The 54686-nt window shown below is 67.3% G+C and carries 56 protein-coding genes and 1 tRNA gene (1 of these 57 running past the window's edge); 22 read left to right on the top strand and 35 right to left on the bottom strand.

What is annotated here, in order from left to right:
- Positions 1-64 precede the first annotated feature (64 nt).
- Genes JGR78_RS05025 through JGR78_RS05015 form a run of 3 tightly spaced genes read left to right on the top strand, consistent with a single transcriptional unit; the run spans position 65 to position 1876 of the window.
- Entirely contained in the window at positions 65-283 is a 219-nt protein-coding gene (locus JGR78_RS05025) for a YdcH family protein (protein WP_182792562.1), read from the top strand.
- 56 nt (positions 284-339) lie between these two features.
- The gene (gene purE, locus JGR78_RS05020) at positions 340-825 is read left to right on the top strand and encodes a 5-(carboxyamino)imidazole ribonucleotide mutase (protein WP_182804388.1); all 486 of its coding nucleotides are present in this window, start codon (positions 340-342) and stop codon (positions 823-825) included.
- On the top strand, positions 818-1876 hold the full coding sequence (locus tag JGR78_RS05015; RefSeq protein WP_182804387.1) for a 5-(carboxyamino)imidazole ribonucleotide synthase: 1059 nt from the start codon (positions 818-820) through the stop codon (positions 1874-1876). The genes purE and JGR78_RS05015 overlap by 8 nt, the downstream gene beginning before the upstream one ends.
- 74 nt (positions 1877-1950) lie before the next feature.
- Here JGR78_RS05015 and JGR78_RS05010 read toward each other — a convergent pair whose 3' ends face one another.
- Both JGR78_RS05010 and JGR78_RS05005 read right to left on the bottom strand, forming a co-directional pair.
- The gene (locus JGR78_RS05010) at positions 1951-3159 is read right to left on the bottom strand and encodes a dipeptidase (RefSeq protein ID WP_234450861.1); all 1209 of its coding nucleotides are present in this window, start codon (positions 3157-3159) and stop codon (positions 1951-1953) included.
- 4 nt (positions 3160-3163) lie between these two features.
- A complete protein-coding gene (locus JGR78_RS05005) occupies positions 3164-4996 on the bottom strand; it encodes a M3 family oligoendopeptidase (RefSeq protein WP_182804386.1) in 1833 nt (610 codons plus the stop codon).
- A gap of 251 nt (positions 4997-5247) precedes the next feature.
- Here JGR78_RS05005 and JGR78_RS05000 point away from each other — a divergent pair, with 251 nt between their 5' ends.
- Positions 5248-6531: an O-acetylhomoserine aminocarboxypropyltransferase/cysteine synthase family protein gene (locus tag JGR78_RS05000; RefSeq protein WP_182792499.1), complete on the top strand. Its 1284-nt coding sequence runs from the start codon at positions 5248-5250 to the stop codon at positions 6529-6531.
- Between the two features lie 30 nt (positions 6532-6561).
- Here JGR78_RS05000 and JGR78_RS04995 read toward each other — a convergent pair whose 3' ends face one another.
- The 3 genes from JGR78_RS04995 to JGR78_RS04985 all read right to left on the bottom strand — a co-directional run bounded on the left by JGR78_RS04995 (position 6562) and on the right by JGR78_RS04985 (position 7511).
- Positions 6562-6882 carry a YnfA family protein gene (locus JGR78_RS04995; RefSeq protein ID WP_182804385.1) on the bottom strand — a complete coding sequence of 107 codons (321 nt, stop codon included), beginning with the start codon at positions 6880-6882 and terminating at the stop codon, positions 6562-6564.
- Between the two features lie 55 nt (positions 6883-6937).
- Positions 6938-7013: transfer RNA gene (locus JGR78_RS04990), tRNA-Ala, on the bottom strand.
- Positions 7014-7193: 180 nt separating this feature from the next.
- Positions 7194-7511 (bottom strand): FYDLN acid domain-containing protein, encoded by a 318-nt coding sequence (locus JGR78_RS04985; protein WP_182792501.1) that lies wholly within the window; start codon positions 7509-7511, stop codon positions 7194-7196.
- Between the two features lie 96 nt (positions 7512-7607).
- On the opposite strand from JGR78_RS04985, the gene JGR78_RS04980 reads away from it, so the two are divergent.
- Both JGR78_RS04980 and JGR78_RS04975 read left to right on the top strand, forming a co-directional pair.
- Positions 7608-8297, top strand: a complete 690-nt coding sequence (locus tag JGR78_RS04980; protein WP_234450860.1) for a M48 family metallopeptidase — start codon at positions 7608-7610, stop codon at positions 8295-8297.
- Between the two features lie 137 nt (positions 8298-8434).
- Positions 8435-9109: a GntR family transcriptional regulator gene (locus JGR78_RS04975; RefSeq protein ID WP_182804384.1), complete on the top strand. Its 675-nt coding sequence runs from the start codon at positions 8435-8437 to the stop codon at positions 9107-9109.
- A gap of 2 nt (positions 9110-9111) precedes the next feature.
- On the opposite strand, the gene JGR78_RS04970 is transcribed toward JGR78_RS04975, so the two are convergent.
- The 4 genes from JGR78_RS04970 to scpA all read right to left on the bottom strand — a co-directional run bounded on the left by JGR78_RS04970 (position 9112) and on the right by scpA (position 14186).
- Positions 9112-10407 carry a homoserine dehydrogenase gene (locus tag JGR78_RS04970; RefSeq protein WP_182804382.1) on the bottom strand — a complete coding sequence of 432 codons (1296 nt, stop codon included), beginning with the start codon at positions 10405-10407 and terminating at the stop codon, positions 9112-9114.
- A 78-nt stretch (positions 10408-10485) separates the two neighbouring features.
- Positions 10486-10923 (bottom strand): isoprenylcysteine carboxylmethyltransferase family protein, encoded by a 438-nt coding sequence (locus JGR78_RS04965; RefSeq protein ID WP_182792566.1) that lies wholly within the window; start codon positions 10921-10923, stop codon positions 10486-10488.
- Positions 10924-10942: 19 nt separating this feature from the next.
- Positions 10943-11758 carry a glycosyl transferase gene (locus JGR78_RS04960; protein WP_182792503.1) on the bottom strand — a complete coding sequence of 272 codons (816 nt, stop codon included), beginning with the start codon at positions 11756-11758 and terminating at the stop codon, positions 10943-10945.
- Between the two features lie 289 nt (positions 11759-12047).
- A complete protein-coding gene (scpA, locus tag JGR78_RS04955) occupies positions 12048-14186 on the bottom strand; it encodes a methylmalonyl-CoA mutase (RefSeq protein WP_182804380.1) in 2139 nt (712 codons plus the stop codon).
- Between the two features lie 45 nt (positions 14187-14231).
- Here scpA and JGR78_RS04950 point away from each other — a divergent pair, with 45 nt between their 5' ends.
- Positions 14232-14774: a DUF4174 domain-containing protein gene (locus tag JGR78_RS04950; protein WP_234450859.1), complete on the top strand. Its 543-nt coding sequence runs from the start codon at positions 14232-14234 to the stop codon at positions 14772-14774.
- A gap of 96 nt (positions 14775-14870) precedes the next feature.
- Positions 14871-15053, top strand: a complete 183-nt coding sequence (locus tag JGR78_RS04945; protein WP_182792505.1) for a hypothetical protein — start codon at positions 14871-14873, stop codon at positions 15051-15053.
- On the opposite strand, the gene JGR78_RS04940 is transcribed toward JGR78_RS04945, so the two are convergent.
- The 8 genes from JGR78_RS04940 to JGR78_RS04905 form a co-directional block, all read right to left on the bottom strand.
- Entirely contained in the window at positions 15019-15693 is a 675-nt protein-coding gene (locus JGR78_RS04940) for a hypothetical protein (protein ID WP_182792506.1), read from the bottom strand. The genes JGR78_RS04945 and JGR78_RS04940 overlap by 35 nt on opposite strands.
- Positions 15694-15696: 3 nt before the next feature.
- Positions 15697-17754 (bottom strand): acetyl/propionyl/methylcrotonyl-CoA carboxylase subunit alpha, encoded by a 2058-nt coding sequence (locus tag JGR78_RS04935; protein ID WP_182804378.1) that lies wholly within the window; start codon positions 17752-17754, stop codon positions 15697-15699.
- 102 nt (positions 17755-17856) lie between these two features.
- A complete protein-coding gene (locus JGR78_RS04930) occupies positions 17857-18078 on the bottom strand; it encodes a hypothetical protein (protein WP_182792508.1) in 222 nt (73 codons plus the stop codon).
- 129 nt (positions 18079-18207) lie between these two features.
- Positions 18208-18441, bottom strand: coding sequence for a hypothetical protein (locus JGR78_RS04925; RefSeq protein ID WP_182792509.1), 234 nt, complete (start codon positions 18439-18441; stop codon positions 18208-18210).
- Between the two features lie 130 nt (positions 18442-18571).
- Positions 18572-18970, bottom strand: coding sequence for a hypothetical protein (locus JGR78_RS04920; protein ID WP_182804376.1), 399 nt, complete (start codon positions 18968-18970; stop codon positions 18572-18574).
- Between the two features lie 72 nt (positions 18971-19042).
- A complete protein-coding gene (locus JGR78_RS04915; RefSeq protein ID WP_182792511.1) occupies positions 19043-19180 on the bottom strand; it encodes a hypothetical protein in 138 nt (45 codons plus the stop codon).
- A 193-nt stretch (positions 19181-19373) separates the two neighbouring features.
- Positions 19374-20075: a DUF6497 family protein gene (locus JGR78_RS04910; RefSeq protein WP_200559447.1), complete on the bottom strand. Its 702-nt coding sequence runs from the start codon at positions 20073-20075 to the stop codon at positions 19374-19376.
- A gap of 44 nt (positions 20076-20119) precedes the next feature.
- Positions 20120-21652 (bottom strand): acyl-CoA carboxylase subunit beta, encoded by a 1533-nt coding sequence (locus tag JGR78_RS04905; RefSeq protein ID WP_182804372.1) that lies wholly within the window; start codon positions 21650-21652, stop codon positions 20120-20122.
- Positions 21653-21824: 172 nt separating this feature from the next.
- On the opposite strand from JGR78_RS04905, the gene alr reads away from it, so the two are divergent.
- The 7 genes from alr to JGR78_RS04870 all read left to right on the top strand — a co-directional run bounded on the left by alr (position 21825) and on the right by JGR78_RS04870 (position 27409).
- Positions 21825-22865, top strand: coding sequence for an alanine racemase (alr, locus tag JGR78_RS04900; RefSeq protein ID WP_182792568.1), 1041 nt, complete (start codon positions 21825-21827; stop codon positions 22863-22865).
- 61 nt (positions 22866-22926) lie between these two features.
- On the top strand, positions 22927-23262 hold the full coding sequence (locus tag JGR78_RS04895) for a hypothetical protein (RefSeq protein WP_182792514.1): 336 nt from the start codon (positions 22927-22929) through the stop codon (positions 23260-23262).
- Positions 23228-24019, top strand: a complete 792-nt coding sequence (locus JGR78_RS04890; protein WP_182792515.1) for an ABC transporter permease — start codon at positions 23228-23230, stop codon at positions 24017-24019. The genes JGR78_RS04895 and JGR78_RS04890 overlap by 35 nt, the downstream gene beginning before the upstream one ends.
- On the top strand, positions 24016-24780 hold the full coding sequence (locus JGR78_RS04885) for an ABC transporter ATP-binding protein (RefSeq protein ID WP_182792516.1): 765 nt from the start codon (positions 24016-24018) through the stop codon (positions 24778-24780). The genes JGR78_RS04890 and JGR78_RS04885 overlap by 4 nt, the downstream gene beginning before the upstream one ends.
- Positions 24781-24867: 87 nt before the next feature.
- Positions 24868-25950 (top strand): PhoH family protein, encoded by a 1083-nt coding sequence (locus JGR78_RS04880; protein ID WP_182792517.1) that lies wholly within the window; start codon positions 24868-24870, stop codon positions 25948-25950.
- Positions 25943-26464, top strand: coding sequence for an rRNA maturation RNase YbeY (ybeY, locus tag JGR78_RS04875; protein ID WP_182792518.1), 522 nt, complete (start codon positions 25943-25945; stop codon positions 26462-26464). The genes JGR78_RS04880 and ybeY overlap by 8 nt, the downstream gene beginning before the upstream one ends.
- A 6-nt stretch (positions 26465-26470) precedes the next feature.
- Positions 26471-27409, top strand: a complete 939-nt coding sequence (locus JGR78_RS04870) for a transporter associated domain-containing protein (RefSeq protein ID WP_182792519.1) — start codon at positions 26471-26473, stop codon at positions 27407-27409.
- A 68-nt stretch (positions 27410-27477) separates the two neighbouring features.
- Here the strand turns inward: JGR78_RS04870 and JGR78_RS04865 are convergent, their stop codons facing one another.
- The 4 genes from JGR78_RS04865 to JGR78_RS04850 form a co-directional block, all read right to left on the bottom strand.
- A complete protein-coding gene (locus JGR78_RS04865; protein ID WP_220494968.1) occupies positions 27478-27822 on the bottom strand; it encodes a putative quinol monooxygenase in 345 nt (114 codons plus the stop codon).
- A gap of 20 nt (positions 27823-27842) precedes the next feature.
- Complete coding sequence (locus tag JGR78_RS04860) at positions 27843-28649, bottom strand: hypothetical protein (protein ID WP_182804370.1); 807 nt, start codon at positions 28647-28649, stop codon at positions 27843-27845.
- Between the two features lie 133 nt (positions 28650-28782).
- Positions 28783-30342: a glutamine-hydrolyzing GMP synthase gene (gene guaA, locus JGR78_RS04855; protein WP_182804368.1), complete on the bottom strand. Its 1560-nt coding sequence runs from the start codon at positions 30340-30342 to the stop codon at positions 28783-28785.
- A gap of 79 nt (positions 30343-30421) precedes the next feature.
- Entirely contained in the window at positions 30422-31030 is a 609-nt protein-coding gene (locus tag JGR78_RS04850) for a thiamine phosphate synthase (protein WP_182804366.1), read from the bottom strand.
- Between the two features lie 99 nt (positions 31031-31129).
- Between JGR78_RS04850 and JGR78_RS04845 the strand changes: the two genes are divergently transcribed.
- The 3 genes from JGR78_RS04845 (at position 31130) to JGR78_RS04835 (ending at position 34596) form a co-directional block, all read left to right on the top strand.
- Positions 31130-31885 carry an RNA methyltransferase gene (locus JGR78_RS04845; protein ID WP_182804364.1) on the top strand — a complete coding sequence of 252 codons (756 nt, stop codon included), beginning with the start codon at positions 31130-31132 and terminating at the stop codon, positions 31883-31885.
- A gap of 75 nt (positions 31886-31960) precedes the next feature.
- On the top strand, positions 31961-33103 hold the full coding sequence (ctaA, locus tag JGR78_RS04840; RefSeq protein WP_182792524.1) for a heme A synthase: 1143 nt from the start codon (positions 31961-31963) through the stop codon (positions 33101-33103).
- A complete protein-coding gene (locus tag JGR78_RS04835) occupies positions 33100-34596 on the top strand; it encodes a carboxypeptidase M32 (RefSeq protein ID WP_182792525.1) in 1497 nt (498 codons plus the stop codon). The genes ctaA and JGR78_RS04835 overlap by 4 nt, the downstream gene beginning before the upstream one ends.
- A gap of 7 nt (positions 34597-34603) precedes the next feature.
- Here JGR78_RS04835 and JGR78_RS04830 read toward each other — a convergent pair whose 3' ends face one another.
- The 4 genes from JGR78_RS04830 to JGR78_RS04815 form a co-directional block, all read right to left on the bottom strand.
- Positions 34604-35263, bottom strand: a complete 660-nt coding sequence (locus JGR78_RS04830; RefSeq protein WP_182804362.1) for an SDR family oxidoreductase — start codon at positions 35261-35263, stop codon at positions 34604-34606.
- A gap of 61 nt (positions 35264-35324) precedes the next feature.
- Positions 35325-36680 (bottom strand): glutamine synthetase family protein, encoded by a 1356-nt coding sequence (locus tag JGR78_RS04825; protein ID WP_182792527.1) that lies wholly within the window; start codon positions 36678-36680, stop codon positions 35325-35327.
- A gap of 40 nt (positions 36681-36720) precedes the next feature.
- Positions 36721-37341 carry an FMN-binding negative transcriptional regulator gene (locus tag JGR78_RS04820; protein ID WP_182804360.1) on the bottom strand — a complete coding sequence of 207 codons (621 nt, stop codon included), beginning with the start codon at positions 37339-37341 and terminating at the stop codon, positions 36721-36723.
- A complete protein-coding gene (locus tag JGR78_RS04815) occupies positions 37341-38033 on the bottom strand; it encodes a type 1 glutamine amidotransferase (protein WP_182804358.1) in 693 nt (230 codons plus the stop codon). Before JGR78_RS04815 ends, JGR78_RS04820 begins: the two co-directional genes overlap by 1 nt.
- A 142-nt stretch (positions 38034-38175) precedes the next feature.
- On the opposite strand from JGR78_RS04815, the gene JGR78_RS04810 reads away from it, so the two are divergent.
- Positions 38176-39321, top strand: a complete 1146-nt coding sequence (locus JGR78_RS04810; RefSeq protein ID WP_182792530.1) for an aminotransferase class V-fold PLP-dependent enzyme — start codon at positions 38176-38178, stop codon at positions 39319-39321.
- Between the two features lie 210 nt (positions 39322-39531).
- On the opposite strand, the gene JGR78_RS04805 is transcribed toward JGR78_RS04810, so the two are convergent.
- The 6 genes from JGR78_RS04805 to JGR78_RS04780 form a co-directional block, all read right to left on the bottom strand.
- The gene (locus JGR78_RS04805) at positions 39532-40500 is read right to left on the bottom strand and encodes a tripartite tricarboxylate transporter substrate binding protein (RefSeq protein WP_182792531.1); all 969 of its coding nucleotides are present in this window, start codon (positions 40498-40500) and stop codon (positions 39532-39534) included.
- A gap of 74 nt (positions 40501-40574) precedes the next feature.
- Positions 40575-42083, bottom strand: coding sequence for a tripartite tricarboxylate transporter permease (locus JGR78_RS04800; protein WP_182792532.1), 1509 nt, complete (start codon positions 42081-42083; stop codon positions 40575-40577).
- Between the two features lie 10 nt (positions 42084-42093).
- Positions 42094-42555 (bottom strand): tripartite tricarboxylate transporter TctB family protein, encoded by a 462-nt coding sequence (locus JGR78_RS04795; RefSeq protein WP_182792533.1) that lies wholly within the window; start codon positions 42553-42555, stop codon positions 42094-42096.
- Positions 42556-42645: 90 nt separating this feature from the next.
- Positions 42646-43620: a tripartite tricarboxylate transporter substrate-binding protein gene (locus JGR78_RS04790; protein ID WP_182792534.1), complete on the bottom strand. Its 975-nt coding sequence runs from the start codon at positions 43618-43620 to the stop codon at positions 42646-42648.
- Positions 43621-43814: 194 nt separating this feature from the next.
- On the bottom strand, positions 43815-45164 hold the full coding sequence (locus JGR78_RS04785) for a sigma-54 dependent transcriptional regulator (RefSeq protein WP_182792535.1): 1350 nt from the start codon (positions 45162-45164) through the stop codon (positions 43815-43817).
- A complete protein-coding gene (locus JGR78_RS04780) occupies positions 45161-47020 on the bottom strand; it encodes an ATP-binding protein (RefSeq protein WP_234450858.1) in 1860 nt (619 codons plus the stop codon). The genes JGR78_RS04785 and JGR78_RS04780 overlap by 4 nt, the downstream gene beginning before the upstream one ends.
- Positions 47021-47160: 140 nt before the next feature.
- On the opposite strand from JGR78_RS04780, the gene JGR78_RS04775 reads away from it, so the two are divergent.
- The gene (locus JGR78_RS04775) at positions 47161-48102 is read left to right on the top strand and encodes a ring-cleaving dioxygenase (RefSeq protein ID WP_182792536.1); all 942 of its coding nucleotides are present in this window, start codon (positions 47161-47163) and stop codon (positions 48100-48102) included.
- Between the two features lie 19 nt (positions 48103-48121).
- Here the strand turns inward: JGR78_RS04775 and JGR78_RS04770 are convergent, their stop codons facing one another.
- Complete coding sequence (locus tag JGR78_RS04770; RefSeq protein WP_182792537.1) at positions 48122-48730, bottom strand: alpha/beta hydrolase; 609 nt, start codon at positions 48728-48730, stop codon at positions 48122-48124.
- A gap of 227 nt (positions 48731-48957) precedes the next feature.
- Between JGR78_RS04770 and JGR78_RS04765 the strand changes: the two genes are divergently transcribed.
- Positions 48958-49815, top strand: a complete 858-nt coding sequence (locus JGR78_RS04765; RefSeq protein ID WP_182792538.1) for a hypothetical protein — start codon at positions 48958-48960, stop codon at positions 49813-49815.
- Positions 49816-50085: 270 nt separating this feature from the next.
- Here the strand turns inward: JGR78_RS04765 and JGR78_RS04760 are convergent, their stop codons facing one another.
- The 3 genes from JGR78_RS04760 to JGR78_RS04750 are packed head-to-tail and all read right to left on the bottom strand — an operon-like array spanning position 50086 to position 54087.
- Positions 50086-51765: an iron ABC transporter permease gene (locus JGR78_RS04760; RefSeq protein WP_182792539.1), complete on the bottom strand. Its 1680-nt coding sequence runs from the start codon at positions 51763-51765 to the stop codon at positions 50086-50088.
- A gap of 43 nt (positions 51766-51808) precedes the next feature.
- Complete coding sequence (locus JGR78_RS04755; protein ID WP_200559446.1) at positions 51809-52834, bottom strand: Fe(3+) ABC transporter substrate-binding protein; 1026 nt, start codon at positions 52832-52834, stop codon at positions 51809-51811.
- A 59-nt stretch (positions 52835-52893) separates the two neighbouring features.
- Complete coding sequence (locus JGR78_RS04750) at positions 52894-54087, bottom strand: ABC transporter ATP-binding protein (protein WP_234450857.1); 1194 nt, start codon at positions 54085-54087, stop codon at positions 52894-52896.
- Between the two features lie 227 nt (positions 54088-54314).
- Between JGR78_RS04750 and JGR78_RS04745 the strand changes: the two genes are divergently transcribed.
- Positions 54315-54686, top strand: partial view of a calcium-binding protein gene (locus JGR78_RS04745; RefSeq protein ID WP_182804356.1) — the 5' portion only. 1224 nt of this gene lie beyond the right edge of the window; 372 of the gene's 1596 nt are visible here — the first part of the coding sequence; the start codon lies at positions 54315-54317; the stop codon falls past the right edge of the window.

Genomic DNA, 54686 nt, shown 5'->3' with positions numbered 1-54686 from the left:
AGCGAAAATCCGCAGCTATGATCCTTTGGCGCGCCTGCACGCGCCCGGCAGGCTTGACGATTCGATGAACGCCCAGAACGAGATGTCGCATGACGAGATGGCCCGCACCCGGCTGGACGGGCTGCGGCGTCAGCATCGCGAACTTGACGAGGCGATCATGGCCATGGCCGTGGACGGCGTCGTCTGCAGCATGACACTGGGCCGGATGAAGCGGCAGAAGCTGGCGCTCAAGGACCAGATCGCCCGGCTGGAGGACGAGCTGACTCCCGACATCATCGCCTGATTGCGCCCGCCGGCGCCGCCGGTATGATGCGGGCTTTCCGCGGGAAGGGGGCAGGGATGACGGTTCCGGTCGGCATCATCATGGGCAGCCAGTCAGACTGGGCCACGATGCGCAAGGCGGCGGCGATTCTGGACGAACTGGGCGTGGCTTATGAGACGCGCATCGTCAGCGCCCACCGCACCCCCGACCGGTTGTGGGACTATGGCCGTTCCGCCCTGGGCCGGGGCCTTCAGGTCATCATCGCGGGGGCGGGCGGGGCGGCGCATCTGCCCGGCATGATGGCATCCAAGACCCAGTTGCCGGTGATCGGGGTGCCCGTCCAGACCCGTGCCCTGAACGGTGTCGATTCCCTTTATTCCATCGTCCAGATGCCCAAGGGCTTCCCTGTCGCCACCATGGCGATCGGTGCGGCCGGAGCGGCCAACGCGGGGCTGATGGCCGCCGCGATCCTTGCCCTTTCCGACCCTGCGCTGGCGCAGCGTCTGGACGACTGGCGCGCGGCGCTGTCGGCCTCGATCCCCGAGGAGCCTGCCGATGACTGACCCGCTGAAACCCGGCGCCACCATCGGCATCCTCGGCGGTGGCCAGTTGGGCCGGATGCTGTCCGTTGCCGCCAGCCGCCTCGGCTATCGCTGCCACATCTACGAACCGGGGCCAGCGCCCGCCGCCGAGGTGGCGCACCGCCTGACGAGCGCCCCCTACGAGGACGACACCACCCTGCGCGACTTCGCGGCTTCGGTCGATGTCGTCACCTACGAGTTCGAGAACGTCCCCGCCGCCTCGCTGGACCTGATCGAAAGCCTGGTCCCGATCCGCCCGAACCGCCGTGCGCTGGCCGTCAGCCAGGACCGGCTGGCAGAAAAGGACTTTCTCGGGGGACTGGGCCTATCGGTTGCACCCTATGCCGCCGTCGGTTCGGCCGACGACCTCGGCACCGCGATGCAGGGACGGGACCGCGCCATCCTCAAGACCCGGCGAATGGGCTATGACGGCAAGGGGCAGGTCCCCATCAAGGCGGGCGACGACCTTTCCGCCGCATGGGCGCAGGTGAACGCGCCGTCGGTTCTGGAAGGCTTCGTCGATTTCACCGCCGAGATCAGCGTCATCGTCGCCCGTGGTCAGGATGGCGCCGTCGCGGCCTACGATCCGGGCCTGAACGTCCACCGCGAGGGCATCCTGCGGACCACCACCGTCCCCTGCGGCCTGTCCGCGCGGCTGATCCCCGATGCCGTGCTGACCGCCAGCCGCATTGTCACCGCGCTCGACTATGTGGGTGTGATGGGAGTGGAACTGTTCGTCACGCCGCGCGGCTTCATCGTCAACGAGATTGCCCCCCGCGTCCACAATTCGGGCCACTGGACGCAAGCGGGCTGCGCCGTGGACCAGTTCGAGCAGCATATCCGCGCTGTCGCGGGCCTGCCTCTGGGCGACGGCAAGCGCCACGCCGACGTGGTGATGGAGAACCTGATCGGCGACGACATCGACCGCTTGCCGGACCTGCTGCGGCAGAGCGACACCCAGATCCACCTTTATGGCAAGGCCGAGGCCCGCCCCGGCCGCAAGATGGGTCACGTCAACATCATCCGCCGCTGAAGCCTGACGCCTGCGGGCTTCTTTCTGGCTCAAATACCCATTGCGGCAGTGCCATCAGGCGCGCCGCCCCCGGTTCAGGCCCGAGGCAGCACCTCGCGCAAATAGCGCACCATGTTGCCGCCCATGACATTGGCGATCTCGTCCTCGGTCAGCCCTGCATCCATCAGCGCCTGCGTCAGCGCCGGCAGGCCCGCCGCGTCGAAGGGCACGCCGACCGAGCCGTCCCAGTCCGAGCCCAGCGCCACGTGATCCTCGCCCACCAGCGCGATCGCGGCAGCGATGCTGGCTGCGATCCCGGCGGGGCTGTCGTTGCAGGTCACGTCCGGCCAGAAGCCGATGCCGATGATCCCGCCGCTGGCCGCCACCGCCTGCAGCAACTCGTCCTGAACATTCCGCGGCGTGTTACAGGTGCCATGCACGCCCGTATGGCTGATGATTGGCCGCGTCCCCGGCATCGCCAGCACGTCGCGCACCATTTGCGGCGAGGCATGGGCGAGGTCGATGACCATGCCCCGGCGCACGGCTTCCGCAACCACCTCGCGCCCGAAATCCGTCAGCCCCGCCTGCGACTGCCCGTGCAACGAGCCGCCGAGTTCGTTGTCGAAGAAATGCGTGAGCCCGACCAGCCGGTAGCCCGCGCCCTCCAGCACCGCGAGGTTGGTGAGGTCGCCTTCCAGCGGATGCGCGCCCTCGATCCCCAGGATCGCGCCGATGACCCGGCTGCCCGAGGCCCGATCCGCCAGAACCGCATCCAGATCGCCGCGCGTGCGGATCAGACGCAGGCTTGCGGGCTCGGCCTCGGCCAGACGCCGCAGCCGCGCGGCCTGGTCGAGCGCCCGCTCCTTCAGGCTGAACCAGGTCTGCACTGGACGAAGCTGGCCGATGACCAGCGGCGTGATGTTGTCGGGGGCCGCGGCCTCGTTTTCCGCATAGTTCTGGCCGCGCGGGCTTCGAGTGACGGCGGTGAAGACCTGGATGGCGATGTTGCCCTGATCCAGCCGCGGCAGGTCCACGTGCCCCTCGGGGCGGCGCACCGACAGGTCGCGGTCCCACAGCAGGGCGTCGGCGTGCAGGTCGCCGATCACCAGCCGGTCATGCAGCGCCTGTGCCTGCGGCGAGACCGGCCAAGGGCTGCGCGCGGTGACCGGGTTCAACTGGTCGGCCACGATGCGCGGGCCGAAGACCCCGACCCCGAGCGCGCCCAGCAGCACCACCGCCAGAAGCACCCAGAGGACGCGCAGAACACCGCGGCCGCGGCGCCGGCGAAAGGGATCGCGCGCCACCGGCTCAGGCTTCCATCGCCTCAAGCTCGTCGATGAAGCCCTCGATCATGGACAGGCCCTTGTCCCAGAAGGCGGGGTCCGCCGCGTCCAGCCCGAAGGGTGCCAGCAGTTCCGAATGATGCTTGGAGCCGCCCGCGCGCAGCATCTCGAAGTATTTCGCCTGGAAGCCCTCGGGCTGCGCCTCGTAGGCCGCATAAAGCGCATTCACCAGCCCGTCGCCGAAGGCATAGGCATAGACGTAGAAGGGCGAGTGCACGAAATGCGGGACGTAGGTCCAGAAACTCTCATATCCCGGCATGAACTCGAAGGCGTCGCCCAGCGATTCATGCTGGATCGACATCCAGATCGCGTTGATGTCGTCGGGGGTCAGTTCGCCTTCTGCCCGCGCCGCGTGCAGGCGGCATTCGAAATCGTAAAAGGCGATCTGGCGGACGACGGTGTTGATCATGTCCTCGACCTTGCCCGCCAGCAGCGCCTTGCGCTGGGCCGGGTTTTCCGTCTTCGCCAGCAGCGCGCGGAAGGTCAGCATCTCGCCGAAGACTGAGGCCGTTTCCGCAAGCGTCAGCGGCGTCGAGGACAGGAGTTCTCCCTGGCCCGCCGCCAGCCGCTGGTGGACGCCGTGGCCCAACTCATGCGCCAGCGTCATCACGTCGCGCGGCTTGCCGAGGTAGTTCAGCAGCACATAGGGATGGGCGTCGGTGACGGTCGGATGCGCGAAGGCGCCCGGCGACTTGCCCGGCTTCACGCCCGCGTCGATCCAGCCCTTCTCGAAGAACGGCTGGGCCAGCTTTGCCAGCTCCGGGTCGAAGCCTGCGTATGCGTCCAGCACCGTCGCCTTGGCCTCGTCCCAGCCGACCAGACGCGGGCTTTCCTGCGGCAAAGGCGCGTTGCGGTCCCAGACCTGCAGCTTGTCGAGGTCGAGCCATTTCGCCTTCAGCCGGTAATAGCGGTGCGACAGGCGCGGATAGGCGGCGACCACCGCATCGCGCAGCGCCTGCACGACCTCGGGTTCGACGTGGTTCGACAGGTGCCGCGCGGTCTGGGGCGTCGGCAACTTGCGCCACCTGTCCTCGATCGCCTTTTCCTTCGCCAGCGTGTTGTAGATGCGCGAGAAAAGCTTGACGTTCCCGCCGAAGACCTCGGCCAGTGCCCTGGCCCCGGCCTCGCGCTGCCTGCGGTCGTGGTCGGTCAGCAGGTTCAGCGTGGCTTCCAGCCCCAGTTCCTCGCCGTCCACATCGAAGGTCAGCGCGGCGGTTGTCTCGTCGAACAGCCGGTTCCAGGCGGCGGCGCCCACGACCGAGTTGTCATGGAGGAACTTCTCAAGCTCATCCGACAACTGATAGGGGCGCATCGCCCGCATCCGGTCGAACACCGGTTTGTAGCGCGACGGCCCGCAGGGCGCGCTGAAGGTCTGCGCGTAAACGTCATCGGGGATGCGGTTGAATTCCAGGCTGAAGAACACCAGCGGAGTCGTCATGTCCGTGATCTTCGCCTGCAGGTCGCCCAGCATCTTGGCGCGTCCCGCGTCGGTCGTGTTCTGGTAATAGCGCAGGCCCGCATAGGACATGATCCGCCCGGCGATCAGGTCGATCTCCTCGTAGCGCTGGATGCATTCCAGCATCCCGGCGGGGGTCAGGCCGGCCAGCTTGCCTTCGTAGTCGGCGGCAAAGCTGGTGCAGGCGGTCTCCAGCCTTTCAAGGTCGCGCGCCAGTTCCGGCGCCTCGGGCGAGGCGTAAAGGTCGGACAGGTCCCATTCCGGCAGGTTCCCCAGCGAAACACCGGCGCCGTGGTTTTCAGCGTCAAGCAGCAGGGTCTCGCGAAGGGGCAGGCGGGTCATGGGGATCTCCTTTTCAGTGTTGCCCAACATCTGTCCTCTGAGGGCTGTCGGTTCAACCCGTGCCGTGGCATCGGGCGGTGTGTCTGCGTCGAGGTCGGACCGGACGCTGCCCCATCGTCGCATACGACGATCCTGGGATATCTGCGTAAAGAAGATGGAGGCAGAGGAAGGTTCCGGCGCCTCCGGCGATTGCCAGCCACGCGCCCGGACCCTAGCCTCGCGCCCGACGATCACCCGAAGGAGAGGCTGCCATGCCCGACACCGACCGCCCGCAAGGCTTTGACACGCTTGCCATCCACGCGGGTTCAGCACCCGACCCTGCCACGGGCGCGCGGCAGGTGCCGATCTACCAGACAACGGCCTACCAGTTCCGCGATGCCGAGCATGCCGCCCGGCTTTTCGGGCTGAAGGAGGTCGGCTATATCTATTCCCGCCTGACCAACCCCACCGTCGCGGCACTGCAGAGCCGCGTGGCGGCACTGGAAGGGGGCGCAGGGGCGGTCTGCTGTTCCTCGGGGCACGCGGCGCAGATCATGGCGCTGTTCCCGCTGATGGGGCCGGGCAGGAACCTCGTCGCATCGAGCCGGCTTTACGGCGGCACGGTCACCCAGTTCGGCCAGACGATCCGCCGCTTCGGCTGGTCCTGCCGGTTTGTCGACCTTGAGGATGCGGCGGCCGTGCGCGCCGCCATCGACGAGGACACGCGGGCGATCTTCTGCGAATCGATCTCGAACCCCGGTGGCTACCTGACCGACATCCCGGCGCTGGCGCAGATTGCCGATGAAGCGGGGGTGCCGCTGATCGTGGACAACACGCTGGCGACACCCGCGCTGTGCCGGCCCATCGAGGCGGGGGCGACCCTGGTCGTCCACAGCCTGACGAAATACCTGACCGGCAACGGCACCGTCATGGGCGGGGCGGTGATCGACTCGGGCCGCTTTGACTGGTCGGCCTCGGACAAGTTCCCCTCGCTGTCCCAGCCCGAGCCGGCTTATCACGGGCTCAAGTTCCAAGAAACCTTCGGGCCTGCCGCCTTCACCTTCCATTCCATCGCCATCGGGCTGCGCGATCTGGGCATGACCCTGAACCCGCAGGCCGCGCATTACACGCTGATGGGGATCGAGACGCTGGGCCTGCGGATGCAGCGCCATGTCGAGAATGCCAGGAAAGTGGCCGAGTGGCTGGAGACCGATCCCCGCGTCGAGGAGGTCAGCTATGCCGGCCTGCCGTCCTCGCCTTGGGCCGACCGCCTGCAGCGGCTTTATCCCAAGGGGGCAGGGGCGCTGTTCACCATTCGACTGAAGGGCGGATACCAAGCCTGCGTGGAGATGATCGGGCGGCTGAAGATGATCAGCCATGTCGCGAATCTCGGGGATGCGCGGACGCTGGCGATCCATTCGGCCTCAACCACGCACAGCCAGTTGACCGAAGAACAGCAGATCGCCGCGGGCGCCGGGCCGGACTTGGTGCGGCTTTCGATCGGCATCGAGGACGTGCAGGATATCATCGCCGATCTGGATCAGGCGCTGAGCTGAAACAGGCAGGGCCGCAAGGACGCGGCCCTCTCAGCCGCGGGGACCGAAAAGGATCACTGCGGCCCCGGCAAGGCAGAGGGCGGCGCCGATCGCATCCCAGCGGTCGGGCCGCACCCCTTCGACCCCCCAGAGCCACCCGAGCGAGGCGCAGATGTAGATCCCGCCATAGGCCGCGAAGGCCCGCCCTGCCGCATCCGACGGCACGCGCGTCAGCAGGACGGCGAACAGCAACAGGCTTGCCGTTCCCGGCAGCGCCCACAGCCAGCTTTTCCCCGTCCGCAGCCAGGCCCAGAAGGCAAAGCATCCCGCGATCTCGGCCAGCGCGGCGACTGCATAGACCAGCCCCGTCATGCGGAAGCCACCCGCTGCGGGGCAGACACGCCATTCATGTCGTGAAAGGATAAGATGGTGGAGCCAAGGGGAGTCGAACCCCTGACCTCTTGAATGCCATTCAAGCGCTCTACCAACTGAGCTATGGCCCCACCGGAGGTCTCGGGCTGCGTTGTCCGCCGCCCGCGTGGGGGGTCGTATATGGGCAGTCGCGCAGGGGTGCAAGCGAAAAAGAACGCCGTCTCTGCCCTGGGTCATCTGTCTGCGCAAGTTCCTGACCCGCAAAAGAAAAGGGGGCCGAAGGCCCCCCTTGGAAAGCGATGTGGTCCTGCTCAGTCCTCGTCGGGCTCGGCCACGTCGGCGATCTCGTCCAGCGACACGTCGGCGTCATCGTCCTCGTCAAGCAGGTCGTCGTCCAGTTCGCCCGCATCAGTCGCATCGTCCAGATCGTCGTCGATCACCTCATCCGTTTCAGCCTCGCGCGCGGCAGCCTTTTCCGCGATCAGGGAACGGGTGCGTGCGCTCATGAGGCTTTCGGCCGAAAACTCGGTGCTGCAGGCCGGGCAGGTCATGGGATCGTTGCGAAGGTCGTAGAAACGGCTTCCGCAGGCGGGGCAAAGGCGCTTGGTGCCCCATTCCTCTTTGGGCATGGTGTTCTCTTTTCGCCAAGGGTCAGGTAAATCCGGCCTCCCGTGCCACAGGGCATGGGGGGTGTCAAAGGCTTTCGGACGGCGCAGAGGTGACGCTTGGACGGCACTGTGATTCTGACGGATGGAACAACGGTCAGCCTGCGCCGGACGACCCGCGCCCGGCGGATGACGCTGCGCGTCTCGCGCAGGGACGGCTCGGTGACGCTGACGCTGCCGCCGAGCCTGGCCCGTGCAGAAGCGCTGGCCTTTCTGGACGACCGCAGCGATTGGCTTTCGCGCGCCCTGGCCGGGGTCGAGCCGCAGCAATCGGTGGAGTTCGGGACTGCCCTGCCGGTCGAGGGAAGGCCGCTGACACTGACCCCTGCGCCGGTGCGCGCGCCGCGGGTCGAGGCGGCGCTGCTGCTGCTGCCCGGAGGGCATTCGGCTGCGGTGTCGGCGGGGGCCTATCTTCGCACGCTGGCGCAGGCGCGGCTTGCGGCGGCAAGTGACCGCCATGCCTCAGCCCTCGGCCGCCGCTTTGTCGCGATCACGCTGCGCGACACGCGGTCGCGCTGGGGCAGTTGCACGCATCAGGGGCGGCTGATGTATTCCTGGCGGCTGGCCATGGCGCCGCCCGAGGTGCTGGACTACGTCGCCGCCCATGAGGTCGCGCATCTGGCGCATATGAATCATTCGCCGGCCTTCTGGGGAACGGTTGCCCGGCTGTATCCGGGATTCGCGCAGCCAAGGGCATGGTTGCGGCAGAATGGCGCAAGCCTGCACGCATGGCGCTTCCGGGCCGAATAAGGCCGGCGAGGGTGGCTGCGTTCGCGGATATTTCCACACAGAAGAGGAGGAGACGCTTCTTGGATGAAATGAGCGCGTTTCTGCGTTCCAGGCATCAAGGAAATTGACAGCTTTCCCCGACGTGATCACAAATGCGCATGGTGACGACGCTGCGCCCTCAGACGACAACCCAGCCCGCCGTGCATGAGCGGCTGTATCGCGCCCTGCGAAGCCGGATCATGCTGGGCGAACTGCCGCCCGGCCGTGCGCTGACCCTGCGCGGGATCGCGGCCGAGGAACGTGTCAGCATGACCCCCGCGCGGGAAGCGGTCCGCCGGCTGGTGGCCGAAGGGGCGCTGACGCTGTCGGCCTCGGGGCGCGTGTCCACCCCCGCGCTGTCGGTCGAGCGGATCGAGGAGCTTGCCGCACTGCGTGCCCTGATCGAGCCGGAACTGGCCAGCCGCGCCCTTCCCCGCGCCCATCTTGCGCTGATCGACCGGCTTGCGGCGATCAACACCGCCATCGGCGAGGCGGCGCAGAACCACGACTCGGTCGGATACATCCGCAGCAACCTTGAATTCCACCGCACGCTCTACCTGCGCGCGCAGGCGCCGGCAATGCTGGCGATGCTGGAAACGATCTGGCTGCAGCTCGGGCCGACCATGCGCGCCGTCTACCAGCGGATGCGCCGGAACGAGGCGCCCCGGCATCACCGCATGATCCTTGCCGCGCTGCGGGCGGGGGATGAGCCGGCGCTGCGGCTGGCGATCAGGACGGATGTGACGCAGGGACTGCGCCATCTGCTGCCGACGGCAGGAGAGGCAGGCCGCTGAGGTCAGACTTCCTCGATCCGCAGCTCTACCGGATCGCCTTCGACGACGCCCGTGCGCGGCAGCGCCTCCATCGCGTGGTCGATCGCCTCGGGCGTGGTCTTGTGGGTGACGATCAGCACCGGCGCCGAACCCGAGGCGTGACCATACTGTCGCATCCGGTCGATCGAGATGCCTGCCTCGCCCAGCACCGAGGCCACCTTGGCCAGCGCCCCCGGCTTGTCGGCCAGCGTCAGCCGCAGATAATAGGCCGCAGGCACGGCGGTTCGCGCCGTCTGGGGCGAGTCGAGCGTTGCCGCCGGCTGCCCGAAGACCGGCAGACGGACCCCGCGCGCCAGTTCCACGATGTCGGACATGACCGCACTGGCCGTCGGCCCTTCGCCCGCGCCCGCGCCGCGCAGCACGATCTGGCCGACCGAGTCGCCTTCGATCACCACCATGTTGGTGCCGCCTTCCAACTGCCCCAGCGGGCTGTCGCAGGGCACGAGGCAGGGCGACATCCGCTGTTCCAGCCCCCGCGCCGTCATCTGCGCCACACCCAGAAGCTTGATGCGATAGCCCATGTCGGCGGCGCGCTTGATGTCGTCGATGGAAACGCGCTCGATCCCCTCGATCTCGACGCCATCGAAAGCCACCTTGGTGCCGAAGGCCAGCGAGGCGAGGATCGCGAGCTTGTGGCTGGCGTCGATGCCGCCCACGTCCAGCGTCGGATCGGCTTCCAGATAGCCCAAGCGGCGCGCTTCCTCGAACACCGTGTCATAGGGCAGGCCGGCCGACTGCATCCGGGTCAGGATATAGTTGCAGGTGCCGTTCATCACACCCATGACCCGCTTGATGCGGTTGCCGGCGAGGCTTTCAGTCAGCGTCTTGATGACGGGAATGCCGCCCGCGACAGCGGCCTCGAAGCGGATGGTGCGGCCGGCGGCCTCGGCCCGCTCGGCCAGCTTGTGCCCGTGAACGGCCAGAAGGGCCTTGTTCGCGGTGATGACGTCCTTGCCGTTGTCCAGCGCCAGCTCGATCATCTCGCGTGCGGCACCGTTCTCTCCGCCGATCAGTTCGACCACCACGTCCACGTCGTCGCGCAGGGCGAGATCGGCGGCCCGCTCCACCCAGGCATAGCCCGACAGGTCGGCATCACGGTTGCGGGTGCGGTCGCGGGCGCAGATGGCGGTGATCTCGACCGGCCGCCCGGCGCGCAACGCGATCAGGTCGGGGTGCTTCTGGATGATCTTGACCACGCCGATCCCGACGGTCCCCAGACCGGCGATGCCAAGGCGCAGCGGCGTGGGCGTGGCGGACATGAAGGGCCTCGTCTGATGAAGGGCAGGGCAGCGTTCGGGTGTTAGCGCGGGGTTTGGGGCTTGGCAACGTGGCCGCGTCTACAACCAGCGGCGGGTGCGCGCGGCCCACAGGTCGAAGGCTTGGGCATCGCGGCGGCGCAGCCACGCCTCCTCTTGCCGGATGAAGCGGCGGTCGAGCAGCAGGACAAAGAGGGGCACGAGGATCAGCGCCGCGAATGGCTGCCAGACAAGGCAGAGCCCGGCAAGAATCAACACGTCGCTCAGGTAGATCGGGTTCCGGGACAGGCGAAAGACCCCATGCGTCACCAGGGCGGTCGGTTGCCGCGTCGGATCGACCGTTGCGCCCGCGCGCATCATCGTCAGGGCCGCGACGGCCATCAGTCCCAGTCCCAGCCCCGCCAGCGTCCAGCCTGCCGTGGGGAGGCCGGGCATCGGCAGGATTTGTCCCGCAAGAAAGGCGAGAAGCGCGAAGGCCAGCAGCCAGACCGGCGGATAGTCTGCCAGCTTCCGGATCATCTGTGTCACGGCTGGTTTCCTATTCCCGCCACAGCCGGTCCACCCAGTCGGTGGGACGAAGATAGTGCCGCAGGTGGCGGCCGAGGCTTTCGCGTCGGCGTCCGTCGAAAGCCGCGCGAAGATGGTCGAAGGAAGGGCGCGGGCTGTCCTTCTCGCTCCACCGGCCGGCAATGGCGTCCGGCGGGTTGAGGCTGCCGGCGAAGATCACGATGCGCGCCCCTTTCGGGATGCGCGGCGCGGACCAGTAGCGCGCAGGAAAGGCCGGGACGCAATCGGCGCGGAAATGGACGACCCAACCCTTGGGCCAGAACCTGACGCCCCCCGGCGCGCGGCGGGTGACGAAACGCTGCTCGAAGCGGTATTCGTCGGCGATGCCCTGCGGGTCGGCGCGGAAGATTTCCTGCAAGGGGGCGAGCTTGCCGACCCGCATCCGGTAGACCGAGGTCTGGCCCAGCTTCTCGAAGGGCTTGATGCTTTGCGGGTTGGTGGCCAGCACCGTGTCGTCGGGATCGCCGAAGCTGAAGAAATCATCCAGATTGCCGACGATCACCACGTCGAGGTCGAGAAACAGCACCGTTCCGGTGATATCCCCCAAGTCCCCCCAGAGCCGCGACTTGGGCCATTTCCCCAGCGTGTTCCTTGGCGCCTCATAGTCGAACTCGGGCAGGGGCCGCACCACGACATCAGGGTGCAGTCCGGCGCCATCATCGGTGAAGCAGATCAGCCGGAAGGGCGGGGTGATGTTCCGCGCGATCATCCCACGCAGGCGGTTGACGTATTCGGGACCGAACTTGCTGCCCCACTTGATGCAGATGATCTGTTTGACGGCGCTCATGGTTCCGAGTCGTGGCACGGGCATGGGCAAAGGGGCAAGCGGAAGAAAGGGGCTTCGCCCCTCGGTTCCTTCGGGACCTCACCCCAGGGTATTTGGGACCAGAAAGAAGATGCGGGACAGGAGGCTTCTTTCTGGTTCAAATACCTCGGGGCTTCCGGGTGCCCGGACAGGAAAACATCCGTGATGGTTGTCTTCCCGCCTGACAGGTCCGAGGGACTGTTTTCAGCGAGGAAGCCGCAGCAGCGGCCAGGGGGGCAGTCAACCCCCCAGTGCGGCGGTAACGCGGGACTCAGGCCGGGCGCCGGGTCCGCACGATGTCGAGGATCTCGCGCGCGGCATAGGGGATGTTGGTCCCCGGCCCGAAGATGGCGGCCACGCCTGCGTCCTTCAGGAAGGCATAGTCCTGCTGCGGGATCACGCCGCCGCAGATGACGATGATATCGCCCGCGCCCTGCGCCTTCAGGGCCTCGATCAGCTTGGGCGCCAGCGTCTTGTGGCCCGCGGCCTGCGAGGAAATCCCCACGATATGGACGTCATTGTCGATGGCGTCCTGCGCGGCCTCCTCGGGGGTCTGGAACAGCGGCCCCACGTCCACGTCGAAGCCGATGTCGGCAAAGGCGGTGGCGATCACCTTGGCGCCGCGGTCATGGCCGTCCTGGCCCATCTTGACCACCAGCATCCGGGGACGGCGGCCTTCCTCCTCGGCGAAGCTTTCCACGTCCTTCTGGATCCGGGCGAAGCCCTCGTCGCCCTCGTAGGCGGCGCCATAGACGCCGGCGAGCGTCTTCACCTCGGCCCGGTGGCGGCCGAAGACCTTTTCCATCGCCATGCTGATTTCCCCCACGGTTGCGCGTGCACGGGCGGCCTCGACCGCCGCTTCCAGCAGGTTGCCGCCCTCGCGGGCGCAACGTTCCACCTCGGCCAGCGCGTGATCGCAGGCAGAATGGTCGCGGGTGGCGCGGATATTCTCCAGCCGCTCGATCTGGCTGCGGCGGACGGCCATGTTGTCGATGTCGAGGATGTCGATCGGGTCTTCTTTGTCCTTGCGGTACTTGTTGACGCCGACGATCACTTCCTCGCCCCGGTCGATCATGGCTTGCCGCCGGGCGGCGGTCTCCTCGATCCGCAGCTTGGGCTGGCCCGAGGCGACCGCCTTGGTCATGCCGCCCATCGATTCGACTTCCTCGATGATGGCCCAGGCCTTTTCGGCCAGTTCGGCGGTCAGGCTCTCGACGTAATAGGACCCTGCCAGCGGATCGACGACATGGGTGATCCCCGTTTCCTCTTGCAGGATCAGTTGCGTGTTCCGAGCGATCCGGGCCGAGAAGTCGGTGGGCAGCGCGATCGCCTCGTCCAGCGCGTTGGTGTGCAGCGATTGCGTCCCGCCAAGCGCCGCGCTCATCGCCTCATAGGCTGTGCGGATCACGTTGTTGTAAGGGTCCTGTTCCTGCAACGACACGCCCGAGGTCTGGCAATGCGTCCGCAGCATCAGCGAGGATGTCTTCTTCGCCCCGAACTCGGTCATGATCCGGTGCCACAGCAGGCGGGCGGCGCGCAGCTTGGCGGCCTCCATGAAGAAGTTCATGCCGATGGCGAAGAAGAAGCTGAGCCTGCCGGCAAAGGCGTCCACGTCCATGCCCGCCGCAATGGCCGCGCGGACATATTCGCGCCCGTCGGCCAGCGTATAGGCCAGTTCCTGCACCAGGTTCGCGCCCGCTTCCTGCATGTGATAGCCGGAAATCGAGATCGAATTGAACTTGGGCATCTCATGCGAGGTATAGCCGATGATGTCCGCGATGATCCGCATCGAAGGCTCGGGCGGATAGATGTAGGTGTTGCGGACCATGAACTCCTTGAGGATGTCGTTCTGGATGGTCCCTGAAAGCTGGGCGCGGGGCACGCCCTGCTCCTCTCCCGCGACGATGAAGCTGGCGAGGATCGGGATCACCGCGCCGTTCATGGTCATGCTGACGCTGACCTTCTCCAGCGGGATGCCGTCGAACAGCACCTTCATGTCCTCGACGCTGTCGATGGCGACTCCCGCCTTGCCGACGTCGCCTTCCACGCGCGGATGGTCGCTGTCATAGCCGCGGTGGGTCGCCAGGTCGAAGGCCACCGACACGCCCTGCTGACCAGCGGCGAGGTTGCGGCGGTAGAAGGCGTTGGATTCTTCGGCCGTCGAAAATCCCGCATATTGCCGGATCGTCCAGGGGCGCCCCGCATACATCGTGGCCCGCGGCCCGCGCGTGAAGGGCGCGATGCCGGGCAGGCTGCCCATGTGGTCCAGCCCCGCCGTATCGGCGTCGGTATACAGCGGCTTGACGGTGATGCCTTCCAGCGTGTCCCAGTTCAGCGTGTCGGGGTCCGCGCCCTTCAGTTCCTTCGAGGCCATCGCGCGCCATTGATCGAGGTCGGGGGTCCGGGTCATCTCTTGGTCCTTTCCGATGCGACCGCAGTCGCTATATTCTGAAACATGAAGATATTTCTGTCGAACATGTTGGCCCTCGCGCTGGCCGTGACGGGCGCGCAGGCGCTTGCCATGGGTGCCCCGACGCCCCCGCCCGAACCCGTGCGGGTCGAACGCGCCGCCCCCGCCCGTCCCGCTGCCGCAGCGGGGGCAACCGATGCGCCCGTCGGCCAGCCCGAACAAGCCGAGATGGACATCCGTTCGGCGAACGACGTCACGCCCGAGGCGCTGCTGTTCGAGCGACGGCCCGTCCTTGTCTTTGCCGACACGCCCGAGGACACGGCCTTCGCCACGCAGATGGAACTGCTTGCCCGCGACCCCGCCGCACTGGAGCGCCGCAGCGTCACCGTCATCACCGACACCGATCCGGCGGCGAACTCGGTCTGGCGGCAGCGGCTGAGGCCGCGCGGCTTTTCCCTGATGGTGCTGGACAGCGACGGCACGGTGATCGACCGCAAGCCCTCTCCCTGGGACACGCGAGAGATCGGCCGCGCCATCGACAAGACCCCCGTGCGGCGCAGCGAGACGCGGGCAAGCGGCGGGCGATAGGCGCTGCGCGTGATTTCATTGCGGAACCGGGGCAGCGCCACTATCTTGATCCGTGAAGGATGCGCTGTGCCGCATCGTGCATGACAGGGCAGGGCCATGGCCAAGGAAACATCCCCGCGCAAGATCGAGGCCTCGCCGCCGCCGCGGCAGGTCAAGCGGCCCGCCACGACCGACGAGATGGTCGAGCGGCTGCTGAATGCCCGCAACTCGAACGAGATTTCGGCGGTGATCGGGCTGCCTCCCATCACGGGCCTCTCGGGTCCGAAGATCGCTTACTGAGACCGGCGCGCAACCTGGCCAGCTCGCCGGGCAGCGTGCTCGTGATGCGGGCCGCTTCGCGCTGCTGCGCGGCCGCAAGCAAGGCCTCCACCGTCTCGCGCCCGCCCTGCAGGCTGGCCGTCAGCACGATCATTGCGCGTTGTCCCGTGACCAGCGTCTCGTCGTTCAGCGTCAGGTAGTCGCGGAACATGTCCGTCGCCCGTTCCGGCTGGTCCTTGGTGGCGCGGATATCCTGCGCCAGCGCCCCGCGCACGGCCAGCAGCCGGTAATAGCGCACCACCGGGTCGATGGCCCATTCCGGCAGGATATGCACATCCTCGACGATGGCCCGGAAGATGCGGTCGTTTGCGTCATGCGGCAGGATCGGCACATGACCGCCCGCGGCGAACCGCGCCACCATCGCCTCGCGCGCCTGCGGGTCGTCCAGGGTCTGCCCCTCCAGCGCCGCCACATGGGCGCGGATCTCGGCCAGAAGCGCGCGCTGGATGTCGCTTACGCGTTCGTCCCTCAGTTGGCGATCCCGCCTGCGGGACAGCGCGTGCGTCCAGAACCACCCGGCCGCCACCACGCCGCCACCGACAAGGGCGGTGACGAGCGCCGCGGCGACCCGGTCGTTCAGAAACAGCGCGCGCAGGTCCAAGGATCACTCGAACTCCATGATGACGTCATCGACCCTGAGGCTCTGCCCGGCCTCGGCGTTCACCGACTTGACTATGCCCCGGCGCTCGGCGCGCAGGATGTTTTCCATCTTCATGGCCTCGACGGTGGCGAGCGACTGGCCTTCCTGCACCTCGTCGCCGGGCTGGACGTTGATGCGGACGACAAGGCCGGGCATCGGGCACAGCAGGAACTTCGAGGTGTCGGGCGGCAGCTTTTCCGGCATCAGCCGGGCCAGTTCGGCCGTGCGGGGACGCTGGACATGGGCCTTGAGGTCGGCCCCGCGCGTCCGCAGCCGCATGCCGGCCGTGATCTTGTCCACCTTCAGGGCCATGGGGTCGCCGTCCACCGTCATCCGCACCAGCGACATGCCCGGCTTCCAGTCCGATTCCACCCGCAGGCTGCGGCCATTCACCTCGACCGTCGAACCGCGACGGTCGGCGCGGACGCGAACGGGAAACTGCTGCCCGTTCAGGGTAACGACCCAGTTCTCGCCCACGCGGCGTTCGTGGTTGTCCAGCCGGCCGGTGATCTGGGTCCGGCGGATTTCGGCGACGCGATGCATGGCGGCGGCCGCGGCGGCGACACGCTCCAGCTGCTCGGGGGGCAGGGTCGCCCCCTGGAAGCCCTCGGGGTATTCTTCGGCGATGAAGGCAGTGGTGATGTCACCTGAAACGAAGCGGGGGTGATCCATCACCGCCGACAGGAAGGGCAGGTTGTGGCCGATGCCTTCCACCTCAAAGCTGTCCAGCGCACCGCGCATCGCCTCGATTGCCTGCGCCCGGTCCGGCGCCCAGGTGCAGAGCTTGGCGATCATCGGGTCGTAATACATTGAAATCTCGCCGCCTTCGTAGACGCCGGTATCGTTGCGGACGCCCGTTTCGGCCACCCGCGGCTGTTCGCCCGGGTTTGATGGCACCCAGCGGTTGTTTTCCAGCAGGGGACCTGCCGCCGTTTCGACAGGCGGCCGATAGCGCGTCAGCCGCCCGATCGAGGGCAGAAAGCTGCGATAGGGGTCCTCGGCGTAAAGGCGGCTTTCGATGGCCCAGCCGGTGATCTTCAGGTCGTCCTGCGTGAAGGGCAGAGGCTCGCCTGCCGCGACGCGGATCATCTGTTCCACCAGATCGACGCCGGTGATAAGTTCGGTCACCGGATGCTCGACCTGCAGACGCGTATTCATTTCAAGGAAGTAAAAGTTCTTGTTCGCATCGACGATGAACTCGACCGTGCCCGCCGAGGTATAGCCCACGGCCTTGGCCAGCGCGACCGCCTGCTCACCCATCGCGCGCCGCGTTTCGGGGTCGAGGAAGGGCGAGGGCGCCTCCTCGATGACCTTCTGATTGCGGCGCTGGATCGAACATTCGCGTTCGTGCAGGTAGACGCAATTGCCATGCTTGTCGGCCAGCACCTGTATTTCGATGTGGCGCGGCTGGGTCACGAACTTCTCGATGAAGATGCGCTCGTCGCCGAAGCTGTTGGCTGCCTCGTTCTTCGAGGACTCAAAACCCTCGCGCGCTTCCTGGTCATCCCAGGCAATCCTCATCCCCTTGCCGCCACCGCCTGCTGACGCCTTGATCATCACCGGATAGCCGATCTCGGTGGAAATCCGCACTGCCTCATCCGCGTCGGCGATCAGGCCCATATAGCCGGGAACCGTCGAAACCCCGGCCTCCTGCGCCAGCTTCTTCGAGGTGATCTTGTCGCCCATCGCCTCGATGGCAGGCGAGGGCGGGCCAATGAAAACCACGTCCTCTTTCTCAAGAGCTGCGGCAAAGTTCCTGTTCTCGCTAAGAAAACCATATCCTGGATGCACTGCCTCGGCGCCGGTTTGCCGGATTGCCTCCATGATCCTGTCGATCACGATATAGGACTGGTTCGCGGGCGGAGGTCCGATATGCACCGCCTCGTCCGCCATCCTGACATGCAGCGCGTTGCGGTCGGCGTCGGAATAGACGGCGACGGTCGCGATCCCCATCTTCCGTGCGGTCTTGATGACGCGGCAGGCGATCTCTCCGCGGTTGGCGATCAGGATCTTCTTGAACATTCGGGTCCCTTGGTGGCGGTAAGGCATGAAAAAACCGTCCCAGTCGGCATGACCGGGACGGTGGAATGGTTCAGGTAACGTGCGTCAGACGCGCCGGTCAGCTTACTGGCAAAGCCGCACGTCGTCGCAGAGCGCGCCGCCGAGGGCGCCCACCGCTGCACCCGCAAGGCGATCGCTGCCGTCTTTGCCGCGGACCTGCTGGACGACATAGCCGGTGCCGGCACCGATGATGGCGCGGTCGGCGTCGGTCGGCCGGATGTTCTGGGTGCAGCCGGCAAGCAGCGCCGCGCTGAGGCCACCCACAAGAAGAAGCTTTCTGGACATGGAGTATCCTTGAACAGAATGCCGGGGCCAACCGCGACAGGTATGTCACTGTGCGATGCAGCACCCGGCAGATGAAGGTTCAGACGGTCGCGGCCGGCGATCAACGCCAGCCGAAGATCAGGTTTCCGGTCAGGGGGCGCAGACGCCCACGTCATCGCAAAGCGCACCCGCCGCGCCGCCGAGCAACGCACCGGTTGCGACACGTTCGTCCAGCGCCTTGGCAACGACGGCACCCGCGACCGCGCCGCCGGCTGCACGCTGCGCGTCGGGCGAGAGGCCGGTGCCGTAGCCGGGCTGGCAGGCCGCGACGCCCCCGACGAGCAGGACTGCGCCGCAGACGCGGAGGAGGAGGGATTTCTGCATGGTATTCTGCCTGTATTCGTGGCCCGTTTCCGAGCGAGTGACTTAGCGTGCGCGCTTATTATGACATCCCGTAAACCGGGATCAAACTGACAAGCGGGTGATGGCGCACGCACAAGCATCATCCCGCGCATCATTCATCTTCCTCCTCGAAGTCCTCGTCATCCCAGCGAAAAGTCTCGCTGGCCTCGGGGGCGAAAAGCTCGGGGAAGTTGGCCTCGGCGCGTTTCAGGTCGACGCGCAGCAACTGTTCATAGCTGGTGGGGTCCAGCTTGCCGACCGGCAGGACCTCGCGCCCCAGCAGCCAAGACAGGCGGCCGGCATCGAGATTGCCGCGTTCAAAGGGTTCGTCGCCGAAATGCTCGATCAGCGCGGCGAGAAAGCCGGCGTCGGCCCGGCGGTCACCGGCCGAGCGGTCGCGATAGCGTTCGCGGGCGACCAGCTTCGTCGCCCCCTTGGGGCTTGCGCGGCGGATGGTGAACTGGTGGTCGGTGGACGGCAGGCGTCCGGGAAAGCCGCGATGCTTCAGCATGATGCCCCGCTATTGATGAGGTTGCGGGACAGCTCGGAGGTGCGCGGACCCGCAGGTCCGCGCCGCATGGCGTCAGTTGGCGCCGAACTTGCCTTGGAACACGGGCTCGGGCGCCACGACGACCGCGGCCGGGGCCACCGGCTGGGGCTGCTGCTGGCAAGCCGAGACGACGCCGACCAGAACCAGCGCGAGAGCGAGCTTTTTGGACATGAGAGGCTCCTGTAAAGTGGGGCCTTGGCGCCCCGACTGCTCGTTGAACCGGCCGCACCATGCGACCGTCCGGGCATCTTACGGATTGCCGGAAGGGGCCGACAGACCGGGCAGGCGGCTTCCCCGCCTGCCTGTGGCAGGAGTGCATCATTCCGGCACATTTCGATCACGGATGCGTCATGAACCGTCGGCATCACAATGGCTCCCATATGCAGGCATCCCGGTCGGACGGGATCGAGAAGCCTTCAAACAGTTGCACGATCCCGGGATCGAAGTTTCCGAAAGGACTGGGGGCAGAGGCCATCGAGATCACCACCTGCCGTGGCCTTGGCGTCTGGCCCCTCAGCCTCGGCAGGACGAAGCGTTCGCAGAGCCAGAGGATGTCGCGGTGCAGGGGGTCCTGCATCAGGATGTCGGGCGCGGCGGGAAGCGCGATCTCGCCCGCGCCGGGATCGCCCGCTTCTGCAGCGAAATCCTCGGTCTCTCCCTCGATAGACAAGGCGTCATCGGTCAGGGGCGGGTCTGGCGGAGAGAGTTCCGAGGGAAGCGGAGCGTCAAATGCGCCATCGTCATCGGGCATCGCAGGCGCGATCAGGATGCCCTCATCCTCTGGCATGATCTCGATCACCAGTTCGCCCAAAGCAGCATCGAGTTCAGCCTGTTCCTCGGGCGTCAAAGGCATCTCGGGTCCCGTCTCGTCCAGCAGTTCTGGGGGCAGGTCGGCTGTCGTCTCTCCCTCATCCCAAGGGGGCACAAGTGCCGCAAGCGACGGCATAACAAAGCGGTAACGATGCACCGGCCCCACGCCGGGGATGCTGTCCGCCAGTTCCTCCTGCAGCCAGACCTCGGCGCCCGAAGGCACCGGAACCAGCGGCTGGGCCCCGTTCGCGGCCATGCCGGTCGCCGTCGTGGCGAAAAGGAGGGCGGCGGACAATGGCGTCACAGCGGGATGTTGTCGTGCTTCTTCCAAGGGTTGGACAGTTGCTTGGTCCGCAGCGAGGCCAGCGCGCGGGCCACCCGCTTGCGGGTCGAATGGGGTTGGATCACCTCGTCGATGAAGCCCTTTTCGGCTGCCACGAAGGGGTTGGCGAAACGGTCCTCGTAATCCTTGGTCCGCGCGGCGATCTTGTCCGAGTCGCCCAACTCGCTGCGATACAGGATCTCGACCGCGCCCTTGGCTCCCATCACGGCGATCTCGGCCGTGGGCCAGGCATAGTTGAAATCGCCCCGCAGGTGCTTGGATGCCATGACGTCATAGGCCCCGCCGTAAGCCTTGCGGGTGATGACCGTGACCTTGGGCACAGTCGCCTCGCCATAGGCGAAGAGCAGCTTCGCCCCGTGCTTGATGACGCCGCCGTATTCCTGCGCCGTGCCCGGCAGGAAGCCCGGCACGTCCACCAGCGTCAGGATCGGGATATTGAAGGCATCGCAGAAGCGCACGAAGCGTGCGGCCTTGCGGCTGGAATCGATGTCGAGAACCCCAGCCAGCACCATCGGCTGGTTGGCGACGACGCCGACCGTCTGGCCTTCGATCCGGATGAAGCCGGTCAGGATGTTGCCCGCGAAATCGCGCTGGATCTCGTAGAAGTCGCCCTCGTCGGCGACCTTCGCGATCAGTTCCTTCATGTCATAAGGCTGGTTGGGGTTGTCGGGGATCAGCGTGTCCAGCGACGGCTCGAAGCGCGCGGGATCGTCGAAGAACGGCCGTGTCGGCGCTTTTTCCCGGTTCGACAGCGGCAGCAAGTCGAACAGCCGCCGGATTTCCGACAGCGCCTCGACGTCATCCTCGAAGGCCCCGTCGGCGACCGAGGATTTCTTGGTATGGGTGGATGCACCGCCCAGTTGCTCGGCCGTCACGACCTCGTTGGTGACGGTCTTCACCACGTCGGGTCCGGTCACGAACATATAGGAGGTGTCCTTCACCATGAAGATGAAGTCCGTCATCGCCGGCGAATAGACCGCGCCGCCCGCGCAGGGACCCATGATGACGCTGATCTGCGGGATCACGCCCGAGGCCATGATGTTGCGCTGGAAGACATCCGCGTAACCCGCGAGAGAGGCAACGCCTTCCTGAATACGCGCGCCGCCGGAATCGTTCAGCCCGATCACCGGCGCGCCGTTCTGCATGGCCATGTCCATGATCTTGCAGATCTTCTGCGCATGGGTTTCCGACAGCGAACCCCCGAAGACGGTGAAATCCTGCGAAAACACATAAACCATGCGGCCGTTGATCGTGCCCCAGCCGGTCACGACGCCGTCGCCATAGGGGCGATCGTCCTCCATCCCGAAGTCGGTGGAGCGGTGGCGGACGAACATGTCGAACTCCTCGAACGAGCCTTCGTCCAGAAGGATGTCCAGCCGCTCGCGCGCGGTCAGCTTGCCGCGGGCGTGCTGCGCGTCGATCCGGCGCTGCCCCCCGCCCATCCGCGCCTGGTGCCGCAGCTGTTCAAGCTGTCCGGGAATGTCCTTCATGAAGCCTCTCCGTCATGTCTGGCGGGACAATAGGGAAAGCAGCAGGCGGCGCAAAGCGGAAAGGGGAAAGTTTGCAAACACGAGCCTTAGCGGGAAGGTGTGACCGCAAAACAGCTAAACCCGCTGAACGGCGCCCTTGACGCGGGCGGCATGGGCGGCCATCCCGCAAGCCATGGGATTGACGATCGACCTTGCCGCCGTGGTGGCGAACTGGAAGGCGCTGGCCGCGCTCGCCCCCGGCTCGCGGCCCGGCGCGGTGGTCAAGGCGGATGCCTATGGCCTTGGCGCCGCCATGGTGGCGCCTGCGCTGTACGGGGCGGGGGCGCGGGACTTCTTCGTGGCACAGGCGGTCGAGGGCAGAGCGATTCGTCCGCTGCTCGGCCCCGATGCGCATATCTTCATCTTGTCGGGGCACATGCCGGGGCAGGATCTGACAGGGCTTATCCCGGTGCTGAACGGCCCCGGGCAGTTTTTCCGCGACCGCGCGACGCGGCCGCGGGGTGCCTTTGCGATCCAGCTCGACTCGGGCATGAACCGGCTGGGCTTCGAGCCTGCCGAATGGGCTGCCGTCCGGTCCGAGGCGCTGTCGGCGCGCACCGATACGGGCATTGGACCCGCGCTGGTCATGTCGCATCTGATGTGCGCCGACGACGCTCACCATGTGGCCAATGCCGCGCAGCTTCGCGCCTTTCGCGGGATGACCGAGGGCGTCACGGCCCCGCGTTCGCTGGCGGCGACCGGCGGCGTCCTGCTCGGGTCCGACTATCATTTCGACGTGACCCGCGCGGGCATCGGCCTTTACGGCGGCGAGCCGTTCGCGCACGCGCGGCCGGTCGTCACCCTCTCGCTCGACGTCATCCAGACCCGCAACCTGACGGCTGGCGAGGCGGTGGGCTACGGCTGCGCCTGGACGACCCCGCGCGCCTGCCGCATCGCGACCGTGTCGGCGGGCTATGCCGATGGGCTGCCGCGCGCCCTGTCGGGAAAGGGCCTGCGGCTCTGGGCGGGCGAGCGCAGCGTGCCGGTGGTCGGGCGGGTGTCGATGGACCTCATCACGGTCGATGTGACCGACCTGCCCGATGTCCCCGAGAGGCTGGATATCCTGAACGACCGGCAGGGCGTGGACGACCTGGCCGCGCTGGCCGGCACCATCGGCTACGAGATCCTGACCTCGCTGGGTCCGCGCTATCCGCGCGAATACCGGCCGGCTTAATCCTCGGTTAGGGCACCCATGCTACCGAATCCCCAGTCATATGACTTTCAGAGGATTCGGCATGGCTTACGCGACGATCGACTTTCACCACCCGCTGACCGGGGCGCTGAAGCAGGCGCCGGTCGGATTTTCCTGGACGGCGCTGTTCTTCGGCTTTTTTCCGGCGTTGATCCGGGGACACTGGGGCGGTGCAGTGATCATCTTCCTGGTGGGTTTCCTGACCTTCGGTCTGTCCGGCCTCGTGTTCCCGTTCATCTACAACAAGATGTATGTGAAGCATCTGCTGGGAGAGGGGTTCAAACTGTCCCGCGCCACGTCCGATCCGGCCGACCTGTCGCGCCGGCTACGGATCGAGTTGCCCTTTGACCCGGCGCAGGCGCCCCTTTCGCCGGCCTGACCCGGTCCGCGCCATCGGCCGGGCCACGCTGGCGCTGGTGCGCGGCACCGGCGCGGTCGCGATCTTCGCCGCGCGGGGGCTGGCTGCGCCCGGATTTTCCCTGCCGCGCCTGGCCGAGCAACTGCTGCGGATCGGCTGGCTGTCGCTGCCGGTCGTGGGGCTGACGGCGCTGTTCACCGGCGCCGCGCTCGCCCTGCAGATCAATGCGGGGGGCGAGCGTTTCCAGGCCGGCGACGTGGTGCCCGCCATCGTCGCCATCGGCATGGCGCGGGAACTGGGGCCGGTTCTGGGCGGGCTGATGGTGGCGGCGCGGGTCGCCTCGTCCATCGCGGCGGAACTGGGCTCAATGCGGGTGACGGAACAGATCGACGCGCTGGTGACGTTGTCCACGGACCCGATGGGCTGGCTGGTCGCGCCACGCCTGTGGGCCGCGATCCTGACGGTGCCGCTGCTGGTTGGCGTCGGCGACACCATCGGCATCATGGGGGGCTGGCTGATCGGGACGACGACGCTGGGCTTCACCTCTCAGGCCTACCTGTCAGGCTCCTGGGCCTTTCTTGAAACCTGGGACGTGGTGTCGGGGCTGATCAAGGGCGCGGTCTTCGGCTTTATCGTGGCGCTGGCGGGCTGCTGGTTCGGGATGCACGCGGGCCGTGGCGCGGCGGGCGTGGGCCGGGCGACGACGGGGGCAGTGGTGGTGGCCTCGGTCGGTATCCTCGGGGCGAATTTTGTCCTGACCGGGCTGTTCTTCACATGAGCGCCCCGGTCATCGAGACGCGCGGGCTGGCCAAGTCATTCCCCGGCCACAAGGTTCTGAACGGCGTCGATCTGTCGGTGGCGCAGGGGGAGAGCCTTGTCGTGATCGGGGGTTCCGGCTCGGGCAAGTCGGTGCTGATGCGCACGATCCTCGGCCTTGAGGAGGCCGAAGCGGGCGAGGTGCGGCTGCATGGCGAAGCCGCGACCTTTGCGGTGCGGGCGCGGTTCATGCAGGACTTCGGGATGCTGTTCCAGAACGCAGCGCTGTTCGACAGCCTTCCCGTCTGGCGCAACGTGGCCTTTCGCCTGCTGCAGAAGATGCCTGCTGCAAAGGCCCGCACCCGCGCGGTCGAGCGGCTGGCCCGGGTAGGCCTCGGACCCGAGATCGCCGACCGGATGCCCGCCGACCTGTCGGGCGGGATGCGCAAGCGCGTGGGCCTTGCCCGCGCCATTGCCGCCGACCCCAAGGTGATCTTCTTCGACGAGCCGACCACCGGGCTTGACCCCCAGCGCGCCGCCGCGATCAACCGATTGATCCGCGACATCGTGACCGAAACGCATGCGACCGCCGTGACCATCACCCATGACATGACCAGCGTGCGGACCATCGCCGATCGCGTGGCGATGCTGGACCATGGCCGCCTCCGCTGGCAGGGAACGGTCGCCGAGATGGACGGTGCGACCGACCCCGCCCTACGCGCCTTCGTCGCGGGTCAGGCTCTGGACTGGCGCCCTCTGGCCCTGCAGGATCAGCCGCGATGAAGCGGCCTGCAAGCAAGTTAAGATGCGAAGCCTTGCCTTCGCCCCGGCTCGCCGGCAACATGGAAGCGAGTCAATGACGAGGACGCAGTGGGTCTGACCCCGACGAACCTTTCCGCCCCGGCCGGCGAGATCCTGCTGGAGTTTCCCGACAACCGCCTGCTGATCGACCTGTGCGGCCCGCATGACCGGCACCTTGCCCGCATCGAGCAGGCGCTTGGCGTCCATGTCATCCGGCGTGGCAACCTGCTGGCGATCATGGGCCCGCCCGAGGCACAGGCCGAGGCCGCGCAGATCCTGCAGAGCCTTTACGCCCGGCTGGAACAGGGCCGCAATGTCGAGTTGAACGAGGTCGAGGCCGCCCTGCGGATGGGGACCGAGCCGGACGTGCCAGCACCAAGCCCGGCGCAGCAGCTCGAGATGTTCGGGCAGGGCAAGATCGAGCTTCGGACCCGCAAGAAGGTCGTCGAGCCCCGGACCGAGGCGCAGCGCGACTATGTCCGGGCGCTTTTCGCCAACGAACTTGCCTTCGGGATCGGCCCGGCGGGCACCGGCAAGACCTATCTGGCGGTCGCGGTCGGCGTCACCATGCTGATCGACGGCCATGTGGACAAGATCATCCTGTCGCGCCCCGCCGTCGAGGCGGGCGAGCGCCTGGGCTTTCTTCCCGGCGACATGAAGGAAAAGGTCGATCCATACATGCAGCCGCTGTATGATGCGTTGAACGATTTCATTCCGGCACGCCAGATGCAGAAGCTGGTCGAGGAAAAGCGCATCGAGATCGCGCCCCTGGCGTTCATGCGGGGGCGCACGCTTGCCAATGCCTTCGTGGTGCTGGACGAGGCGCAGAACGCCACCACCATGCAGATGAAGATGTTCCTGACCCGCCTGGGCGAAGGCTCGCGCATGGTCATCACCGGCGACCGCACCCAGGTGGACCTGCCGCGCGGGGTGCAATCTGGCCTGCGGGATGCCGAGCGCATCCTCGGCGGGGTGGCGGGGATCTCGTTCAGCTACTTCACCGCGCAGGACGTGGTGCGGCACCCGCTGGTCGCGCGCATCATCCAGGCCTATGACGCAGACGACGAACGCGGCGGCGATCCCGACGCCCCGCCGCAGAATCACGGCGCCTATCCTCCCCGGCGCGAATGGCGCGGACCGCGCAATGCCTGACACTCTTGAGCCGCAGCTTCATGCCGGACCGGACCCCGTCGATCTGGTGATCGAGGACGAACGCTGGCTGGACGTCGATCTGCAGGGCATGGCCGAGCGGGCGGCCGTCGCCACGACGCGCCACATGGGGATCGATCCGGTCGAGATCATCGTCATGGGCTGCGACGACGCCCGCATCGCCGGGCTGAACGACCATTTCCGCGGCAAGGCCAAGCCCACCAACGTGCTGAGCTGGCCCTCGGTCGAACATGCCCCCCGGAGACCGGGCGAGGTGCCGGTGCCGCCGGAGACGGATGAACTGGGCGACATCGCCATCAGCTACGATACCTGCCTGGCCGAGGCCGAATCACAGGGCAAGCCCTTCGCCGACCATGTGACCCATCTGCTGGTCCACGCCATCCTGCATCTGGCCGGCTACGATCACGAGGTCGAGGCCGATGCGGAAACCATGGAGGATGCCGAGCGTTCGATTCTCGCCGGCCTCGGCATCCCGGATCCTTACCGAGAGCATTGAATGTTCATGAACGATCCCCGAAGCCCGGACCCGCATCCCGCGGATGATCCCCAGGACGAAGCCTCCGAACCTCCGAGTTGGGACGAGGCGTCGCGTGAGCCGCGCGAGGCCCCCTCGCGCAGCTTCCTCGGCCGCATCTTCAAAACGCTGGGGCCGCTGTCTTCGGACAACGAGGACGGTCCTGATTCGATGATGGAGGCCGCCACCTCGGCGCAGGCGCCCAGCATCCTGAACCTGCGCCGCAAGACCGTGGACGACGTCGCGGTGAACAAGGCCGACATCGTCGCCGTTCCGGTGACCGTGGGTCTGCCAGAACTGGTCGAGGTCTTCCGCGAGCACGGATATTCCCGCCTGCCGGTTCATCGCGGCAACCTGGACCAGCCGCTGGGGCTGGTGCATCTCAAGGACCTCGCGCTCAAGCACGGCTTTGCCTCCAAGGGCGCGCCACGTTTCGCGCTGCGTCCGCTGCTGCGTCCGCTGCTTTACGTTCCGGGCACCATGCCCATCGGCGCGCTGCTGCAGCAGATGCAGCAGAAGCGCATCCACATGGCGCTGGTGATCGACGAATACGGCGGCGTCGAGGGACTGGTGACCATCGAGGACCTGATCGAGCAGGTGATCGGCCAGATCGACGACGAGCATGACGACAGCAATGACGAGTTGTGGGTGCAGGAACGCCCCGGCCAGTGGCTGGTGCTGGCGCGCGCGCCCATCGACCGGGTCGAGGCAGAGATCGGCACCAAGCTGGTCTGCGGCATTTACGAGGAAGAGATCGACACTGTCGGGGGGCTGATCTTCATGCTTGCCGGCCGAGTGCCGGTCGTCGGCGAGATCGTGCGCGACGACAACGGGGTCGAGTTCGAGGTGGTGGACGCCGACGCCCGCCGGATCAAGCGCGTTCGGCTTCGGCTTCCCGGCAGCGCAGCCGGGACAACGGTCGCCTGACGTCGCCACGGGCGCGATGCTTGGAAGGGCCTGCAAAAAGCTGTCGCAAGCCTTTGGCCGAATGCGAATCAGGCAGGGGTGACGTCGTGAAGGTTGCGGGAGAAGCCGGCGGTTGCCGTTGCCCATGCGCTTGCGGCGGTGCGCCGCCGATGGGCCGCCAGGGCTTCGGCATCGCGGAACAGTTCTTCGACGCGCCAGACCAGCGGATCATCGGTCTGCGCGATCTCGAAATAAAGGCAGCCGGGTTCGGCGCGACTGGCCAAGACATGGGCCTCGACATGCATCAGCAGGGTCATCAGTTGCGACGGGTCGGCGCAGGTGATGTGGCCCGAGCGCCCGATCTGGGCGCCCAAGGGGGCCGGAGGGCCGCTGTCATGGTGGTGGTGGCCGCAGCCGCAGGCACAAGCTGACATGAAGATGCTCCTGGAAAAGGTCAGCCCCTGATCAGGGCATCGAAGTCGGGATAAAGATCCTGGCGCGGCATTCCGGCGGAATAGCCCAGTTCGGCCGGCATCCGGTAGGGGTCGCGGCCCTCGGCCCCCGGGTGGCAGGCGCGCAGATAGCGGCGGGTGACGCTTTCGGTCGCGCCGAATACCTCGGGCAGGGGCAGGACCATCCAGCTTCCATCCGCGTCAAGGAAGGCGGGCCGGAAGGTCGAGCAGAAGAACTGCGCCGGCTGCGGCGCCGTCCAATCCAATCCCTCGGGCAGCCTGTCGGGATAGCTGCCGCCGACGTGCTCGCTTTGCGCCAGGCTGACGGTGGTTTCAACCCGCCGCCCCGGAACTCTGATGCTGCCGGTTCCGATCTGGCGCGCGGGGGGCTGATCGACCCAGGTGCAGACATCCATGTGGCAGCGCCCCGAAAAGACGGTGGACGAAGGCGGGGGCTGAACTGCGGCGGCCCGGACGCAGAGGGTGAAATCCGCCCCGCGCCAGCAGGCCCGGTCCTCTCCCATCCGCCGCGCCTCTCCCCAGCGGGAACGGACGCCGAAGGCGGTCAGGCCGCGCACCTCACCCACCCCCGCCGAGACGACGTCAAGCGACAGCGAAGTCGCGCCGCCCATCAGCCTGCCGTCCATCATGGCGATGCTGAAGCTGCCGCCCCGATGCGGCTGGAACCGGCAGGGGCCGTCCACACGCTCGCCCTTGACGGTGATCTCGCAGGTGGCGTTGTCGGCCTGGGCGGCGACTGCCGGAAAATACAGGCAGAGTGCGACAAGAAGGGCTTGCAAAAGGCGCATGACGAAAACTCGGGAAAACACCTCTGGCCCGATCATGCACAAGAACAGGCGCTTGCCAACGAATTGCTGAGAGTCGCCCGCAGGTCCGGCCGGGTTCCGCCCAATGGGTCTCAGCTTTCGCGCAGGCGGCGGTTCATTCCCATTCAATCGTGCCCGGCGGCTTTGAGGTGATGTCGTAAGTCACCCGGTTTATGCCCTTGACTTCGTTGATAATGCGCGTCGCCGTCTCGCCCAGAAACTGGTGCGTGAAGGGATAGTAATCCGCAGTCATCCCGTCCACCGAGGTCACTGCCCGCAGCGCGCAGGCGAAGTCATAGGTGCGGCCGTCGCCCATCACCCCCACGGTGCGGACCGGCAGGATCGCGACGAAAGCCTGCCAGATCTCGTCGTAAAGCCCGTGCCTGCGAATCTGGTCGATGTAGACGGCGTCGGCCTTGCGCAGGATCTCCAGCTTCTCGCGGGTGATCTCGCCGGGGCAGCGGATGGCGAGGCCGGGGCCGGGGAAGGGATGGCGGCGGATGAACTGCTCGGGCAGGCCGAGTTCGCGGCCAAGGGCGCGGACCTCGTCCTTGAACAGCTCGCGCAGGGGTTCCACCAGCTTGAGGCCCATCTTCTCGGGCAAGCCGCCGACATTGTGGTGCGACTTGATCGTGACCGAGGGGCCGCCGGTGAAGCTGACCGATTCGATCACGTCGGGATAAAGCGTGCCCTGCGCCAGGAACTCGGCCCCGCCGATCTCGGCCGCGTGCTTCTGGAACACGTCGATGAACAGGCGGCCGATGGTCTTGCGCTTGACTTCGGGGTCGCTGACGCCTTCCAGCGCGCCAAGGAACAGCTTGGATTCGTCGGCATGGATCAGCGGGATGTTGTAATGGTCGCGGAACATGGTCACGACCTCCTCGGCCTCGCCCAGCCGCAGGAGGCCGTGGTCCACGAAGACACAGGTCAGCTGGTCGCCGATCGCCTCGTGGATCAGGACGGCCGCGACCGAGCTATCCACGCCGCCCGACAGACCGCAGATCACCTTGGCGTCGCCCACCTGCTCGCGGATGCGGCGCACGGCCTCGGCGCGATAACCGGCCATAGTCCAGTCGCCGGTGAAGCCCGCAAGCCGGACGAAGTTTTCCAGCATGATGCGGCCGTTCGGGGTGTGATGCACCTCGGGGTGGAACTGGACGCCGTAGAAGCGCCGCTTCTCATCCGCGATCATCGCCAGGGGCGCATTGGGCGATGTGCCGATCACCGCAAAGCCGGGGGCAAGCGCGGTCACGCGGTCGCCGTGGCTCATCCAGACTTCCTCGCGCCCGTCGGTAAATAGGCCCGCGAAGATGCCGTCGCCCGCATGGCCCGGCGCAGGTGTCACGAAGGCGCGGCCGTATTCGGCATGGTGGCCTGCCTCGACCCGGCCGCCAAGCTGCTGCATCATCACCTGCTGGCCGTAGCAGATGCCGAAAACCGGAATGCCGAGGTCGAACACCGCCTGCGGGGCGCGCGGGCTGCCGTCCCGCGTCACGCTGTCGGGGCCACCCGACAGGATCACCGCCTGCGGCGGATCGGCCCGCAACGCGGCATCCGTCACCGCCTGATAGGCGCGGATCTCGCAGAAAACATTAAGCTCGCGAAGCCGCCGCGCGATAAGCTGCGTGACCTGAGAGCCGAAGTCGATGATGAGCAGGCGCTGGTGCTGGGTCATGCCCCGCGCTTTAGGCCCGCGCGCTGGCCTCGGCAAGCCTGCGTTCAGAGGATTGCGCGCCACAGGGCACAACGCCCCTTCATTCGGGCCAGAGCGCCGAAAGCGCTGTTGCGGGATCGTCGGCGGACCAGATTTCCGGCCCCAGGGCGATGAAGTCGGCCACCCCCCAGATCTGGCGGATCAGCGCGGCGTCAAGCGCGCCCTCGGCCACGACCGGCACCTCGATCATCTCGGACCACCACTGGAACAGGTCAAGGCCGGCCGGCTCTCCATGTCCCAGCGCCGTCGGGCCGCAGGGGCCGAAAGAGACGTAGTCGGCCCCGGCCTCGGCCGCGTTCATGCCCTCGTGCCGAGAGGCGCCGCAGAATGCCCCGACGATGGCATCGGCGCCGAGTTCCTTCCGCGCATAGCGGACTGCGCGCGCGCCGCCCGTCAGGTGAACGCCGTCCAGCCCGTGGCGAAGCGCCAGGGCGACGTGATCCTCGATCACCACCGCCACGTCGCGGGCATGGGCGATGTCGCGGGCCAGATCTGCGATGCGGCCCAGTTCGGCCTCGTCCCCGGCGCCCGGCAGGCGCAGGCAGGCAACGGGATGGGCGTCCAGCACCGCCGACAGCCGCGGCCCGAGGTCCGGGGCGGCAATCAGGGCCGGGGCGATCAGGTAAAGCTGCGGCGCGTCCTCGGTCATGGTCGGTCCTTTCCTGCGGCGGACACGGATAGCGCAGGCAGGGGCGGCGGGAAAGGGGGCAGGCTTGCCGGCCCCGCAGCGGGAGAGTAGGGGCGGCGCATGACCGAGATCTCCATGCCGCAGCCCGTCGTAATCCTGGTGCGCCCGCAGATGGGCGAGAACATCGGGGCCGCCGCCCGCGCGATGCTGAACTTCGGCCTGACCGGGATGCGGCTGGTCGATCCGCGCGACGGCTGGCCCAATCCGCGCGCCGTGGCCATGGCATCCGGCGCGGCGGGGCAGGTGCTGGACCGCGCGCAGGTATTCCCGACGCTGGCCGAGGCGATGTTCGACGTCGATCACGCCTATGCCACCACGGCGCGAGGACGGGAATTGACGAAGCCCGTCCATACGCCCGCGACGGCGATGGCCGAGGCCCGCGGGCTTGTGGCCGAGGGAGGCCGTGTGGCCCTGATCTTCGGACCGGAACGCGCGGGGCTGGAGAACGACGACATCGCGCGGGCCAACGCCATCGTGACCGTCCCGGTGAACCCGGAGTTTCCGTCGCTCAATCTCGCGCAGGCGGTTCTGCTGATGGGCTATGAATGGGGCCGCGACGCCCTGCCGGCCCAGCCCGCCCCTGCCGCCAAGCGCCCGCCGGGTGAAATCCCGGCGACCCGGCTGGAGATCGAAAGGCTCGCCGACCACTGGGAGGAGAAGCTGACCGAGGCGCGGTTCTTCTTCCCGCCGGAAAAGGCCGCGCCCATGCGGCTGACGTTGCGGAACCTGTGGTCGCGCCTGCCGTTGACCCGCGCCGATGTGCAGATCCTGCATGGCATGGTGCGGCAACTGACGTGGAAAAGCCGCGCGGATTGACCTTTGCGGGCCGGAACGCCAATGTCCGGCCGCATCCCGCAAGCGGACCGCAAGCGAACACCGAAGGGGCCCCGCATGGCCAAGCGCCCGATTTTCGAGGAGGTGTCCACCGCGACGCCTTCCGCCCGACCCGTCGCCAACCTGATCGACACCGCCCCCAAGGGTGCGCGCGGGGCGATCCGCGTCTGGCTGATCGTCCTTTTCGTGCTGGTCGCCGCAATGATAGCGCTGGGGGGCGCCACGCGGCTGACCGGCTCGGGCCTGTCGATCACCGAATGGAAACCCGTCACCGGCGCGCTGCCGCCCAGCGGTGCGGCAGCGTGGGAGGCCGAGTTCGCCAAATACCAGCAGATCCCGCAGTTCCGCGAGGACAACCCGACAATGGACCTTTCAGGGTTCAAGCGCATCTACTGGTGGGAATGGAGCCACCGGCAGCTCGGCCGCGCCGTGGGCCTCGTCTGGGCGGTGGGCTTCCTGTTCTTCTGGCTGACAAAGCGCATCCCGCCGGGCTGGACGCCGCGTTTGCTGATACTGGGCGGCCTTGGCGCGCTGCAGGGCGCCATCGGCTGGTGGATGGTCGCCTCGGGGCTGGTCGAGGGGATGACGGCGGTCGCCTCATATCGCCTCGCGACGCATCTTGGACTGGCCTTCGCCATCCTCGGGCTGATCGCGTGGTATGTGTTCCACCTGGACCGGCCAGAGGCGCAACTTATCCGCGCCCGCCGGGCCGGAGAGCCGAAGCTGTTTTCCATGACCACCGGCCTGATGCACCTGACCTTTGTGCAGATCCTGATCGGCGCCTTGGTCGCAGGGATCGACGCAGGGCGGCAATATACCGGCTGGCCGACAATGGGCGGCGAATGGATTCCGGCCGCCATCTGGGACCCCGCGCTCGGGTGGCGCAACTTTTTCGAGAACGCGGCGACTGTGCAGTTCACGCACCGTATGGTGGCCTATCTTCTGGCGATCTTCGCCGTGGTGGTCTGGATGCGCTCGCGCCGCTCGCCCCATCCGGTGACACGCGGCGCCTTCACGGTGATGATCGCGGCGGTCGCCTTCCAGATCGTGCTGGGCATCGTCACGGTGATGCGCGGCGCGCCCTTGGGCGAGGCGCTGGCGCACCAGTTCGGCGCGGTGGCGCTGTTCGTCCTCATCATCCGGGCGCGGCACCACGCCCGTTATCCTTATGAAACCAGCGTCAGGGGGACGATCCGATGATTTCGGAGAATGCAGCGATGAATGCCCTTCTGGCCTTTCAGCGCCAGACCGAGGCGCTGTCTTCGGTCGCCGAGCGGCTGTCATGGGACCAGGAAACCATGATGCCACGCGGCGCGGTCGAGCAGCGGTCCGAGGAAATGGCCGCGATCGAAGCCGTCCTGCACGAGCGCCGCACCGATCCCCGCATCGGCGAATGGCTGGACGCCGCCGACCCGCAGACGGAAAACGAGGAGCGCATTCTCGCGCTAATCGGCCGCGACCATGCTCGGGCGAACGCAATTCCCGCCGATCTCGCGACAGAACTCGCGCGGCAGACGAGTCTCGGGCAGGGGATATGGGCCGGGGCGCGGGCCAACGAGGAGCCGGCGGACTTCCTGCCGACGCTGGACCAGATCCTCGTGCTGAAGCAGGATCAGGCCCATGCGCTGGTGGCCGCGGGCTTCGGCGGTGGCGACCCTTACGACGCGCTGCTGGATGATTATGAACCCGGCACCACGCAGGCCGAGATCGCGTCCCTGTTCGAGGCGATGCGCCCCCGGCTGGTGCAGTTGCGCGAGGCTGTGCTGGGCGCCCCCGACCAGCCCGCGCCGCTGGAAGGGCGCTTCCCGCAGGAAGGTCAGATGCGTCTTGCCCGCGCCTGCGCGACGGGCTTCGGCTATGACTGGACGCGCGGGCGGATGGACATCGCGGTGCATCCCTTCTCCAGCGGGCGCTGGCAGGACAGCCGGATCACCACGCGGATCGTGGAAACCGACCCTTTCAACTGCATCTATTCGACCATCCACGAGGTCGGCCATTCCGGCTATGAGCAGGGGGTCGACCCCGACCACGCCTTCACCCCGCTGGGGCGCGGCGTGTCCATGGGCGTCCATGAAAGCCAGAGCCGGCTTTACGAGAACCAGATGGGCCGCAGCCGCGCCTTCACCGGCTGGCTGTTCCAGCGGATGAGCGACATGATGGGCGGGCTGTCGGTGCCCGACGCTGACGCCTTCTACCGCACCGTGAACCGGGTAACGCCCGGCCATATCCGCACCGAGGCCGACGAGGTGCAGTACAACCTGCACATCATGATGCGCTTCGACCTGGAACGCGACCTGATCGCCGGAAGGCTCTCCACCGACGATCTGGAGGAGGCGTGGAACGACCGCTTCCTGCGCGACTTTGGCGTGGCGGTGGACCGGCCCTCGAACGGGGTTTTGCAGGATGTCCACTGGTCGGTCGGGCTGTTCGGCTATTTCCCGACCTATGCGCTGGGGAACGTCTATGCCGGCGCCCTGAATGCGGCCATGCGCGAGGCGGTGCCCGATCTGGACGAGGCGCTGGCCCGCGGCGACGCGACACCGGGGACCGAGTGGCTGCGCGAGAACCTGCAGCGCCACGGCGGGCTTTACGAACCCGCCGCGCTGGTCGAGCAGGCGGTCAGCGGCCCGGTCACGCCCGAGCCGCTGCTGGACTATCTGGAAGGAAAGTTCGGGGCGATCTACGGCCTGTAAGGGGCCGTCAGATCGCCAGTTCCGACAGGATGCGGTCGGCCTCGGTCCGGCAGGGGGTCAGGGCTGAACGGTCCTCGCCGGGGAAGAAGCGGCCGCGGATGGCGGTCGGCATCGGCTTGGGCGTGGCGATAACGACGCGGGGGCCGATGCGCTGGTTTTCCGCCTGCCAACTGCGGGCAAAGGCGATCTGGGAGGCCTTGGTCGCGCCATAGGCGCCGAAGAAGGACTCGCCCCCGCGCGGGTCGTCGAAGAACAGCGCGGTGCCGTTGCGGGCGCGCAGCAGCGGCTCGATCAGGACCGACAGCCCGTGCGTCGCGGTGATGTTGGTCGAGATCGAGCGGTCCATGTCCTTGGGATCGACATGAGGCGCAGGCCCAAGCGGTGCCGCATGGATCGCCGCATGCGCCCACAGGTCGCAGCCGCCCCAGCGGTCCAGCACCGCCTGCACAAGCTGGATCATCGCTGCCGGCTGGGTCACGTCCATCGGCGCCAGCGTCGCGGCGCCGCCGACGGCGCGGATGCGGTCGTCCAGTTCTTCAAGCGCGCCGGTGGTGCGGGCAACGGCCACGACATGGTAGCCGCGCGCGCCCAGGCGCTCGGCAATGGCCGCGCCGAGGCCGCGCGAGGCGCCGGTCACGATGGCAAGTTTCTGGTCTTTGTCGCTCATGCCCAGTCCCTTGCCACCGCCCGCGTGCCGCCGCAAGCGGTGAATGGACGCAGGGGCGCGCTTACACGTTCAGCAGCAGATGCTCGCGTTCCCAAGGGCTGATAACCTGCAGGAACTCTTTGTATTCATTACGCTTGACGGCCTCGTAGACGGCCAGGAACTCGGACCCCAGCACCTCGCCCATGGGTTCGGACGCCACCATCTCGTCCAGCGCGTCGCCGATGTTCGTGGGCAGTTCGTCCTCGGATATGTAGGCATCGCCCAGGCATTCGGCGCGCGGGTTCGCCCCTTGCACCAACCCAAGGTAGCCCGTCGCCAACGAGGCCGCGAAGCCTAGATAAGGGTTGCAGTCCATCCCGGCCAGCCGGTTTTCCACTCGCCGCGCCTCGGGCGCCGAGATCGGCACCCGCAGTCCTGTCGTGCGGTTGTCGCGGCCCCATTCAAGGTTGATGGGCGCGGCGAAGTCCGGGACATAGCGGCGATAGCTGTTGACGTAAGGCGCCAGCAGCGCGATCGCGGCGGGCAGGTGGCTTTGCATTCCGGCGATGAAATGCAGGAACTCGGGCGTCTCGCGGCCCTTTTCGTCGGAAAAGATGTTGCGGCCCGTTGCCACGTCGATCACCGAGTGGTGGATGTGCATGGCCGAGCCCGGCTCGCCCTCTATGGGCTTGGCCATGAAGGTGGCGAAGCAGTCGTGGCGCAGCGCGGCCTCGCGGATCAGGCGCTTGAAGTAGAAGATCTCGTCGGCCAGCTTGACCGGGTCGCCGTGGGCCAGGTTGATTTCCACCTGCCCCGCGCCGCCTTCCTGCAGGATGCCGTCGATCTCGAAGCCCTGCGCCTCGGCGAAGTCGTAGATGTCGTCGATCACCTTGCCGTATTCGTCCACCGCCGAAAGCGAATAGGCCTGCTTGGCCGCCGCGCGACGGCCCGAGCGGCCCATCGGCGGCTGGATCGGCTGGTTCGGGTCGATGTTGCGGGCGACGAGGAAGAACTCCATCTCGGGCGCCACGATGGGGCGCCAGCCGCGTTCGGCGTAAAGGCCGACGATGCGCTTCAGCACGTTGCGCGGCGCCATCGGCACCGGCCGCCCCTGCTGGTCAAAGACGTCGTGGATCACCTGCAGGGTCACGTCGGCCGTCCAGGGCGCGGCCGAAACGGTGTCGAAATCCGGGACCAGCACCATGTCGGGCTCGGTGAAGGCTCCGGCCGGGTTGTCGGCCCATTCCCCCGTGATCGTCTGCAGGAAGATCGAGTTCGGCAGGTAGAAGCTTTCCTGCCGCGCGAACTTGGATGCAGGCATGGCCTTGCCGCGGGCGACGCCCGCCATGTCGGGAACGATGCACTCGATCTCGTCGAGCCGTCGGCCCTCGACATAATCGCGGGCGGGTTGGGGGATCTGCGTCAGCCAGTCTGACATGGTTACTTTCCGCCGGCTGGGCCGGCTTTCGCTTTCGGGTTCAGGCGCCGGGAACGATCCCGGCCATCGGGTTGTCCTGCGCGGCAAGCCCGGCAATCACGCCCTGCCGGTCAGGAAGGCTGCGGTTCTGGCTGGCCTTCCACTTGCCGGTAACATGCGCCACCGGAATCTCAACTCCGACGATGCCGCGCAGTTGCGCCGCGACGAAGGGCGGGGGCGCGTCCCCGACCGACCAAGGGGTCTGCTGCGGGGCCTCGTGTCGGTCGGTCAGCGCGCCCACCTGCGCGCGCAGCCACGCGGGATCGTCGATGACGCGGGGCACGCCCCGGATCTCGACGGCAAGATAATTCCAGGTCGGCACCACCTTGCCGGTTTCCGCCTTGGTCGCATACCAGCTGGGCGAGACATAGGCCTGCGCACCCTGGAACAGCACCAGCACCTGCCGGCCCGTCTCCTGCATCTCGCGCAGATCGTCAAGCTGCCGGTTCGCGCGGGCGAGATGCGCGCGCAGGATGCCGCCGTTCGTATCGTGCAGGAAGGGGATGAGGTTCGCCGTCAACCCTTGCGGCCCCAGGCTGACCAGCGTGGCCAGCGGATGGGCGCCCATCAGCGCGGCCAGCACCTCGGGCCGGTCCTCGGCGAAGAGCGGGGGCACATACATCAGGTCAGGCCTTCCGCGGTCGTCTGCGGGTTCTTGAAGAACGCCTCGATCCTGTCTGCCAGCGCCAGGGGATCCGCCTGCCCCCGGCGGGCGCGGGCGCGGTCCAGCAGCTCGTCGGGGACAGGGCCGCCGCGATGGTCGATCAGCCCGTCGATGAAGCCGTCGCGGAACTCGGGGTGGGGCTGCACCGTGAAGGCGCGGTGGTCATAGATCAGCGCGGCGGCCTGGCAGAACTCGTTGGTGCCGGCCACCGTAGCGCCGGGAGGCAGGTCCACCACCTGGTCCTGGTGCCAGGCGTTCAGCACCATCGGCTGGCCGCCGATGACATAATCGTTCGCGCCCACGCGCCAGCCGCCGGGATGCTTGACCACGCGCCCGCCCATTGCTTGCGCAATGATCTGGTGGCCGAAGCAGACGCCGACCATCGGCACCTCGGCCGCAAAGGCGTCGCGGATGAAATCTTCCAGCCGGGCAATGAAGGGGTGATTCTCGTAAACCCCATGGCGCGATCCGGTGATCAGCCAGCCCTGGGCGGCATGGACGCTTGCGGGGAAGTCCAGTTCTTCGACGTGATAGCTGTCAAAGGTGAAGCCGCGCCCGGCCAGCAGCCGCTCGAACATGTCGTCGTAGTCGCCGTGTTCGGCCCGCGTCACCTCGGGCGACTGGCCAGTCTTCAGGATGCCGATCCGCATCGGGAACTCTCATGATCGTGGTGGCGTCAAGGTAGGCTTGCCGCCGGGGGGGCCGCAAGGGGGCGGTCCGACCAAAGGCGCGGCTGGAACCCGGCCCGGGCTGCAGCTAGGTTCGCCCCAGGTTCATGCAGGAGACACCGCCATGACGGGATTGCGCGACGACGGACACAGCCATGTCGACCCCGACGGGCTGATGGAGTTCTCGGTCGTCTTCACCGATCGCAGCCTCAACCACATGTCGAAGAAGTTCCAGCAGGTCATGCGCGACATCTCGGACATCGCCTGCGAGGTCTATGGCGCCGACGGCGTGGCGCTGGTGCCTGGTGGCGGCACCTTTGCGATGGAATCGGTCGCCCGCCAGTTCGCGCGGGACGCCAATGCGCTGATCGTGCGGAACGGCTGGTTCAGCTTCCGCTGGACGCAGATCCTCGATGCCGCCGATTTCGACGCCGAGGCACAGGTGCAGGCCGCGCGTCCCGACGGGAACCAGCCGCGCCCGGCCTATGCGCCGGCGCCCATCGAGGACGTGGTGACCGAGATCGCCCGCACCCGACCCGCCGTGGTCTTCGCACCCCATGTGGAAACCTCGGCCGGGCTGATCCTGCCCGACGACTATATCGCCGCGCTGGCGGATGCCGTGCATGAGGTCGGCGGGCTGATGGTGCTGGATTCCATCGCCTCGGGCGCAATCTGGGTGGACATGCGGGCGCTTGGCGTGGACGTGCTGATCTCGGCCCCGCAGAAGGGGTGGAGCGCCTCGCCCGCGGCCGGGCTGGTGATGTTCTCGGGCCGCGGGCTTGAGCGGCTGGAGGCCACGACCAGCGACAGCTTCGCGCTGGACCTGAAGAAGTGGCGCGCAATCATGAAGGCCTATGAGGACGGCGGCCACGCCTATCATGCGACCTTGCCGACCGACGCGCTGGTGACCCTGCGCGATGCGATGGTGGAAACCCGCGAGATGGGGTTTGAGGCCGCGCGTGAGGCGCAATGGGATCTCGGCCGCAAGATCCGCGCGGCGTTGGCGGAACGGGGCATCCGCTCGGTCGCGGCCGAGGGCTATGCGGCGCCGGGGGTGGTCGTCAGCTATACCGATGATCCCGACATCCGCAGCGGCAGGAAGTTCGCCGAGAAGGGCATGCAGATCGCGTCGGGGGTGCCGCTGCAGGTCGGCGAGGGGCCGGAGTTCTCGACCTTCCGGCTAGGGCTCTTCGGGCTGGACAAGCTGAAGGACGTGGACGGCACTGTGGCGCGGCTGACGAAGGTGTTGGACGAAGTGCTGGCGGGATAAGGGCAGGACTTCGTCGAGGCGGCTGGGGGCGCTGCCCCCGTCGCCCTTCGGGCGACTCCCCCGGGATATTTTTGCGAAGAAGAACGCGGGAGGCCGGGCGTTACACGGCTTCTGTTGTGAAGAACGCCCGGTCGTGAGGCCGGGCGTCTCCTTGTCTCGGTGTGGCAGAAGGCGCAGGTTCGCGTGGGCCGGGCGCTTCCGCCGCAGTGGTCAGTCGAGGCTGACTTCGGCCTCGACCACGACGGGTTCCCACTTGGCCATCTCGGCCTTGACGTGCTCGCCCAGTTCCTCGGGGCCGGAGGCCACGATCTCGGCCGAGAACTCGGCCATGCGCTCGGCGACCTTGGGGTCGGCCATGGCCGCCTTGGCGGCGTTGGCCAGCACCTCGACCACCTCGGGCGGGGTGCCGGCGGGGGCGAAAAGGGCGTTCCAGCTATAGGTCTCGTAGCCCGGCAGCGTTTCCGAGATGGCGGGGACGTCGGGGAAGGAGGGTGCGCGTTCGGCCGTGGTAACGCCCAGCGCCTTGAGCTTGCCGCTGCTGATGTGGCTGGACGCCGAGGGCAGGTTGTCGAAGATCACCGGCACCTGGTTGCCCAGCACGTCCGTCAGCGCCGGACCCGAGCCCTGATACGGGATGTGGGTGATGTCCAGATCCGCCATCGACTTGAACAGCTCGCCCGACAGGTGCAGGGGCGTGCCGTTGCCGGACGAGGCATAGGCCAGCGGCTCGGCCTTGGCGAGATCGATCAGTTCCTGCACGGTATTGACGGGCAGGGCGGGGTTCACCGCCAGCACATTCGGCACCAGCACCAGAAGCGAGACGGGGGCGAAATCCTCGACCGCGTCATAGGGCTTGCGCTTGAGAATCAGCGGGTTCAGCGCGTGGGTCGCGACGGTGCCCATCAGGATGGTGTAGCCGTCCGGGTCGGCCTTGGCGACCTGAGACGCGCCCAGGCTGCCGCCCGCACCGCCGACGTTCTGCACGATGATCTGCTGGCCAAGCTCCTGGCTCATGCGGTCGGCGACGATGCGGCCCACCACGTCGGTCGAGCCGCCCGCGGCGAAGGGGATCACCAGCTCGATCGAGCGGGTGGGGAAATCCTGCGCGGCGGCGGCTCCCGCCAGCCCGAAGGCGAGCGCCGTGCCCATGAGGACACGGCGGGTCAGGGTCAGGGTCATGTCAACCTCCTGTCTGGACTTGCTTGTTATGGATTGGCGAAAGGCCGGGGCGCAAGGCGGCCCCGGCCCGTCGATCAGTCTTCGCTTTCGGTGAACACTTCTTCGCGCCGTTGGCGGATCTGGGGCAGGAAGACCAGCACCAGCACGATCAGCGAGACGATCAGCAGGCCCGCGCTGATTGGCCGCTCGATGAAGGTCATCGGATCGCCCCGCGACAGGATCATGGCGCGACGCAGGTTTTCCTCCAGCAGCGGGCCGAGGACGAAGCCCAGAAGCAGCGGCGCCGGCTCGAACCGCAGCTTGGACATGATGTAGCCCAGAAGGCCGAAGAAGGCGACGGCGTAAAGGTCGAAGGTGTTCGAGTTCACCGAATAGACCCCGATCGCCGACATCGCCATGATGATCGGGAACAGCACGTAATAGGGCACGGTCAGCAGCTTCACCCACAGCCCGATCAGCGGCAGGTTCAGCACCACCAGCATCAGGTTGCCGATCCACATCGACGCGATGATGCCCCAGAACAGTTGCGGCTGGTCGGTGACGACGCTGGGGCCGGGGACGATGCCTTGGATGATCATTGCGCCGATCATCAGCGCCATCACCGGGTTCGCCGGGATGCCGAGGGTCAGCAGCGGGATGAAGCTCGTCTGCGCCCCCGCGTTGTTGGCGCTTTCGGGACCGGCCACGCCCGCCAGCGCACCCTTGCCGAATTCCTCCGGCGTCTTCGACAGCTTCTTTTCCACCGTGTAGGAGGCGAAGGAGGCCAGGATCGCACCGCCCCCCGGCAGGATGCCGAGGACCGAGCCGATCCCCGTGCCGCGCAGGATCGGACCCGCCATCTCGCGGAACTCCTGCCTGCTGGGGAAGAGCCGGTTGATGTTGCGGGTCATGACCTCGCGGTCATGCTCGTTTTCCAGGTTGCGCAGGATCTCGGCGAAGCCGAAGACGCCGATGGCGACGGCGACGAAGTTCAGCCCATCCGCATACTGGGTGATGCCCATCGTGAAGCGGGGCGTGCCGGTGTAGATGTCGGTGCCCACGATGCCCAGCAGTAGGCCCAGGATCACGATCGCCAAGGCCTTGATGATCGAGCCATGCGCCAGCGCCACCGACATCACCAGGCCCAGCACCATCAGGCTGAAATACTCGGCCGCGCCGAACTTCAGCGCCACGGCGGTCAGCGGCGGGGCAAACAGCGCGACAAGGAAGGTCGCGACCGATCCGGCGAAGAACGACCCGATCGCGGCGGTCGCCAGTGCCGTCCCGGCGCGGCCCTTGCGGGCCATCTGGTAGCCGTCGATGGCGGTGACCGCCGACGAGCTTTCGCCCGGCATGTTGATCAGGATCGCGGTGGTCGAGCCGCCGTATTGCGCGCCGTAGTAGATCCCGGCCAGCATGATCAGCGAACTGACGGGTTCAAGCTGGAAGGTGATCGGCAGCAGCATGGCGATGGTGGCCGTCGCGCCGATGCCCGGCAGCACGCCGATCAGCGTGCCGAGGATGACGCCGATGAGGCAGAAGAGCAGGTTCGCCAGCGACGTTGCGACCGAGAAGCCCAGCGCAAGATTTGAAAGAAGATCCATTCCATCCTCCTCAGAACTGGACCCATGGTCCGAAGCGCCGGAACGGCAGCCCTAGGCCATAGCTGAAGATCAGCGTCGAGATCACCGTGACCAGCACCGCCAGCAGCAGCGCATAGCCGGGGCGCATCTTGACCGAGGCCTGCGAGGCGATCAGCGTGGTGATGAACAGCGCCGGGACGAAGCCCAGGCCCCGCACCGTCAGGCCGAAGAAGATCGGCGCCGGCAGGATGAAGAAGATGCCGCGCCAGGCGATGGGGCCCATCGGCTCACCCTCGCGGCCGAAGGCCTGCAGAAAGATCACCAGTCCCAGCAGGAACATCAGGCCCGACAGGATCATCGGGAAGTAGCCCGGCCCCATCCGCAGCGAGGTGCCGATCTCCAGTCCCAGCGTCTGCCAGCCGAAGAACGCGGCGACCGCCATCAGGCCCAGCCCCGCGATCAGGTCGGTGTTGTCCTTTGGTTTCGTGGACACGTGGTTTCCCTCCGGTCTCTTGCAAGGACTCGCCGCCCTTCATGGGGGCGGCGAGCGGGTGTTCTCAGGAACGGCGTGGAGGCCGGCGGATCAGTCGGCGTAGACGCCGGCGGCCTCGATGATTGGCTTCCAGCGGGCGATCTCGGACTCAAGCTGGGTCTTCAACGCCTCGGGCGTCATCTGCTCGACCGGCACCGGTTCGGTGCCGAGTTCGGCCAGTTGCCGGACCACGCCTTCATCCGCCAACGCCGCCTGCAGCGACTGCGACAGGCGCTGGTTGATCTCGGCGGGCGTGCCCTTGGGCGTGTAGATGCCGTGCCAGACCGCCAGTTCCATGTCCGGCAACCCGCTTTCGATGGCGGTCGGCAGGTCGGGGAACAGGTCCAGCCGCTCGGGCGTGGTGGCGGCATAGGCCTTGATCGATCCACCCTGGATGTGCTGGGTGGCGCCGGTGGTCTGGTCGCAGAGGATGTCAACCTGGCTGCCCAGCAGGTCGGTCATCGCCGGGCCGGTGCCCTTGTAGGGAACCGTGGTCAGTTGCGCGTCAAGCGAGTGCATCAGCAGCATCCCGCACAACTGGCTGACCGCCCCGATGCCCGCGTTGGCCAGCGTCAGGGTTTCGGCATTCGCCTTCACATAGTCGATGAACTCGGCCATGTTCGCGGGCTCGAAGTCCTTGCGGGCCGTGATGATCATCGGCACGTCCACGACCTCGCCCACATAGTCGAACGAGTTCAGCGGATCGTAGGGCAGGGTGCGATACAGCGTGGCCGAGGTCGCCATGCCCATGTGGTGCAGCAGCATGGTATAGCCGTCGGGGTCAGCCTTGGCGACGCGGTCCGCGCCCAGGGTGCCGCCGGCCCCGGTGACGTTTTCCACGATGATCTGTTTGCCCAGGTCGGCCGACATCCGTTCGGCCAGCAGGCGAGCGACGGTGTCGGTGGGCCCACCTGCCGAGAAGGGGATGATCATGGTGATCTGGCGCGCCGGATAGTCCTGCGCGAAGGCCGGAGCGGCCATGATCGAGGCGGCGCAGACCGCGCCCAGAAGTTTGGAAACCGACATTATTCCTCCCGGTATTGAATCGGATGGCGCAAGCTCCTCGAATGCGCCAATCGCGGAACGTTTGCGCGAGGATCGGCTTTGTTCAAAGCGCCTCGTCATCCCTTTCTGCCACTTTCCGTCATGCCCGGCAGCCGAATGGGTGGAAACAGTGACAAGCTTGAAACTTGATGTGTGGAAATCCACACATATGAGCCTCAGCCGCTGTCGTCCTCGCCGGCTTCGACGATCAGGCGGCGATCGAGACCGTATTTCTGCATCTTCTCGTAAAGCGTCTTCCGAGAGATCCCCAGCGTCTCGTAGACCGCGCGCAGGCGCCCGCCATGGGCGGCGATGGCGCCCGCGATCAGGCTGCGCTCGAATTCGGCCACGCGCTCGGGCAGGCGGGCACCCTCGGCCCCGACGCTCAGCGGGTCTTCGAGGCCGAGGACCATGCGCTCTGCGAGATTGCGCAACTCGCGCACGTTGCCGGGCCAATCCCGTGCGGCGAGGTCGGACAGGAAACCCGCGGGCACCTCGCGTTCGGGCAAGTTGTTGCGGGCGGCGGATTCGCGCATCAGTTGCAGGAACAGCAGCGGGATGTCCTCGCGCCGGGCCGACAGCGGCGGGACGTGCAGGACGGCGACGTTCAGGCGCCAGAACAGGTCCTCGCGGAACTCGCCGCGCTGGACAGGGGCGGCGAGGTCTTCCTTGCTGGTGGCGATGAAGCGCACGTCAAGCAGCACGGGGTCGTTCGATCCCAGCCGGGTGATGACCCGTTCCTGCAGCACCCGGACCAGCTTGGCCTGCAGGTCCAGCGGCATGGACCCGATCTCGTCCAGCAGCACCGTGCCGCCACGGGCATGTTCAAACTTGCCGTAGCGCGGCCGCAGCGCGCCGGGGAAGGCGCCGGCCTCGTGGCCGAACAGTTCGCTTTCGATCAGGGCGGCGGGCAGGGCGGCGCAGTTGATGGCGATGAAAGGCCGTTCCGCGCGCGAGGAGATGTCGTGCAGCGTCCGCGCCACCACCTCTTTCCCGACGCCGGTCGGGCCGATGATCAACGTATCGGCGTCCGACGCCCCGATGGCGCGCAGGCGATAGCGGAGATCCACCATGACCTGGGTCCGGCCGGGCAGACGCGCCTCGACATCGTCGCGCTTGCCCGCGACGGCGCGCAGTCGGCGGTTTTCCAGCACCAAGGCCCGGTGGTCGATGGCGCGGCGGATGACATTGGCCAGCTCCTGCACCACGAAGGGCTTTTCGATGAAGTCATAGGCGCCATTGCGGATCGCCTCGACCGCCAAGGGAACCTCGGCATGGCCGGTGAACAGGATCACGGGGATGTCGGGGTCGATCTCGTGGACGCGACCCAGCAGGGTCATCCCGTCCATGCCCGGCATTCGGATGTCACTGACGATGGCGCCGTTGAAGCCCGGCGCGGCCAGCGCCAGCGCCTCTGTCCCGCCGGTCAGCGCCTCGACCGTGAAGCCCGCCAGCCGCAGCGCCTGCGCGGTGGACCCGCGCATCTGGTCGTCGTCATCGACCAGAAGCAGCCGGCCGCCGCTCATGCGGGCCTCGCCACAGGCAGGCGGACGCAGAACTCGGCGCCGGGGCCGGCATTGCGGACCGCGATGGTGCCGCCGAAGTCGCGCACGATATTGGCAGTGATCGACAGGCCGAGGCCCAGCCCCGCGCCCATGCCCTTGGTGGTGAAGAAGGGGTCGAAGATACGTTCCGCGATGGCCTCGGGCACGCCGGGGCCACGGTCGCGCAGGCGGAGGGCGATCCACTCGCCCTCGGTGCTTGCCGACAGGGTGATGCGGCGGTCGTCCGTCCCCTCGGCAGCGTCGGCGGCGTTGGTGATGAGATTGACCAGCACCTGTTGCAGCCGCGTCGGTCCCGCCTTCAGCGGCGGAAGATCCGGCGGCAGGTCGATTTCCAGCATGGCGCCGCTGCTGGCAAGGCGTTGGGCCACGATGGTGCGCGTCTCGGGCAGCAGCGCGGCCAGGTCCACCGCCCCCAGCCGGTCGTCGGGCTTGCGGGCGGCATCGCGCAGGTGCCTGCCGATGGCCGCCATCCGGTCCACCAGCGACAGGATATGCTGCATGTTCTCGCGCGCGGCGGCGTAGTCGCCCCGCTCGATCAGGACACCGGCGCTGTCGGCATAGTTGCGGGCGGCGGCGAGCGGCTGGTTGATCTCGTGCGACAGGGACGCCGACATCTGCCCCAGCGCCGCCAGCTTGCCGACCTGCACGAGGCTCGCCTGCGCGGCCCGCAGCTCGGACTCGGTGGCGCGGCGCTCGGCGACCTCCTGCTCAAGCTGGCCGTTCAGGCGGGCAAGGTCGGCGGTGCGCGCCTCGACCCGACGTTCCAGTTCGGCTGTGGCGAACTGGTGCATGGCGATCCGCTCGGCCACCTGCGCCCGGCGCTGCGCCAGGATCAGCGCGCCGAAGACCCCGGCGCAAAGCAGCAGGACCAGCGTCAGCACCGCCATCCGCGCCTCGCGCCGCAACTCGGCGCTGTCCAGCAGCACATGGACGGTCCAGCCCGCCCGCGGCATCGGCTGCGAGACGGCGACGTATTCGCGGACCTCGCCATCGGACGCGATCCACAGGACCGGCACGCCGAAGCGGGTCACGCGCTCGACGCCCAGATCGGCAAGCTCGGCATCGGCATAGCGGCGGGTCTCGATGGTGCGGGCCAGCCGTTCTGGGGTGGGAGGCTCGAAGCTGGCGGAAAGCCAGCGCGGTTCCGATGACAGGAAGACCCGCCCCTCGGGGTCGGTGACGAGAAAGCGGTATTCCCCGTCATGCCAGGACTGCTCGATCCGGTCCACCGCGACCTTGACCGCGACCACGCCCGCAATCCGGCCGTCCATATCGAAGACGGGGGCCGAGAAGTAATAGCCCCGCACGGATGACGCGGTGCCGATGCCGTAGAAGCGGCCCGGCCCTCCGCGCATCGCCTCGATGAAATAGGGGCGGTAGCTGAAGTTGCGGCCGATGAAGCTGGCCTCGCCGTCAAGGTAGTTTGACGAGGCGATGGTGTCGCCGTCTGGGCGGATCACATAGATGTCCGAAGCATGGATGGCCGCGTTCTCGGCCGAAAGCCAGGCGTTGGCCGCCCGGCGCAGCCCGACGTCAGTGGGATGCGAGACGAGCCGCTGGATCAGGTCGAACTCGGCGATCAACTGCGGAACGACCTCGAAGCGGGCGAGATCGGCATCAAGGCCGTTGGCCGTCAGACCCAGCGCCATCTCGGCCCGTTCCTGCCCGGCTGACAGGTAATGCCGGAAGGCCATGCGCCCGCCCGCCCACAGGGTCACGGCCAGCAGCGCCAGCAGCAGCACCGCCAGCCGCGCGCCGCCGGACCGCGCAAGGCGGGCGGGGGGCCGGGGAAGGGGACGGGCGATCTCGGCGACCAACGGGCGATCCTTGGCTGTGCGTTGCGGCAATGTCGCAGTTCGGGCCTGTCGATTCAACGTGCGGGACGGGTGGTAACATCTGTGCCACTGGCGGGCCGGAAACCGGGTTCCGATATCGGTTTCAACGAAAGGACACCGCCATGCAACTCATCGGCATTCACCACCTGACCGCGATCACCGCCGACGCGACCGGCAACAACCGCTTCTACACGCAAACCTTGGGGATGCGGCGGGTCAAGAAGACCGTCAACCAGGACGACACATCCGCCTATCACCTGTTCTTCGCCGATGGCGCGGGCAGCCCCGGCACCGACCTGACCTTTTTCGACTGGCCGGCATCGCCGGAACGGCGGGGCACCCATTCGATCAGCCGCACCGGGCTGCGGGTGAATGAACCGAGCCTCGACTACTGGGCCGACCGCCTGCGCGGCGAGGGCCTGACCGTGGGCGGGATCGCCACGCTGGATAACCGCGCCACGCTGGATTTCGAGGACCCCGAGGGCCAGCGCTTCCGCCTGACCGCCGACCAGCCCGGCGCGGCGCATCCGTGGAACCGCAGCCCCGTTCCGGCCGAGCACCAGATCCGCGGCCTCGGGCCGATCACCATCTCGGTTCCCGACCTCGGCCCGACCGAGGCGGTGCTGACCCGGCTGATGGGGATGCGGCGGCTGGCCGACTTCCCCAGCCCGGACGGGCAGGGGCAGGTCCATGTCTTTTCCATGGGAGAGGGCGGGCCGGGTGCGGAACTGCACGTCGCCGTCCAGCCCGGCCTGCCGGTGGCGCGGCAGGGCGCGGGCGCCGTCCATCATGTCGCCTTCCGGGTCGCCGACAACGTGGCGATCCGGCAATGGGCAGAGCAGTTGAAGGCGCTGCGCGTCCCGTCCTCGGGCGAGGTTGAGCGCTATTACTTCCGCTCGGTCTATTTCCGCGAGCCGGGCGGCAACCTGTTCGAGATCGCGACCGATGGTCCCGGCTTCGCCGTGGACGAGCCCTTCGAGACGATGGGCGAGACGCTGTCGCTGCCGCCCTTCCTCGAACCCCGCCGCGCCCAGATCGAGGCCGGGCTGAAGCCGCTGGACTGAAGCGCCTTGCGTGGCTGCATCACCCGTGCAGCCAAGCCCCTGCGATCCGCAGGTCCTCGGCCGACAGCTCGTGCCCGGCCTCGATCACCCGCGCGTCGAGATCGGCGCCCGCCGCCGACAGCGAGGTTTCAAGCGCCGGGGCCATCCGCCCGTAAGGATCACGTGCACCCGTCACCAGCAGCACGCGCGTGCCCGTCAGGTCGGCGGCGGGCGGGCGTTCCAGAACCTCGATCCCGCGCAACAGGATCGCCTGCCGCATCGCGCCCGGATACAGGCGCAGGATCGCGCCCAACAGGTTGGCGCCGTTGGAATAGCCCAGAAAGGTCGTGCGGGCGGGATCGAGGCCCAGCCCCGCAAGCTCGGCCGCGATGAAGGCGACAAAGGCCGCCGCCTCGGCGCGGATGTGGTCCTGGTCGTAGGTCACGGCGTCGAAGCGGCGGAACCAGCGGTTGATCCCTTCCTCCTGCGAGCGGCCGCGGACGCCCAGCAGCCGGGCATGGGGGCTGAGGCGGCCCGCCAGCGGCATCAGGTCGGATTCGTCGCCGCCGGTGCCATGCAGCAGGACGATCACCGACCCGTCGGGTTGATCCGGCACCAGAAAGCGGTGAGCGAAGCTTGAATCGCGCATTCCTGCGTTCCTTCCACGTTTCCGCAGGACGATCAAAGCATGTTCCGTCCCCCGGATCGACCGGCTTTCGGTCCCGGCATTGACCTTGGTGCGGTTTTGCGGCATCAGGCGGCACCCGAAGGGCGCGGCGATCAGCCGACAGTGCCCGTGTCCATCCCCCCAACTTCAACCATGCCCAGACGCCCTTTCACGCGGCGCATCCGGCATATCGAAGCCAGGTTGACCCGATGTTCCTTTCAACCCCGGACCCCGCCCGCGCGCAGATGGCCGGCGCGACCCCGATCCTCGCCGGATTCGAGTGCAGCCGCCTGCACTGGAATGGCCACGACCTGCTGCATTCGACCAACCACCTGCCGGATGGTGCGATGCCCCACCACTATCGCGTCGCCGCCGAGGAGGGCGCCGCCGGCGCTCGCGACGGGCTGTCCTGGCGCCACGACATCGCCGCCCGCATCCGCGCGGTGCCCGAAGGTTTCCCGGTGATCTGGGACCTCGTGCATTTCGATGCCCCGTCCCGCCCCGCGCAGCACGCGGTCGCCTGCTGCAGCGCGCTGCCGCCGGATTCCTGGGTGATCGCGGTGAACGAGCCCTCGATCGGCCGCCGCGTCTCGGGCATGACGCCCGGCCGGGCTACGCAGATGGCGCTGCGGATGATGACCACGGCGGCCTGCCTGCCCAATCGCCCGCGCTTTGCCACCTGCGACCCGTTCCACCACCTGCATCCCAACGTCTTCAAGGCCACCGACCGGCTGGTTGCCAGCGGCCATGTGCGGATGGTCGGCGTCAACTACTATCCCCATCACGCCATCGAGCCACTGCACCGGGTCCTTCGCGCCGTCGCCGACCGCTACCACCTGCCGGTGATGATCACCGAGACCGGCTGGCACGACGGGCTGCCCGAGGCGCACCGCCGCTTTCCCCATGTCCGCGACCGCTGGGACTGGCTCGCCTATGTGAAGGCCGAGATCGAGCGGTCGGAGGTGCCGGTCGCCGGTCTCTGCTGGTATCCGTGGCTGGACATGCCGGCCTGGGACAACCCGCATCACGGCCGCTGGCCTTGCGGCTGGCCGGGACGGCAGGCGTAGGGTCCGGAAACGGCAGCGATCGTTCTGGCGTCGCCGGGGCTGTTCCGGCGGACACAGATTCCGTCAGGCTCGCGGGCCCGTCCTTGGCAGTTCGCGCATGGCAGGGCTTGGCTACGGCGCGGTGATCGTAGCGGTCCGAAAGGATCAGCCACCGCATGGCCCATTCCCAAGCCTAGTCATGACCACCGAGGCAGGCCCCGGAACGGGAAAGCGGCAGAAGCAGTCTTTGCCATCCGGCCCGCGGTGGCGGTCGGCTCTGCGCCGCCGAGATCACGGGCGCGAACTGGCCGGTCCAACGCGGGCCAGCAGGATCACCGGCAGGATGCCCACAAGGACAATGGCCCAGGCGGCAAGCGCGGCTTCCTCGTAGGTGCCGCGCGCGGCTTCGCCGTAAAGATGGGTGGCCAGAGTCTCGAAGTTCAGCGGGCGCAGCAGCAGGGTCGCGGACAGTTCCTTCATGCAGTCGACGAAGACCAGCAGCCCGGCGGCGGCCAGCGCCGCCCTGGACAGAGGCAGGTGGACATGGGTCAGCATCCCGGTGACACCATGGCCCAGCGTCCGGGCGGACTGGTCGTAGCTGCGCGGGATGCGGGTCAGACCAGCCTCGACCGAGCCGATCGAGATGGCGAGGAACCGCGCCAGATAGGCATAGCCCAGCGCCACCCCCGATCCGATCAGGACCAGTCCGGGGTCGATGCCGAACATCGCCCGTCCGGTCTGGCTGATCCAGCGGTCCACCCCTGCCGCCGCGATCAGGATGCCCAGCGCCAGGATCGTGCCCGGCATGGCATAGCCCAGCGAGGCGACACGGTGGACGATCTGCATGGCGCGCTGCGGATAGACGCGCGAGGCATAGGCGACAACCAGCCCGCAGACCAGCACCGCCACGGTGGCAAACGCGGACAGCAGGAAGGTGTTGCGCGCCTCGATCATCAGCCGGTCCGACAACCCGGCGAACTGGAAGCGCTGCCAAGCCTCGACCGCGAGGTAGAGCGCTGGCAGCAGGAAGCCGAAGATCACCGGCAGCAGCCCGAGGCCCAGCGCAGCCAACCCCGCCCGCCGCGACAGCCGCTCGCGCGCGAAGCTGCGGGCGCGCTGGCCGCTGACCGCATAGCGCTGGCGCCTGCGCGCCCAGCGTTCCAGCGAAATCAGCGCCACCACCAAGAGCAGCATCGCCAGCGAGATCTGCGCTGCGCCCGGCAGGTCCGACCGTGTAACCCAGGTCGTGTAGACCGAGATCGTCAGCGACCGGACGCCCAGGAACTCCGAGGCGCCGATGTCGTTCAGCGTCTCCATCAGGGCTAGGCTGACGCCCACGGCAATGGCGGGCCGGGCGAGGGGCAGGGCGACGCGCTGGAAGATCTGGCGGCGGGTGGTGCCGAGGGTGCGGGCAACCTCGACGAGGTTCCCGGCCTGCGTCATGAACATCGCCCGCGTGGGCAGGTAGACATAGGGGTAGAGCACAAGGCTCAGCAGCAGGATCGCCCCGGTCATGGACCGGATGTCGGGCAGGCGGAAATCGCGAGGGCTGTCGTAGCCAAGGGCCGCGCGGACCAGCGACTGGACCGGCCCCAGCGGGTGCAGCAGGTCCAGATAGGCATAGGCCACAATATATGTGGGCACCGCTAGCGGCAGCAACAGCGCCCATTCCAGCAGCCGCCGGCCGGGAAACTCGTGCGCCGTCACCAGCCAGGCCGCCGATGTGCCGATCAGCGCGGTCAGCACACCGACCCCGGCCATCAGCATGGCCGTTTGCCCCAGGGCGTGCGGCAGCACATGGGCCGCCAGATGCGACCACAGGCCCTCGGACCCCTGCGCCGCCTGCCACGCCAGAGCCAGCAAGGGAACAAGGACCAGCCCCGCGATCAGCAGGCTGGCAAGGACCCAGACCCTTCCCCCGAGAGAGAAGGATCTGGAAACCTTTTCGCCATCTGTCGTCAGGACCGCCATGCCTGCTTTCCGGCCGCAGCTTGCCGCGGCCGGGTTGCCCCGATCAGTTGTCGAAGCCGACGCGGTCGACCAGTTCGCTGGCCTGCTTGCGGTTTGTCACGATCTCGGTCAGCGGGACGGGATCGACGTTAAGCTCGCCGATCGAGGCGATGATCGGGTCGATGGCGGCACCGGGTTTCACCGGATACTCGTAATTCGCCTCGCCATAGATCTTCTGCGCCTCGTCCGAGACGAGGAACTCCAGCAACTGCACCGCCTGGTCCCTGTTGGGCGCGTTCTTCGCCACGGCCGCGCCGCTGACGTTCACATGGGTGCCGCCATCCTCGAAGGTGGGCAGCAGAACCTTGATCGCCTCGCCCCAGGCCTTCTGCTCGTCCCCGCCCCTGCCGGAACGCATCAGCCCCACGTAGTAGGAGTTCGCGATGGCGATGTCGCAGATGCCGCCGAGGATGTCCTTGGCCCCGTCGCGGTCGCCGCCCCCCGCCTTGCGGGCGAGGTTGTTCTTCAGCCCGGTCAGCCAGGCCTCGGTTTCCGCCGCGTCGTGATGCGCCATGAAGGCCGAGAACAGCGCCGTGTTGTAGGGATGCTGGCCCGAGCGGATGCAGATCCGCCCCTTCCATTCGGGGTCGGCCAGATCCTCGTAGGTGATGCTGTCGATCTCGACGTCATTGGCGGCATAGACGACGCGGGCGCGCATCGACAGGGCAAACCACTCGTTCCCCGGATCGCGCAGGTTGTCGGGGATGGCGGCAGTCAGGACCTCGGATTCGACCGGCTGGGTCAGGTCGCGTTCGACCAGATCGACAAGGTTGCCCGCATCCACCGCCATCAGCACATCAGCGGGCGAGCTTTCGCCTTCCGAGGCCAGCCGCTCGACCAGCCCGTCCTTGAGGAACACCGTGTTCACCGCAATCCCCGTGGACTCGGTGAAGGCCTGAAGCAGCGGCTCGACCAGACCGGGTTCGCGCGAGGTGTAAAGATTGACCTCCTGCGCCGAGGCAGCGCCCGCGGCGGCAACAAGGGTCGTGCTGGCCAGGATGGCGCGGATCAAGGTGGGTGCGGCTTTCATGATGACCTTCTGAACTCCCGGTCGGACGGTTTCAGGGGTCATACATCGGCCTCTGCAACTTAGTCTAGAGTTTTTATCGACTTTGTTTTCCGCTGAGCTATCACGGGGCTTTCGTCAGCGAAGACATGGATCTGCGCCCCGTTCAGTTGCAGGCTGACCTTTTCGCCCACGGCCATGGGAATGCGGACATGGGAATGCATCCGCAGCGTCTCGGCCAGGGGATGCACCATGATATCGATCAGCTCGCTTTCCCCCATGAAGGTCTTGGCGACCACGCGGGCCGAGATGCCATGCCCGTCCGGCCCGATGGACAGCGCCTGCGGCCGGATGCAGGCCAGCGCCAGCGCGCCGTCCGGCAGATCGAGGGCAGCGGGAAAGGTCCCGATGGGCGTGTCGATCCGCCCCCTGCTCCAGATCCCCGTCAGGCGGTTGCACGGACCCATGAACTCGGCCGCATAGGGAGAGATGGGGCGGTCGTAGATCTCGAAGGGCGTGCCCGCCTGCTCGATCCGGCCCGCCCGCATCAGCACGATCATGTCGCCCACGGCCAGCGCTTCCTGCGGATCGTGGGTGACGATGATGGCCGTGGTCCCGATCCGGCGCAGGGTGTCCAGCGTCTCGCGCCGCACCCGTTCCCGCAACCCCTGGTCGAGGTTCGAGAAGGGCTCGTCCATCAGCAGCACCGCCGGCTGCGGAGCCAGCGCGCGGGCCAGCGCCACCCGCTGCTGCTCTCCTCCCGACAGGGAATGGGGATAGCGGTCCACCAGGTGGCCCAGCCCGATCCGCGCGACCACCTCGGCCACGCGGTCGCGCCGAGCGGACCGGGAAAGGTGGCGCAGTCCGAAGGCCAGGTTTTCCGCCACGCTGAGATGCGGAAACAGCGCATAGTCCTGGAACATGAAGCCGATCCTGCGGTTCTCGGGTTCGACAAAGCGGTCCGGGCCGGCGATCTCGGCCCCGCGCATCAGGATGCGGCCGCTGTCGGGGCGGTCGACGCCCGCGATGATCCTCAGCAACGTCGATTTGCCGCAGCCGGATTCGCCCAGCAGGCAGGTGATCCGGCCCGGCGGAATGGACAGCGAGATGTCGGACAGGACCACCCGTGACCCGAAGCTGCGGCACACTTCCTCAAGTCCAAGCGATGATGCGCAGCCCACGGCCATGACGTGCAGTCCCTCGTTCGACCCCGGTCGCATGACGAAACCGCGAAGGGGCTTGATCCGGTCGGCAGTATCTACGCCCCGCGCCGCCATTCTCCAATAGGGTGCCTTTTTCGTCGGGAATGATTGCGGCGGGACGAACCGCATCCGCAAGCGACACAGCGCTGGACGAGGCCCCAGGTTGAAGGATCAGGCAAGCGTCCGGCACATCCGGCAGTCGAACGGTTCCCCTGATTATTCAGTCGTCGCGTGCATTAACCTGTGTCATCATCTTCTGCAGCCGCAGACTCTTGGCGGCACCAGGTCATGAGGGATCAGGAATGGCTAAGAGACTTGTGAAGGGAACGAACAGGGCCGATCTTCTGACCGGCAGCCTGAATCGTGACATCATCTTCGGCCTTGCCGGCGACGACAGCCTGCTGGGCGACCGCGATATCAAGGGCAAGGACGGTGAAAAGACGCAGATCAAGGGCGCCACCGACCTGCTGTCCGGCGGCGTGGGCCACGACATGCTCTGGGGCGATGGCCGTGTCATTTCTGGCGGAAACGGCGCCGAGGCATCCATCATCGGCGGCGACGACATCCTGCACGGCGATGCCGGAGACGACACGCTTTACGGCGACGGCGCCATCGAGGTCGCGGCGCCGATGGAATACGCCCGCAGCGCGGACATCCGCGGCGGCCGCGATGTC

It is taken from the genome of Paracoccus sp. MC1862, from assembly GCF_016617715.1.
Classification (GTDB): Bacteria; Pseudomonadota; Alphaproteobacteria; order Rhodobacterales; family Rhodobacteraceae; genus Paracoccus.
The sequence above is the reverse complement of the archived record's forward strand: the minus strand, read 5'-3'. Positions and strand labels throughout refer to the sequence as shown.

Coding starts and splice junctions, on each gene's coding strand:
- alr (WP_182792568.1), top strand. CDS start 21,825: ATGGGATTGACGATCGACCTTGCCGCCGTGGTGGCGAACTGGAAGGCG.
- JGR78_RS04860 (WP_182804370.1), bottom strand. CDS start 28,649: ATGCGCCTTTTGCAAGCCCTTCTTGTCGCACTCTGCCTGTATTTTCCG.
- JGR78_RS04785 (WP_182792535.1), bottom strand. CDS start 45,164: ATGAGCGGCGGCCGGCTGCTTCTGGTCGATGACGACGACCAGATGCGC.
- JGR78_RS04970 (WP_182804382.1), bottom strand. CDS start 10,407: ATGTCCGCCACGCCCACGCCGCTGCGCCTTGGCATCGCCGGTCTGGGG.
- JGR78_RS04995 (WP_182804385.1), bottom strand. CDS start 6,882: ATGACGGGGCTGGTCTATGCAGTCGCCGCGCTGGCCGAGATCGCGGGA.
- JGR78_RS04765 (WP_182792538.1), top strand. CDS start 48,958: ATGTTCCTTTCAACCCCGGACCCCGCCCGCGCGCAGATGGCCGGCGCG.
- JGR78_RS04845 (WP_182804364.1), top strand. CDS start 31,130: ATGACCGAGATCTCCATGCCGCAGCCCGTCGTAATCCTGGTGCGCCCG.
- JGR78_RS04810 (WP_182792530.1), top strand. CDS start 38,176: ATGACGGGATTGCGCGACGACGGACACAGCCATGTCGACCCCGACGGG.
- JGR78_RS04770 (WP_182792537.1), bottom strand. CDS start 48,730: ATGCGCGATTCAAGCTTCGCTCACCGCTTTCTGGTGCCGGATCAACCC.
- JGR78_RS04790 (WP_182792534.1), bottom strand. CDS start 43,620: ATGTCGGTTTCCAAACTTCTGGGCGCGGTCTGCGCCGCCTCGATCATG.
- JGR78_RS04950 (WP_234450859.1), top strand. CDS start 14,232: ATGAAGATATTTCTGTCGAACATGTTGGCCCTCGCGCTGGCCGTGACG.
- JGR78_RS04820 (WP_182804360.1), bottom strand. CDS start 37,341: ATGTATGTGCCCCCGCTCTTCGCCGAGGACCGGCCCGAGGTGCTGGCC.
- purE (WP_182804388.1), top strand. CDS start 340: ATGACGGTTCCGGTCGGCATCATCATGGGCAGCCAGTCAGACTGGGCC.
- JGR78_RS04930 (WP_182792508.1), bottom strand. CDS start 18,078: ATGTCCAGAAAGCTTCTTCTTGTGGGTGGCCTCAGCGCGGCGCTGCTT.
- scpA (WP_182804380.1), bottom strand. CDS start 14,186: ATGACCCGGACCCCCGACCTCGATCAATGGCGCGCGATGGCCTCGAAG.
- JGR78_RS04825 (WP_182792527.1), bottom strand. CDS start 36,680: ATGTCAGACTGGCTGACGCAGATCCCCCAACCCGCCCGCGATTATGTC.
- JGR78_RS05000 (WP_182792499.1), top strand. CDS start 5,248: ATGCCCGACACCGACCGCCCGCAAGGCTTTGACACGCTTGCCATCCAC.
- JGR78_RS04915 (WP_182792511.1), bottom strand. CDS start 19,180: ATGTCCAAAAAGCTCGCTCTCGCGCTGGTTCTGGTCGGCGTCGTCTCG.
- JGR78_RS04850 (WP_182804366.1), bottom strand. CDS start 31,030: ATGACCGAGGACGCGCCGCAGCTTTACCTGATCGCCCCGGCCCTGATT.
- JGR78_RS04910 (WP_200559447.1), bottom strand. CDS start 20,075: ATGGCCGCGAACGGGGCCCAGCCGCTGGTTCCGGTGCCTTCGGGCGCC.
- JGR78_RS04815 (WP_182804358.1), bottom strand. CDS start 38,033: ATGCGGATCGGCATCCTGAAGACTGGCCAGTCGCCCGAGGTGACGCGG.
- JGR78_RS04965 (WP_182792566.1), bottom strand. CDS start 10,923: ATGATCCGGAAGCTGGCAGACTATCCGCCGGTCTGGCTGCTGGCCTTC.
- JGR78_RS04775 (WP_182792536.1), top strand. CDS start 47,161: ATGCAACTCATCGGCATTCACCACCTGACCGCGATCACCGCCGACGCG.
- JGR78_RS05025 (WP_182792562.1), top strand. CDS start 65: ATGAACGCCCAGAACGAGATGTCGCATGACGAGATGGCCCGCACCCGG.
- JGR78_RS04945 (WP_182792505.1), top strand. CDS start 14,871: ATGGCCAAGGAAACATCCCCGCGCAAGATCGAGGCCTCGCCGCCGCCG.
- JGR78_RS04920 (WP_182804376.1), bottom strand. CDS start 18,970: ATGCTGAAGCATCGCGGCTTTCCCGGACGCCTGCCGTCCACCGACCAC.
- JGR78_RS04835 (WP_182792525.1), top strand. CDS start 33,100: ATGATTTCGGAGAATGCAGCGATGAATGCCCTTCTGGCCTTTCAGCGC.
- JGR78_RS04905 (WP_182804372.1), bottom strand. CDS start 21,652: ATGAAGGACATTCCCGGACAGCTTGAACAGCTGCGGCACCAGGCGCGG.
- JGR78_RS04750 (WP_234450857.1), bottom strand. CDS start 54,087: ATGGCGGCGCGGGGCGTAGATACTGCCGACCGGATCAAGCCCCTTCGC.
- JGR78_RS04960 (WP_182792503.1), bottom strand. CDS start 11,758: ATGAGCGCCGTCAAACAGATCATCTGCATCAAGTGGGGCAGCAAGTTC.
- JGR78_RS04985 (WP_182792501.1), bottom strand. CDS start 7,511: ATGCCCAAAGAGGAATGGGGCACCAAGCGCCTTTGCCCCGCCTGCGGA.
- ctaA (WP_182792524.1), top strand. CDS start 31,961: ATGGCCAAGCGCCCGATTTTCGAGGAGGTGTCCACCGCGACGCCTTCC.
- JGR78_RS04805 (WP_182792531.1), bottom strand. CDS start 40,500: ATGACCCTGACCCTGACCCGCCGTGTCCTCATGGGCACGGCGCTCGCC.
- JGR78_RS04830 (WP_182804362.1), bottom strand. CDS start 35,263: ATGAGCGACAAAGACCAGAAACTTGCCATCGTGACCGGCGCCTCGCGC.
- JGR78_RS04895 (WP_182792514.1), top strand. CDS start 22,927: ATGGCTTACGCGACGATCGACTTTCACCACCCGCTGACCGGGGCGCTG.
- JGR78_RS04755 (WP_200559446.1), bottom strand. CDS start 52,834: ATGAAAGCCGCACCCACCTTGATCCGCGCCATCCTGGCCAGCACGACC.
- JGR78_RS04885 (WP_182792516.1), top strand. CDS start 24,016: ATGAGCGCCCCGGTCATCGAGACGCGCGGGCTGGCCAAGTCATTCCCC.
- JGR78_RS05005 (WP_182804386.1), bottom strand. CDS start 4,996: ATGACCCGCCTGCCCCTTCGCGAGACCCTGCTGCTTGACGCTGAAAAC.
- ybeY (WP_182792518.1), top strand. CDS start 25,943: ATGCCTGACACTCTTGAGCCGCAGCTTCATGCCGGACCGGACCCCGTC.
- JGR78_RS04800 (WP_182792532.1), bottom strand. CDS start 42,083: ATGGATCTTCTTTCAAATCTTGCGCTGGGCTTCTCGGTCGCAACGTCG.
- JGR78_RS04870 (WP_182792519.1), top strand. CDS start 26,471: ATGAACGATCCCCGAAGCCCGGACCCGCATCCCGCGGATGATCCCCAG.
- JGR78_RS05015 (WP_182804387.1), top strand. CDS start 818: ATGACTGACCCGCTGAAACCCGGCGCCACCATCGGCATCCTCGGCGGT.
- JGR78_RS04865 (WP_220494968.1), bottom strand. CDS start 27,822: ATGTCAGCTTGTGCCTGCGGCTGCGGCCACCACCACCATGACAGCGGC.
- guaA (WP_182804368.1), bottom strand. CDS start 30,342: ATGACCCAGCACCAGCGCCTGCTCATCATCGACTTCGGCTCTCAGGTC.
- JGR78_RS04935 (WP_182804378.1), bottom strand. CDS start 17,754: ATGTTCAAGAAGATCCTGATCGCCAACCGCGGAGAGATCGCCTGCCGC.
- JGR78_RS04925 (WP_182792509.1), bottom strand. CDS start 18,441: ATGCAGAAATCCCTCCTCCTCCGCGTCTGCGGCGCAGTCCTGCTCGTC.
- JGR78_RS04975 (WP_182804384.1), top strand. CDS start 8,435: ATGGTGACGACGCTGCGCCCTCAGACGACAACCCAGCCCGCCGTGCAT.
- JGR78_RS04760 (WP_182792539.1), bottom strand. CDS start 51,765: ATGGCGGTCCTGACGACAGATGGCGAAAAGGTTTCCAGATCCTTCTCT.